This window comes from Priestia sp. AB, assembly GCF_028369225.1.
In the GTDB taxonomy this organism is placed as follows: Bacteria; Bacillota; Bacilli; order Bacillales; family Bacillaceae_H; genus Priestia; species Priestia megaterium.
Genome location: NZ_JAQMYN010000004.1, coordinates 506,978 through 550,476 on the forward strand (window position 1 = coordinate 506,978; position 43,499 = coordinate 550,476).

Genomic DNA, 43,499 nt, shown 5'->3' on the forward strand with positions numbered 1-43,499 from the left:
ATCTCTTTCAGTAATAAACGCTTTGGTCACGTTATCAAAGTAAGGAATAATGCTCGATGCAGTAAATGTTTCTGTACGCTTAAAATACACGTTTATAGAAAGGTGATTAAATGGTAAACCTTCGATACATATGGCGTCCCTTTTTAAAGTATGGACAGATGATAAAATTAGAAGAAAACACCACAATCTATTATCAAGGAGAAGTTGGTAAAGGATTTTATTATTTAGATAAAGGCAGTGTAAAGATTACTCTCTTAACTGAGAAGGGAGCAGAACGTACGGTTAACTATGTTCCTGAAGGGATGTTATTAGGGGAAAACGGTATTAATAAAGAGCCTTATTTAACAACGGCCGTAACCACAGCTCCATCCGTTTTATATTATTTTACTAATGAAACAACGTTAAAAATATACGAGGAGGAACCGAAAGCAGTCATTCTCTTTACAAATTCTCTTCTCTATAAGTTTAGACTGCTAGCAGAAATTATTACGTTTCTTAATCTCCCCGTTGAACAACAGATGGCTCATTATTTAGTAAAGCTCGTAAAAGAAAATGAGGAATTTCCCTTTAATCAAACATCTTTTGCCCGCTACGTTGGGACTTCCCGCATTACCGTGAATAAAATCATTCAAAAATGGAGTAAAGAAAAATTGATTGAGCTGTCTAATCAAAATATTTATATTAAAAACATCAGTAAACTTAAAGAAATAAGAGATCAAAACAGCAAAAACATAGGCGATTTAGATATGCTAATGCTGCCATTAATGTGATTATACTAGCTTGGATTCAGTTTTTAATTCGTTTACGTGTTACAGGAATTTCCACACTTAAAATGAAGCAGTTTTCTGATTTGCGACAGAAAGGAGATTCTACTATTACTGCAAGAAAGGAATTGTTAGAAGAACATTATAAAGATGTCTTAAGCAAGATAGAGGAACTAGAGTTAAATTCGCAGAGAATTGAAGAAAAAATTGCGCACTATAAAAAATTAGAGACAGTGGAAAACCAACAATAAAAAAGACCTTGAAATACATCTTTCAAGGTCTTTCTTATTGTACCTAATATAACATTAAACAAAAAACGCTGAATTTATATATGTAGCAGATTTGAAGTATTCCCACCTAACACTCTGTCTGCAACTTCTCCACTAGCTGCATTTGAAAAATTTGTGTGTCTTGAATACCGGCTTTTTGGAGTTCCTGTTTAAAGGATTCTCTTTTTTTTAGTTTTAATAATTAACAAATCTATACTAACTTTCATTAATAATAGAGACATTAATAGAAAACTCCTCAAAACTTAATTGTCCCAAGGCAAACTTCATACTTTCAACAAATATACGTTCATTTTTAGTTAGCTCACGCTTTGCTTCCTTTTCAATCCATTCATGCTCAACGTCTAAAACATCTAACACATGCTTTTGTTTTGAAAAAGCCTCATAGTATCTTAATCCAAACTTTCTTTGGGAAACGGCATCAATATGAATGCCATCTGGATTTGCTGTTAAGCCTTTTGATGTTACAAAATAACAATTTTTTTCAGTATGGGCAACTTTAGATAATATCTGGTTTATTTGTTTATATTCTACAGCGCTTTTTCCAAATCCGACATCTCCAAGGTAATGTCCTAACTCACCGATAATAATCGGGATATCTGGTGCATTCAATTCTTCTCTCAAGTGTTTAAATAATGAAAGCAATTTATCTTCATACGTCTTATAACGTTCTCCGTAACTGTCGCTTTCTCCTTGATGCCACAGAATTCCCACTAACTCACTTGTTTCCATTGCGAATTTTGCTTCAGAAATCGTGTGTCTTGTTAATAGTCCGTCAATTGTCCACTCATCAATTGAGCTTCCTCCCTCGGCACATGGTATTACCCCAATGGACTCGCCTGGATGATCCTCTGTCCAAGCTTGAGCAAAAGAGGCTGCCGGCCCAACACCAGATATGTGACGATCAAAATTAAGTGGTTCTGCCATCGTTTGCCACCTACCGTTTCTCAACATATGTATATGCTCATTATAAATCGGCGGTACATCCTCAATAAACCCTCTGCCTGCCATATTTGATTGTCCAATTAATAATACAGATTTCATAGAAATACCTTCTTTCTTTGCCATGTTAATCACTTTTTTCTAATTTGCTCGTGGTTATACTTATAGAATTAGTTACACTTTGATATACAGCTTAATTAATGGCCTCAAGGGCTTGTTTCAAATAATCCATTTCAGAGGTTATATCATCTATCTGTTGGTTTAACTGACTTACTTTATCAAGAGTATTCTGTGCGTCTAATAAATTAATTTCTAACATCAAACGGCTTGCTTCACTCTCAAGTTCTAGTCTCTTTGCAAATAATATCTCGTGCTTTTTTATAATTTCGGATTTTAAATTTTTAATATTGTTTTCTTCCATACTTCTACCTCACTAACTTGTAATAACAGTATTTTATTGAAATGTAAATTCCCCTATATAATTTAATAATTACCTACAGGGAGGTTTATATAGCATGGTTAAAATCCTCTTTTTCACTTACAGGAAAACCACATTTATTTCGCATTTACATAAGCTAAATAATAAGAACCAATTAAAATAAATTCCATTATTCACTTTCCTCGGATGGCGTTCATAAGTTCTTGGTGTTGACATTCAGATACATACTGAGCGTTTAGAAGCTTCTCTAACTGTTAAAAACAAATACAACATTCCAAAATAAGGGAAAATTTAAATCGTTTTGTTTTTTTTGCAGGAAAAGAAAGCGCAGTATATAAAGATAACAGTATGCATCAAAAAGTGTTGAGAACATTTTATCATTATTTTCTATCAGCACGAGATTCATAATTTGAGAAAAGAGCTTATATCAGTCCGTGTCTTAAGTATGCCTATTATATAGAATGGGTTACTTAGTAAATAAGGGAAGGTGATTTATATGTTAGGGGAAGAAGATTTAAAAGTAAATTGTATATCAGCTGCTATAGGTTTACTCATCCAACATAATATCATCACTCACCAGGAACTGGACAAACTAACTAAAACGAATTATCACGTTTTTTATCATTTTCTAATGGATAAGCTAATTGAAGAAGAGTTTAGTAAAGATAGAGTGGTACAAACATAAGTGCTTCAACAAAACAAAAACCGCAAGATTAAAAGAAAAGATCTCCTATTTTAAATGTGATTCTTATAAGGCTCCTTACATATTAGACATATATAATATGTAAGGGCTTTCTTGTTAAACAAACGCCCCCTATAGTTTAAATGTATTTCTTCACAATCTATCATTTTAAAAGTCATTTTATCAAAGGAAGTCTGCCAGTATTGTTTCAAAAAAAGTCCTCTTCTCGTTTCAGGAACAGAACCTATATTCAGTGGATTTTTATAAGCTACTTCCAAGTCTGATCCAGTTTATCTGAGTAGAAATGTAAGGCTTTTTTATAACTTAGTATTTCATTATCATTTGTCGTATTTAGTAAGCATTTCAGTATCAGTTCCATCGCTTTGCTATGTTCTTTTAAATTGTATAAGGTCATGGAATAAAACACTTTAATTACATGATTATCTGGGAACAATTCCATTCCTTTTAAAAATGTCTCTTTTGACTTTTCATATTCCCCCAAGGCTCTATATGTGCTGCCCAATCCCAATATTGCCCCTTCCATATCCTTAGAAGGTAATCCTATCTTTATGGCATTTTCGTAAAAGGGTACTGCCTTTTCTTCTTCTCCTAATATGTCGAAGCTCCACGCACATTGATAATTATATAAAGCATCGTCTGGAAATTCCTTAACTAATTCACTTAGCAATTCGTTAGATTCTGTGTGATTTCCATTCTTTCGTAACGCTAGTGCTTTATCTAATTTGTTATTCAACTTAAATCTCCAACCCTTCTTTTTCCCACTACTTATCTCTTAACATCCTTCCATATCCAGAAATTCAGCGTATTCGTACACTTTATCCAGATCTATTTCTTGCTTTAACTATCTGTTTAATTTTTAAAGGCTAATCCATTGGCCTGCAAAGCTGTTCTAAGTTTAGGTAAAGAAGCCGGCCCCATACCATGAAATTGTAATATCTCTTTTTCACTAAATGTTGATACCTGCTGCAAAGTAGTTACCCCGTTGTTTTCCAATGCTCGTCTTGCTGGTGCTGATAGCATGGAGAGAAATCCATTGTCAGGTTTGCGTTCTTGCTCACAGGTTGGGCAGGCCGGACAGTTACTGCTTTTATAATATTTGTGTCCTTTATGACAGATTCTTAGATTTCCCTTTTGGGTTTTCATTTTTAATCTCTCCTTTTCTCAAGAATTTTTTAGCTTTTATCCCCTGCCACTTCTCCAACGGATGGTTTATGAAGGTACAACACATGCTACGTATAGTAAGCTCATTACCATTAAATACGTATGAGTCTCGTTTCAGATAGTGTATCTCCATTACAAATCATGCTAACACCTTACATGTTTGCGTTTGAAACCAAGCCGTCCTCTATCTATATCCTTTCGAATGTTTTTGGAAGCAAGAAGAATACTGCTTTTTTTCTTATCCTTCTTAACTTCGACTGGACCTACTGCCTTTGCCGTTTCAAGCGCCTTTTCATGAAGTGGCAAATATGAAATACCGACTGTATAGATAAAATTATTCATAGCCGATTTGGTTCGATCTGGAGAATCGTGAATCGTGTTTTCCACTTGATTAAGCATATCGGCAATCTTGCTTTTGCTAAATTCATCGTCAGGACGATTACCCAAAAGCCAGCAGTAACAACTCCAACCTGCCGACATTTTAAGTTCTTCACCACTTGCCACCCATTTATCAGCAACAGCTTGCGCAAAATCGGTTTCTGACAAAGTTACTGCAACTACATAATCGGATAGCATGTAAAAATACGCTTTATCAATCCAACGCTCAAAATCCTCCGCAGTCATCTCTGTTGGGTCTGCAATGATACCAGCAAAATACATAGCATCGTAATTGCCAGAAGCGTAAAGCTGCTCAGCTAAAGCCTGGTTTTTCTTGATTTTCTTTGCAATAGGCTTCATTTTTCCTGTTGCCACTCCAAAAAGCGGATCGTGTGCACCATTGTTTATGTAAGTCTTTTTAATTCGTTCCGTACCAAGCGCTTCAAGTTCTTTCATAACCATTTCAAAATCCATCGTTCTGTACCCTCCTTCTTCTCCATTCGTAAACTGGATCATCTTTTCTTTTTAGTTCAGCTTCCAATTTATCCTGTAATTCCTAAGCTGCTTGGGGATCAGTTCACCTTTCATAATCTGCTCTTTATTTTCGCCAAAAAGTTGAACAGTCTTTCTTATCCAAAATATTAAACTCGATTATTTTTTTAAGTAATTCATAGTTTACTGGCTCAGTCCATAGAATTCGAAATAGGCCTTTGGTAGCACTGTATCCAGCCTGGGCAATGTCATGATTAAAGTACGCAATCCCTGTTTCTTCAGGTGAAACGCTCAAATGATGTTTCGCTGGGGAACAGCCGACGATAAATGTGCCATGATCAGTAAACATTGGCGTATTCCATTTGATTTGTGGTTCCAAATTCGGGAAAGTATTAGCAATCCAAGCCAAAACTTCCTCTGTTCGGTCACGGTGGTCAGGGCTATCTATACGCGCTAAATATTCTGCAAAAACTTCCATAGCATTTTCTCCTCAAATAATTTTTTTAATTTACTCTACTTTTATACAAATGGAACATCAGTCAGTTCACTTAACCTTATTTCATTTTTAACTCAAATACATTAACAATTTATATTAGCCATGTTTTAAATAAAATGTACTAATCATTTAATCCTTTTCCATTAAGAATGTTCGGAATGCATTTTTCAACTCTTGATGCTCGAGTCTTAGATTGTTTGGCCGCAGAAAAATAAAGAATATATGCTCTTTGCCGTCCTGGAGTCAATGTAGTAAAAGCATCTTTTAGAGCAGGTATTTCATCAAATTTATGCTGTAGCTCTTCAGGAATAATGAGTTCTTCAGGCTTTTTGACTTTGACTTTTAATCCGGCTTTTTCCACCTCAATAGCTTCATAAATATAAGCTTTTAAGACAGCTTCCTTTTCAACTATTTCTTGCACATTGGTAAAGCGAATTTGCCGCGCTCCTTGTACATTCTCCGTTTGTTGGATTAGAATACTATGAGAATCTTGTAACAGAGCACCTTTAGGAAACAGTAGCGCACAGTATTCTTTGAATCCATGTATTAAAACAATGTTTTTTTTCTCAAACGTGTAACAAGGGTTCATCCATTTATAATCTTCGGTCAACTCACAGTCAAGAACAATCTTTCTCAACGTCTCATATTCTTCTTTCCACTTTTTAGCTTTACTTAAAAACTCATCGACCTTAGGATGCATTTTACTATTTGTCATCAAGGAACACTCCTATTCAATTTTTTAATCTGTCTCTCTCGCAATCATACAGTCAACCTTCAATTCATTTAATGGTGTTACTATTCTTCAAATGTAGGAAATGCCCTTCTTCAACTGACTTGATAGTTATTAAAATCATAAATATTTTAACTTTATAAGAAAGAGGCTTTCGTTTATTTATCAAGCGTTACCCTTTCACCAGTCTCTGCAGATGTTCGAACCGCATCTAATAATTGATGAAGTTTAACAGCATCGTGGAAGTTTGGAATTTGACTTTTATGTTCAAATATATCTTTTGCCAACACCTTATAAGCCTTTTCAACGTAATCTTTTGGATGATTATCTTTTACCGAAGATACGTTTATCTCTTCAACATACACACTTTCAGTACTTAATAAATAAGTAGGATACTTAACCTTCTCTACTTTGAGATTACCAAATTGTACGTGACCGGATGAAGAATTCTGGGTTAAGCGAAAAACACCTTTTTCTCCTCTAATCTCTAATTGAAAAGCAGGATAAACTCCGCCTTGAATATGAACAGCAGCTGAAATGTTACCGTTGAGTGTTCCCTGTATTAAGATTTGGTCCGCTGTATCCTTTGACACCGTAACTTCTGCTCCTTGTATGAGAGCTTCTGTATAATGCGTATTCATTATCGAGGATAACTCTTTAAAGTCACCTAAGATGTAGCACAGAACATCAAGCGAGTGTCCACCATTGATTGTAAGAAGGTTGGCTCCATTTTCTTTTTTTAAGATATAGCTGTTTGCTTCATCTGTTATTCCACCCTTTCCTTGTGTCGCTACCTGCATGGTACAGGAGATAATTCTTCCAATTTCCCCTTGGTTAATAGCCTGCTTTACATAATTCACCTCGGGAGATTGTCTTGCTTGTAACCCAATCGCATGGTGAATGTCCACCTTATCCGCTAACTTTGCCAGTTTAATTGCTTGCTTAGTATCTACACCTAAAGGCCACTCGCAATAAATATGTTTCTTTTCCTCTATTGCTGCAATTGAAGCTTCGTAATGAAACGGAACTTTTACACTAACTACTACTAAATCAACATCTTTAGATTGCGCTAGTCCCTTATAATCTGTAAAGCTATGGGAAGCATTAAGTACTCTCGCACTTTCCTTGGCGGTTTCTGCTTTTGATGTTCCAATTGCGGTTATTCGATAAAAAGGGCTTTCTTTCAGTACTGGAATATGTGTTTTGCTCGCCCATTGATTATTTAAAGATCCCCCTATAATTCCTACTTTTATTAATTTCTCCTTCATTAGACATTCCTCCAACATTTTGTAGAAAACATTACCTTTTAATCAAGTATAATTAAAATGAATCACCATTTTAAATATTAAAATATGATAGCTATATCACTTTTTTTGATGGAGGGTGAATATGAATGGATATTGAAAATATGAAAGCTTTTGTTTCAGTGGCCGAATTAAAAAATATATCTGCGGCTGCAATAAAATTGAACCATCTTCAATCTAATATGACTGCCAAAATAAAGAAAATAGAAAGCTATTATAATCAAGAACTATTTATTAGAAACTCAAAGGGCGTTAAATTAACCAAGCAAGGAGAAAAATTGTACCACCAATTTAAAAAAATATTGCTTCTTTGGGAAGAAACTGAAAATAAGATGAAGAAACAAGATGAAAAACTCCGCATTGGCACCATGATATCAGTTGGGGGCACTCAATTCTCAAGCGCTTTAAACAAACTTTACAACACCTATCCAGATCTAGCAGTAACATTAAAAACGGGTTCAACCGAATATATTGAAAATCAAATTCTACTTGGACAAATCGATGTAGCTTATACAATTGGATCATTAAACAACCAAAAGATAAAATATAAAAAAGTAGGCGTAGAAGAAATGGTTGTCATTGGTCGCGATATTGATCAACACACGACATTCGATGACTATGTAAGACAAAAGAATATACTGGTACTTTCAGATAAGTGTTTGTACATGACAATATTAGATACTATTTACGCCAGCTTACATATTGAACAAGGTGACATGATCGAAGTTAGCGATCCAGAAACATTAGTAAAATTTGCGTTAATGGGCATGGGAATTTCCTTAATATCTAAGCGTATCGCAAACCGTTATAATATCCATAATTTTTTAGAAGTTCCACCACCTTATCGGTACACTGACTTTTATCTCATTTCCCGGCTAAATTATGAATTTACCCCTATCGAAAAACAGTTTATTGAATTGAATAACTTCCTTGGGGACACTTTTAGAAGAGTAGAAGTTTAATATTGAGGTTATAGTTTTTTCTGTAACCTTCTTTGTGATTTCTTGGCTATCATTGTTTTTTATATAGGTACAGTGAAAGATTTTTTCGTTTTACGTAAAGCGTATTCTTAGCAGCCATTTATAATAAAGAGCAAATCAATGTTTGATTCGCTCTTTATTAATCTTCCCTCATATCCAACATGTAGAATTCTACAGCGTTATCTTCATTATCCTTAAAATACAACCGCTTCGCTTTTTGCATATTAATATTAACCTCTTCTATAACCTTATGGTCGATACTAGCATCGTTTAATACTCTAATGGCAGAATCAAAGTTTTCTGTTTTTATATGTAAAGCAAAATGGACATGAATACCACCTTGTTCATAACTATTCACACCTACTATTCATACCTAATACTTCCTAAATATTTAACACCATTAATTTCGTTATCACTCTTTTTATTGTGCTGAAAATCATAAATTAAAATCATACTGTTGAAACCATCAGGCAAATATTCTCGATATTTTTCAACAAAGTTAGGAATTACTACATCATCATATGAACAGCCTTCCAATAGGTGTGAAAGCTTACGCATGTCCTGATTTGCATAATGAGCTTCGCTAAAATCTTCGTCAAAGTAATCAACTTTAAAGTCCTTTTCAAATTGTGAGGGTATAGCATCTCCATCTTCCGTATAAGCAACCAACAGATATTTTTCTAGCTCTTCGCTAGTGGAAAACTTACCAATCCATAAAGATACATAACCTATCTGTTCCATACAATCCCTCTTTCAAAAAAACATTTCTTACATTACAATCATTCTTTATACTTTAACTTTATACGAATTGAACATCAATTAGCTCACTTAATCTCATTTTGTTCTTTAAATCAAACACGTCATCAATAAAAACAAATAGCTCACCTAAGGAATCAACAAACTGAATAAATCCTGTCTCTGTTATAGATTGGTCTCTCTTATAGTACGTAAGTTAGACTTGTTTATTTGTGTGTAAGGCTTCAACCCTTGCCACTCTAGGTGTATAGCTTTAATAATTTTTGGCGGGGCAAATTGTTCGCATCATTTGTCTCAACAAAATATTCTAATTGCCATTTTTGTGTTTCCAAAGCTTGTTTGCTAGTTGGTTTATCCCATATCGGGTACACTCTAATTGCCATCTTGCCTTTTGTGGTAGCCGTTTTAAGAATTTTTTGTTTTAAAAGAACTTCTTTTGGAAAAATGAATTGTCCAAATCTATTTGTACTAGTAAAGGTATTAATAACTAATAGATCGGTAGCTTTTCCATACGAAAAGGCTTGGTTTTTATGAGCCGCATCTTTTTCCAAAAAGGATACAAACTGCCCTACCTTATTAGGTGTAGTTTTCGCCACCCTAAATCGTACGGATTTTGAATTTAACTGAAAGATACCAGCGCCATAATCTGAATTTTGAGTTTCTTCTCGAATAGCTTTTATAGCGAAGTGATTGGGTTTATAAAAGTTCTCATTTACATAGGTTAACGCCTCATAAAATTTCATTGTTTTTACCTCTTATGTTTATAGGCTTCTTCAATTAATAGTAAGTGGTTTGTATTTCTTTCCTCGAAATTGCGTCTAAATATCTTAAATATTCCAAAATGTTATAGCAAAGCTATCCTCGTCTTATAACACCTCTTGATCCCTTAAGCGTTACTTCCTCCCCTTAATATAGTTAATGTGCACATATTAACCTCATTTTTTTACTCTTGTTCGCGATCTCTTTGTATTACTGAAATACTTGGAGGTTCAGTTGAAACCACATCAATTATATGATTTAAAGCATGTATTCCATAGTGTTTAAACGGGCCAGGATGTATATCATCAGCTATGGTACCAACTTCAATAAAATCTAGATATCTAGACTTTGAATAAACTGCAAAAGCGCTTCCTTTATACATTTCATACTCATCTATTACAGTAAAACTTTCGTTTCTAACAGAGTATGCAATGTACCAATCAAATGTAAGTCGAATTATAGGAAGTGAGTAATCCACATCAATAGAGGCATACGAAGAAGGATACAAGTGAAGAAAAGAGAAGAAAATATCAGAGAGATTTCATTGCCTTGTTAGCAATTGGATTAATCGTTTATTTTATGTAACATACTATAATGTATAGAATTATTACTCACATGGAGGAGGAGCAGCATGATTCGAACAATAGCTATTACACAAGACCTACACATCAAAGAAGATATACCCCTTGATCACTTGTCTGATCCTTCAATTAAGTGGTTTTGGGTAGACCTTGCCTCTCCATCTGAGGAAGAAGCAAAAGTGTTAGAGACGTTTTTCCACTTTCACCCTTTAGCTATTGAAGATTGTCTTCACTTATTACAACGCCCTAAACTTGATTATTATGAGGGTTACAGCTTTTTAGTTCTTCATTATTTAAATAACAACACGTTAGATGTTGAAGAAGTAGACTTATTTATTGGAGAAAACTATTTAGTGACCTTTCACTTTAAACCGGTAATCAGTATTGAAACAGTACGACAACGCCTTTTACAGCATCCTAGTGGATTTAATAAAGGAGTGTCCTATATTGCTTATGCGGTTCTAGACCAATTAGTGGATGATTACTTCCCCATTGTGTATGAAATTGAGGATAAATTAAATGAAATTGAAAGCAGAGATGCCAAAAAATCAATTGCTTTACTGATGAATGATGTTTTTGATATCCGAAGTGATTTATTAAAGCTCAGAAAAACCATTCTTCCTATGCGTGACTTGCTATATCGCATTATTAATTCTGAACGTTTACATATACCTGCAGAGCAAAAAGCCTATTTCAACGACATCTATGACCACTTGATAAAATTAACAAGTATGGTAGAAGCCAATCGAGATATGACATCAGATATGAGAGATAATTACCTTTCAATTAACGCTAATCGGATGAACTCCATTATGATGACATTAACGATTATTTCCTCTATTTTCATCCCCCTTACATTTGTCGTAGGGTTATATGGGATGAACTTTGATCATATGCCAGAACTTCACTGGCACTACGGGTATTATATTGTTTTAGGAATTATGGCTTTAATGACAATTGGCATGATTCTCTGGTTTAAACAAAAAGGCTGGTTTAATGTAAATAAATAACCTCAACAATATGCTGACGTATCTTCCAAAAATGCTTAGTTAAAAGCAGCCCTAAAGAATGGGGCTGCTTTTTAAGATTTCCAATAATTATGAATAGGTTGACCAAAGCATATATTTAAAATAGATTTTTAACCAATAAGAATCTTTTCTTCTGCATACCGAATTTTAGCTTGCTTATTTGAGCGAATTGCAAGTACGAACCCAATAGTAAGAGGACCTACTCTACCAATAAACATCATAACCGTAATGAGAATTCGGCCGATAGGACTTAAGTCGCCTGTAAAGTTAGCACTTAATCCAACTGTTCCAGAAGCAGAAAACGTTTCAAACAAAAGAGTAGACATATCTACACCTTTTTCTGTAATTGTAAGTAGAAAGAAAATAATAGAAACAAAAATAATTCCAGAAGTAGCAATAGAAAAAGCTCTATAAACAAGTGATTTAGGAATTCGTCGTCGAAAAACATTAATCTCTTCTTTATTTGTCAATACTGACCATAAAGCAAACAATATTAAGACAAACGTCGTTATTTTGATTCCACCACCTGTCGAACCTGGCGCTGCTCCAATAAACATAAGCCCCATCATATACACTTTTGAAGGTAATGTGAGCGCCCCAATATCCACGGTATTAAAACCAGCAGTACGAGGAACTACTCCCTGAAAGTATGCTGCCCACCATTTATCGCCCATGCTCAATTCACCTAAAGTATGAGGATTATGATATTCTAAAGCAAAAATAATCAGTGTGCTTACGACATTTAAGAGGATAGTTGAAACTAATACAATTTTAGTGTGAAGAGAAAACTTCCTTATGTTTCGTTTTCGAAAAATATCTGCAATGACAAAAAATCCAGTCCCTCCTATTATGAAAAGTGACGTAATCATAATATTTACGGTTGGATCTCCTACCCATTTACTTAAATTATCTGGTTCCAAACCAAATCCTGCATTGTTAAAAGCAGAGACAGAATGGAATATGCCATAATAGATTGCTCTTCCCCAGCTCATTTCTTGCGACCAACGAATAGCTAGGATAAGGGCTCCAATCCCTTCCACAGCCAATGTAATTAGCACAACACGTTGGACTAATGCAATAACGCCTTGTAGCGAAAAAGCATTTAGAGATTCCTTAAGTATTAGCCTTTGTTGTAATCCGATTTTTTTACCTAGCACAATAAACATGAGTATACCAATAGTCATGAATCCCCAGCCACCAACTTGGATGAGCACAAGCAAAATGAGCTGTCCAAATAAAGTAAATGTAGTCCCCGTATCTACAACAGCTAGTCCGGTTACACATACAGCAGAAGTGGCTTCAAAGAGAGCATCAATAAAGCTTAAATGATGTCTATCACTCGTGGCAGCAGGAATCATTAATAAGCAGGTGCCGAGTAATATTAATCCTAAAAACCCGACGAACAAAATACTTGCAGGTTCCAGATGCTTCACTTTATGTTTTTTACGTGGCTTAGAAATTATCATATTACATTTCCCTTCAAAATATTTTGAGTAAAGATTTATTATATATCATACCCATTTATTTCAAAAGATGGTCATTGCTTTTATTGCCTTCAGTGCTTACGGTAAAATCCATTGTGTAAACTAATTTTTGTATATGATATATGTTTGATTACACTCAATATTTAATTAAGAGAACATAAAAAAAGAGCACATCCAAAAGGTTTGCTCTTTTTTATTGTTTAAATCTTACGCTGTTTGTACTCATTTCTTTTCTACTGCTTTTTGTTTCGTTATATAAGCAGCAGCTAAAAAAAGAAAGAACCACTTGTTCTTTGCCAAAGGCAAACAGAACGTTCCTTTTTTAACATTGCATTTTATCAGTTTATGTACTATTTCATTTAGTATCTATATTGCTGTTAGTTTTCAAGGATTTGCACCTTAAGAAATATTTATATATAAAAAAAGAAACCCTTGTCTATATAGACAAGGGTTTTCAAAATTTATTGGAATTGGGGAATACGTTATTAGTCTGGCCAGATTTGTAGATTCATATACATATATCTTCAAAAATAAATCTTGTATCCGACTATAATTTTATAAAATAACTTTAATATTTATCATAATCTGTTATGTAAATATTAAAGTATTTTATATATTATTAATATTTTGTCATTTATACTTAATGACGACAAATATGAACTTTTTCGAACTTTATTATTTTCTATTAATTCACGAATCACAATATATAGATGTCTGAAAAAATAAAGAAGGTAGAAGATTTTATGCGTGAAAAGTGGGTTCCTGAAGGAGCTGATTCAGGGCATCGTGTGCAATGTATCAGCTCCTATAAAATTAAAACATGCTCCCATAATCCTAGCTTTCCCTTTGCTGGAATAAATTCATCCAGCATCTGCATATCCTCAACTACCCAAGCATAACCTCCCACTATAAAGTTCCCCATAAAATAGTCATTCCCTGATACGATTCGACCATCCTCCAGAATCGCCCATGTCTCATTGTTTTCAGTTACCTTCAAACAATCTACAAGTTTGCATACAGCAATGATCTGGCCAGTTGGAAGATTCTCTGGTGTGTATCCGTGCTTACTAAGCAACGACTTTATGGCTATATGGTTAGAGGCGTCTTTATCTATTTTTTTACTTGTGTGAATGGCAAGTGGCCCCCGATAATTCGTTCTCCATGACCTTGTTTCATATGTTGCCTCTCTAAGGACAAAAAGGCTTGCCCACGGCTGGATCATTGATAAAACCTTCATTCTGACAGCCTCCAATCTATAGAAGTTTATTCTGATTATAGAGTGTCCCTTTAAAGGAATATTATGAGCAAAAGGCAGAATATCAGTTCACAGAGATCTAATTTATGAGGCATGAGTCATGACCAGTGATCATTAATATCATATATTAATCAGCGAACTATTTTTGTTGGGTTTTACAAACTCACTAGATGTGATTGGGCACGAACTTACACATGTAGTGACCCAGTTCACAAGCGGGCTAGAATATGAAAAGCAGCCTGGACCTTTAAACGAGCAGATTTAATGTGGTTTTTTATACCAATTGTGGAAGTTTACGTAACGGAAGGAATTCAACTGGTGAATCGATTCAACTAGGCGTAAGTAAAATTAATATTTATAGTGATATGAAGTATGCATATTTTACAAAAGCACGCGAAACTCTAAGTACTACCGAATACTGGGATTCACTTTATTTTCCGAAAAGCCAAACAAAAAGCGTTTGTCAGGTTGAAGGGTGCAATGGTAAACACAAGAGTTTAGGTTATTGTTCGAAGCATTATAAACGATTTAGAAGTCATGGAGATCCTTTTTTAGTTGCGCCAACGCACGGAGAGATTAAAAGGTTGTATTATAATATACACAATAGAAAATCTCCATATTTGCCCATAAAAAAAGTAAAGGTTTAACCTTTACTTTTAACAAGATACTTTATCATTTACTTGTAATAGATGATATAGCAGCATAGATTTGGAAAACATAAAAGTAAATATGGCTCTGGTGTGAAAAATTCAAAGTGCTTGAAAGTAAATTGAATTTTTTACACCAGAACCAGATAGATGATTAACTTCTTCATACTATTTGAGATTAGACTTGCCCATTTCTTGTTTGCTTCTAAATAGAAGTACTAAGTTCTCCTTTTCTATTTTTTTTTATCCATTAAGGTTTTTGCAGCTCTTAACGCTAAAAGATAGCTGTCAAAGCCAAAACCGCAAATTTGTCCCTGGGCAATTTCCGCAAATACAGAATGATGTCTAAATTCATCTCGGGCATGAATATTAGACATATGAATCTCAATAAACGGGACTTCAAGAATGTCCAAAGCGTCTCTTAATCCATAACTATAGTGGGTCCATGCACCAGCATTAATGATCACTGCATTCACTTTATCAAAATACCCTTGATGAATTCGATCAATCATTTCACCTTCTGAATTTGTTTGAAAAACCTCTAATTCAAGTCTCAGCTCTTTAGCTAGTTGAAACATACTCTCATTAATTTCATCAAGAGTAATAGATCCATAGATTTTAGGATTTCTTTTTCCAAACATATTATGGTTTATCCCATGCAACATCAGTACTTTCCCCATCATAATCACTCCAATGCTATTTAAAATAGTTAGTCTTCCATCCATGGATATACAGTTAATGCTTCTTCAACGGAACCTTCTTTTGCCTGGATCAGTTCCAGATTTAAACCATCCGGAAGCACCACCCAATTATGTCCTTTAGGTAATTCGATAACATTCCATTTATAAACTTCTTCCATAGCAGCCTCTAAATCTTCCACCATGATTCCTAAATGCGCCAGTCTTCCTTCGACACCTGAGAAGTTAGGGTCTGCGATCAGTTGAACTCCACCAATAGTCCATATTTGTCTAGGGTTATCTTTTCCCCCATCTATTTTACGAATCGGCATATTTAATGCCTCTTTAAAAAAACGAATGTACCATTCAATATCCTTTACACGAATAGCTGAATGTTCAAGATATGCTTTTTTCTGATAGGCCAAATTTCAGTCATCCTTCCTTATCAAGAATTTATGTATTTTTCCATCCAAGTTTCAATCCCTTTTACGTTCGCAACCAAAGCTTTATTAACTGGTGTTGCGACATTACTTTTCTCTCCCCATCGGACAATTGCTCCATTGATATAATCGATTTCGGTTTTTTGACCTTTTTCAAGACTTTGCAGCATAGACGTTTTAAATTCATATGGTAATCCTGCTGCTGCTTTCAACCAAATATCTTCGGGGTCCTCTGTTGATAAAATAATGCCGTTTGCTTTAGCAACATTTATACCCTCTAAAATAGCTTCAAAAGCACAATCTCTAATTTCAGGAATTTGGTATAAATCTCCATATGGTAATTTCGTAATACCACATAAAGCCCCCGTTGCCACATTAATTAAAAGTTTGTCCCAAATCATTCCTGTGGTATTACTACTAACCTCTGTTAATAACCCACATTTTGTCAATATATCTGCGACTCTCTGAATCCTTTTTGTTTTTTCGCCATTCATCTCACCAATAAAAGTAATCTTTCCCTTTGTTCCGGCAATCACATGTCCTGGTCCAAGTAATACGCCGCCAACATAAGTTTTTCCACCGATAACACGATCGTTGCCGATAACCTCGGCAATAGTTTCCTCATTTCCAAGACCATTTTGCAATGACATGACCAGTGTATCTTCCCCAATAATGGATGAAGCATTTTCAATCGCATTTCTTGTATGAAAAGACTTCACCAATACTATTACAAGATCCACTGCTCCAATTCCCTCACAGTTTGTTTGGGCATTTACCCTAACAGCCCTATCATTCGTTCCATCCCTAAGAATCAGCCCCTTTGTATTGATTGCATTCACATGATCAGCCCGTTGATTTATTAAATAAACATCTTGCCCTCCCTCCGCCAGAGTGCCACCAATGGAACTTCCTAAAGCACCTGCGCCAAGTACACAGATTTTCATTTATCTCACTCCTTTGCATTGTTTAATTTTCAAAAAACTTTAATATATGCTGTGCCACCACGCACAATTCTTTATTTTGATTGTAAATTTCAACCTTGGCATATGACTTCAATGATTCTTGATTAACTTCAGTAATCGTATATACAGCTGTAACTGTATCGCCAAAATATACTGGTCTTGTAAAACGTAAACGATCGTAGCCATAGGACACACTTGGCATTTCTGATCTCGCTTGGGTTTGAATTAATGTTGATGCCGTACTTCCAAGTGCAAAAGTTAATACCCCATGTACAATCCGTGTTTTATATGGCGTTGTTTTCATAAATTCTTCATTCATATGCATTTGACTAAAATCCCCGGTAATCCCAGCAAACAAATAAACATCTGATTCACTAATTGTCTTGGTATAAGAAACCGTATCTCCTACTTCAAAAGGAACTTTCTTACTCATAATCTTCCTCCTAGCAATGATTTAATATAGTATGAACAAATCTCTTATAATTCCATTTTATCCCAATCACTTTTAATTCCCATATCATCTGCAAAAAATAATCTGCTATGCATTTCTTTTAAGTCAGCAGAAATTTGAGGTCTAAATGACATTTTCTCAATGATTTGAGTTTCTATATCAATTCCAGGTGCGACTTCACATAATTCCAGTCCGTCTGTTGTTAAGCGGAAAACGGCTCTTTCGGTGATATAGAGAACTTCTTGCCCTCTTTTTAATGCATCCCTTCCATTAAAAGTAAGCTCTTCAAGTTGAGGAAGAAGTTTCTTAAATCGGCCTTCTTGTTCAATTTGCAGCTTACCTTTTTCAATCTTCGTTTTAAGGCCGCCGGCTGTCAGTGTTCCACAAAAAACAATCTTTTTTGTATTTTGACAAATATCTATAAACCCGCCTGTTCCCATGATTTTCCCATTAAATTTATGCACATTGACATTTCCTGCTTGGTCCAGTTCTGCAAAGCTTAAGAAGCAGACGTCAAGACCACCGCCATCATAAAAGTCAAACTGTGAAGGCATATCTAACAATGCATGGGTATTGATGCTTGCTCCAAAGAAAATGCCTTGTGCGGTGACACCGCCGATTGGTCCAGTTTCCACCGTTAAGGTAAATTGTTCATCAACACCTTCTTCACGAGCTACACTTCCAATTCCATCGGCAATTCCAACACCAACGTTTCCCACATTTCCTGGTTTAACTTCAAACAATGCACGCCGAGCGATCATTTTTCGATGATTAAGCGGAAGCCGGGTAACTTCACTTGTTTCCGCGATATAATCTCCCGACATAAAACGATTAACTCCACCCGTGTACAGCTGTGATTGTTCTTCATCAACAACGACAATATCGACGTTGTAGCCTGGAATTTTTATCGATTTTGGATGAAGAGTATTTGACTTTACTACCCTTTTTACTTGTGCAATAACAAGCCCTCCATTGTTATGGACAGCCTGGGCCATCGCTAAAGTATCCAGATACGCAATTTCATCTTCCATACTGATATATCCTTCACGATCTGCAGTTGTTCCGCGGATAATGGCAACATCAGGTCGAATCGCTGGATAGAACAGCCACTCTTCACCATTAATTTCCATTAATTTAATAAGATCTTCTTTGGTACAATCATTTAGTTTTCCACCCTTTTGCCGTGGGTCAATAAATGAACCTAAGCCAACATGAGTTAATATTCCAGGATGTCCAGCTGCAGCAGCTCTAAATAATTGACAAAGTACGCCTTGCGGGAAATTATATGCTTCGATTTCATTATTTTCAGCCATTTCACAGAGTCTAGGGGATTGTCCCCAATGTCCTCCAACTATTTTTCGTACTAGTCCCTTTTTGGCAAGTGGTGACATTCCTCTGTCCGCCCGGTCGCCTAATCCTGTTGTATGGATAAACGTTAAATCCTTTGGCAAGTGTGTTTCTTCATATCTTTTTGACAATGCTTCTATAAGCTTAGTAGGCTCTAATAGACCCCCACCAGCTCCACAGATAGCAACTATTGCTTCATTTGGGATATACTTTACAGCCTCTTCAGCACTAAGTACTGTCACTAAATTCCCCTTTTTCTTTGGCTTTTCCAAGATAGTCACTTCCTTTCTATTTTTTGAAACATTTGTTCCTTTACATAATCAACGGGCATTTATTCACATGCCCAATCCATTGATTGCTTTACAGCCAACAGATTCAGCCATTTCAGGCAATTTCATTTTTCGGGGATTATATATAACGTCTGAAACGATTAACTCTGGACGAAGCCATGATGAGTCTAGGATTATACTCTGTCCTTCAAGAGGATTCGCCCCAACCCCGGTTGCATTTGTTAAAATATCACTGCTTCCAATAGACGATCTAAGAAGTTCTGTATCTTCGATATGATGAACCGTTGCCTTACAATTACCATCGATTTCATTGTTAATAATGTCCGCATTTTTTAAAGCCCGTAGATATGATTCATCCTCCCGGTTGAAAATGTGAATTTCAGATGCACCGTCAATAGCACATTGAATCGCTACAGCGGAGCCAGCACCTCCCGCGCCCATAAGTGCCATTTTCTTTCCTTGAATGCCTACACCACTTTCCTTTAATCCACGTACATACCCTATACCATCTGTGTTATAGCCAATTAATTTTCCATTTTCATTCACGACGGTGTTTACCGCACCAACAAATCTTGCAGCTGGTGTTACCTCATCTAAGTAAGGTAAAATTTTCATTTTGTTAGGCTTAGACACGTTAAAACCACGCATGTTTAGTGCACGGAATCCTGCCAATACATCTTCTATTTGTTGATTCGCCACTTCAAAAGCCATATAAACGTAGTTAAGACCTAGTTTACGAAATGATGTATTATGATCACCGGTGATAAAGAGTGTCCAATGGGGGTTGCAATTAATCCTATTAATTGAGTTCTTCCATCAATTCGTCCTTGATCTGCCATAAAATAACTTCCTTATATTATCCTTATTTTTAATACCTAATTTAGATTAATCTAACTTCTTCATAACCAATACCTATGAAAACGATTACAATTTGATCATTTGAAAAACTTAATTAAATATGAACTTACTGCCTTTTGAAATCATTTTATTATACGTTGCAATCAATAATCCAATTGGTAATTATTATTTACTTATAGGTTTTGCCTATAATTTATCAAAACAAAGTGTATTTATTACTAATGAAACAGGGAGAGCTAATTATAACAGTTTACCTTTGTTATAATTAGCTCTCTTTTAATTACTATTTCAATCAAATTTGCTGATTATTATTTTCTATGATAAAGTCTCGAAACTGTTGAACAATTGGAGGCAAATATCTGTTTTTTCTAACTGCCATGTAAATATACTGCTGATAAATAGGCTCTTTAGTAGGAAGGATTTTTATATCAAAATAGTTCAATGTGGAAACAAGCGGAAGAATCCCAATACCTTGATTTGCTTCGACTAAACCTATCAATGCATTATCTTCTGCTACCTCACAAGAAATTTCAGGGACAATCCCTGCTCCTGCAAACAATTTATCTAAAATCGGTCGCAGGCCACTATTTTTATTAAAGCAGACAAGCTTGTAACCTGCGATATCTTTTAATTCAACAAATTCGCGTTCTGTCAGTGGATGATTCTTATTAGTGATTAACACGATCTCTTGTTTGGCAAGCGGTAGCAATTCAATATCTGGTTCATTTTCAATGTTAGTACAAAACGCAATATCATAATTTTCTTCCTTGAGACCTTTAATGACCATTTGTGTTGTCCCCTGATAACAGGAAAAAGCAATTTCCGCATTAGAGTTTTCATTTACAAACTGTTGAATCAATGACGGTACAAAATTGGTTCCCAATGAATAAATAAAAGCAAGGTCGATTACACCAGAGGTTGTACTTATCAATTTTTGAAGGTTTCTCTCCCCCTTTTCAATTTCAGTTAGCCCTTTCTCAACATACGGTAAAAACGATTGTCCAAATTTGTTTAACTTTACATTACGCCCTTTTCTTTCAAAAAGCTTAACACCTAACTCTTTTTCAAGTTCTGAAATAGCTTGGCTAAGACTGGGCTGTGTAATAAATAGCTGCGAAGCTGTCCTTGTAAAATGTTCCGTTTTAGCTAATAATCGAAAATATTGTAATTGTTTAAGATTCAAACGTGCCAATCCCTTTCAAAAGGATTAATCTCACAAAAATATGTTATTAATCACTTTTTATTTTTTCTCTTCTCTTTTTATTATTTTACTATGATGTTTCAAATACAATAAATTTTCACTAGATTGATCTAAAGTGGTTCTTTATTAACATAAAAATCAAATCTCAATATGTAATTAAGTAGATTTGATGCTATCTGTAAGAACAAAAAAAACACAAACCACTATATATGGTTTGTGTTTTTGGAGCTAAGAAATAGCATTAAAAGAAAGATTGTGTAATAACATAGTAACAATTTAACGCTTTAAAGAATTATTGTATTCATAAAAATTGTACAGAAAATATATAAGCATTTAATGTTAACACATTTTAAATAATGTAATCTTTATTAAAGACACAAAATGAAAGTTTTTTATTTTCAATTTTATTTATCTTATTAAAAATACATTAACGTTACATACTTGTAATTTTTCTATTATTCCTTTTTTCTTTTTCATGCCTAAAAGAAAAAAAGGAAAGTTAGGATATATTTTTTGCTTAGTTTGACAACTATCTTATTTTTAATATTATTTTCCCTTTCGCCCTTCCTGACTCCGCATATTCCATCGCTTTTTGAGCATCTTTAAAAGAAAAGACCTTATCAATTATAGGTTTGATTTTACCAGTCTCAATAAAATTTGCGATTATACGTAGTTGTTCTCCACTTGGCTTCATAAACAAAAACGTATATTGAACATTATGCTTTTTTTCAAGCCCAGTAAGTTTATGACTTGCTGCTGAAAACAACAACGTCTTAAAAAAACCGGAACCATATTCTTTACCAAAACGAGCATTCGGTAAACCCGAAACGGAAACAAGTTTTCCTCCGTCTTTTATAATACCAAATGATTTTTCGAGTATCTCGCCCCCAAGTGTATCGAATACTGCATCATAGTTTTTCAGTATTTCCTCAAATTTTTCTGTCTTGTAATTTATAATTTCATCTGCACCAAGAGATTTTACTAAATTCGCACCAGCTTCACTGGCAGTCGTTGCAACAGTGGCACCCATTAATTTAGCCAGTTGAATAGCAAAGGTACCGACACCACCAGCACCAGCTTGAATTAAAATCCTTTGTCCCTTTTTTAATTGCAAAATGTCTGTTAGCGCTTGATAGGAGGTTAACCCGACCAGTGGAATCGATGCTGCTTCTTCAAAGTTCAAATTTTTAGGTTTTAATGCGATATCATCTTCATGAATAGCGATATATTCAGCAAAAGTACCGATTTTACTCTTACGTGGACGTGCATATATTTCGTCACCAGCTTTAAAACGAGTCACTTTTGCGCCAACCTTTGCAACGACACCAGAAAAATCATTCCCTAAGATAAGAGGCATCTTATATTTAACTAATAATTTCACTTTCCCATCGCGTATCTTAAAATCAATAGGATTAATACTAGCTGCATGAATTTCCGCGAGTATCTCATACTCACCAATTTCAGGCGTGGGCATTTCCGCCAAATGCATTGGAACTTTCCCATACCTATCAATAACCATTGCTCTCATAGCCTATACCTCTAAATAACGTGTGTTTAAATTTCATCATTTCTATAAAAGTTCTGCATGAACTTATCAATATCTAACATAAGCGTTTTTAATAAACCTAATTCTGTACGTACATTGATATAATAAAAGTTTTTTGTCCCTTCCTTACGCATTAAAATGACACCAGCATCTCGTAAAACCTTCAGATGATGGGAAACAGCAGGTCGAGAAAGATGGGTTTGTTCAGTGATCTCACCTACGCGTAATCCTGTTTGACAATCCGTCCCCATTAGAACTAACAAGATCGATTGACGTGTTTCATCACCAATTGCTAATAGTACTTTTTGACAATTAATAAAATCTTCTTTTATCATATTTAGTTGGTCCTGTTTATTCATTCGTAAAATACCTCTAATAATCAGTTTAACGGTTTAAGTTGATGAACCATATAACTGAATACAACAATATACTATTGTTATGTTAGGTGCAATATTGAGAAAGCAAATCGAGACGAATACATCTTAGAGGAGAAGCAACATTAACTTTTTATGATCAGCAACTAAAAAAAGGGGACTATGTTTGATGATTGCTCTAAGAAATAAAGCATTTTAGTATTCCACTTGATCCGTTAATTAAGATAAATGCTAGTTAACATAGTCACCATCTTAGAAACCAGACAAAAAATAACCCTTGTGACAAGGGTTATTTTTTATCTCAACAATTTTTGTTTAGTTTAAATATTTGATTATCATTACTTAATCTTTAACTAATTTTAAATCAGGAGCATGCTTATTAGTTTATCTACCATAGTATGCTAGCCATGACCTGCTTAAGAAGCAGATGAGGATTTGATGCCCCCTCTTTTGTACGCCATGCTACAAAACCGTCTGGTCTTATCAATACAGCTCCTTGAGAGGTAACATCGTACAATGCTTCCCAGCTATCCTCATACTCAACACAATCTCCTTGTGAACCGATTCCATAAACGTTAATAGGGACACCTAAGTGAGAAGATACATTTCGGGCAGCAGTGCGCCACGGGCTATTATCTTTTCCCGTAAATAAGACGAAATTTTCTCCTATTAAATCCAAGGTAGATATACGCTTACCTTGATACCTCAACCACATATGTGGAGCACATGTACCTGGTTTTCCGTTTAGCTCTAATTGGTCCATTCTATGTGTTGTATCGGAGTTTTCCTCAATAATGGCTGTTGAGTTATATTTATACCCTACAGTAACTGCAAGATGATCCATATTATTGAGGGTGCTTACACCTTTCTTAATAACACTGAATAACAAATTACTTGCATATTCCGTTGTTACTTCTGCAGCATAGTGTCTTTCATCATGATAAGTTTGGAGCAATCGTGAATGGGCTTGTTTGTGTATCACTGCAGCTAACTTCCAAGCTAAATTATGAGCATCTTGAATACCTGTATTCGAACCAAATCCTCCCGCAGGTGGCATAAGATGCGCTGCGTCTCCAATTAGAAAGACTCGATTATCTTGAAAACGAGTAGCTGTCTGTTCTGCAGCTGCCCAAGGTAAAATACTGAAGATGACAATATCAAGATTTGAAACTCCTATAGCTTTTTTTAAAATCTCACAGCATCGCTCTTCAGAAAAATCTTCTGGACTTTCGCCATTTGTGGGATTATAGGCCACGTGGTAAATCCATTCATCACGATTGTTAACGGTGATGAGCGCACCAAATACCTCTGGATTTAGGATTTGAATCCAGCCAAACTGGCTAGGCTTTAGAAAGCGACTTAGATCAGCCTGAAAATAGATATTAATATAATGTCCGCCGATGACTCCTCTTCCTGTAGTTGGAATTTTTGTATGTTGACGAATTGTGCTTTTAGCGCCGTCTGCCGCAACTAAATAATCACTTCGAATCTTTTCTTTTGTTCCTGTCTCTCGGTTTATTATAGTGGCTGTTACTCCTAAATCATCTTGTTGATACTCTATAAGTTCAGTATTATAGCGTATATGCCCTTTTCCCTCTTTAGCAGCTTGAAGAAGGATAGGCTCTAGTTCAATTTGATAACAAGATGCTGGCTTTGAAGGGCTCACCTTTTCAAAATTTTCTATTCTCTCTTTCTCAAGAGCCTTTTGGGAGTTCTCCGCAGTTTCTAATTTCTCAGGATCTATGCTTTTGATTGTCTCTACCGCAATCCTTCCGCGAATATTATCTAATGGTTCACTAGCAGTCCGAATAGCTGCCTCCAATCCAAGTTGTCGAAATATTTCCATCGTACGAAATGTAATCCCTCCGGCTTTTGGATGGATAGCTGTACCAGTGTGTTTTTCAATGAGTAAATAATCAACGTTATGACGTGCCAAAAAGAGAGCAGAGGTGAGTCCACTAAGACCTCCCCCTACTATTAAAACAGGAACATGTTTGTGTATCATGGAAATTTTCCTTTCAATTTTAAATGTACCCATGGGCCTTACTGAATTCAGTAATCAAACTATAATATAAAAAAAAATGAAATTGTAGACTGTTTTTAGGTTATGTTTTATAATGATAATAGAGTACGCCCCCAAACAAGGGGCGTTTTTTTCTATAACTTTTAAAAGAATACTCATTAATGTTAATGGAAACAACAGACACTTCCTGACTTTATACATATTCCATTCCATATTATCTTACTGTCTGTGTCCTTATATTTTATACATGTTAAGTTCTCATAATGGATTTTATCGGTATGAAATAGAAAAGAAACCTTTTAATTTTAATAAAAAGAAACCGTTTTCTTTTTTTGCTTTCTCAAAATGATTTGATAGGTTATAATAAATACCTACAAAAATATTAAATGATATGTAAGTAACAAGCAATTACACCCTTAATATTTAACTAGAAGAAAAAAACCACCATTCAAATTAGGTGGGTTTTTCTTCTTTAAATATATGTGATGCACATCCTTAGTTAACATAAAACACATTCCGGAACCCAACCAAGAAAAGCTTGCAGGAGAAGAACTCTTGAGATAATAAGAATAACAGCTTTTCATTAATTACTCATTATCAGCAGGCTGTGTGGAAATTTGCCAAGTAACACCAAATTTATCTGTTACTTGTCCATATGATGGGCTCCAAAAAGTTTCTTGAAGTGGCATTCCTACTTGACCACCTTCTTTCAGTTTTTCGAACACTTCTTTTGATTTTTCTACACTGTCTATAGTGATAGCTACCGTTACTTGTGATCCAATTTGGTATGGTTGACCCGGGAATGTATCAGAAAGCATCAGATCATTATCACCAACTTTTAAGTGCGCATTCATTACACGGTCTATTGCTTCTATAGGAGTAGGGAATTCTGGATTTCCGGGCATTTCTCCGAACGTTTGAACTCCAATAACTTTTGCATCCAATGCTTTTTCGTAAAATTTAACAGCTTCTTGTCCATTACCGTTCATAACTAAATAAGGATAAATTCCTAAAACCATTAAAAACACCTCTTTTAAAATTTTAGTTAGACTTTACTAAATCAAAGTTAGATGAAAAAAGAACTCACGTTTGATTTAGTCATAACTCTCACTACGTATCTATACAACAAATTCATTGGGTTATCCTGCAGCATTAGTTTATTAAGAAAAAAAGATACACGTACATCTGAAAACGTAGACTTCTATGTACACCATATACAAACCTAGTTACCATAAAACCATTTATGTTAATTAAAAAGTAAAAGCTACTGAACAGGGGTCAGTAGCTTTTTAACGAAGCATGTTGTTAACTCAACAAGTAATGAGGATTTCTAAACAGAATCTTCACAGCGTCATAAATAGTCTCCCCTAAAAACTATTTGTTATTACTCATTAAAAAAATGCTTATATAAGGTTAGTACAAGCAGGAAATATTATTTTACATTCAAATACTAGTACTATAATTTCAAAACGAAAATGGAGGCTAGTAGGATGCTGGTAAAAAAGATATTAAATGGAATTATGATGAAAGAAATCACCATTAAAGAATTAGCTGATTAGTATGATGTAAGTACTCGTACCATTCAATCAAAGATTAAGAAACTAGGCTATGAATGGGACAGTAAGGAAAGTATTTATCGCTACGTTGGAGAAGAATCAGAACCTTTGGATGTTGATTTTAGTACTCTTATTTCTAAAAACAGTAAAATGCCAGCAAAACAAAAGCTAGCCAATAATGAAATAGCAGCTAGTGTTAGCTATTTAAATGAAAGTGAAAGTAGTAATGGCAGCTTTGAAAAAGCTAGTACAGTAGATGCAATTGATTTGTTATTGAAAAATCCAAAAGACCGTTCAAAACGAGTGTATCGAGGTTTTTATTTTAATGATGATGTGTTACGTATTATTGATCGAGTCCCAAAAAGTTATAAATCAGAATTAGTGAATGAAGCTCTGAGAAAAGTGTTTAAGGAAAAGGGATTAGTAGACTAAAAAAAATGTATGCGGCATTCATGTTATTAAATAAGCTTATAAGGATTACCATGCTTGAGATCCAAACGAACAGATCCGTTTGGATTTAAATAATATTAATACTGCATTGAATTTACCGATATTATAAAACATTTCCTGGAACAGTTTAACACTAACCAAATAAACTGTTTCTATTAAACCATTTTGATGTTATTTGGCAGAAGTAAATAAAGCTAATACTTCTTGCTTACTCGTGTTTGTTTTACACTATATAATGAAAACAATTAATTGACTATTTTTATGATGAAAAGGTTGGAGCAGGAAATTCATCAATTTTGATACGAAGTAAACTATAAGGTTTCTCTCGTAAGTCTTTTCCATAATGAAATCTAGGCTGTCGATGTAATTGGTTCACAATGACATACAAATATTGATCCGGACCGATTGAAAAAGTATCCGGCCACAAAATTCTCGGATCATGTGCGATAGTTTCCATTATGCCATTTGGAAATATCTTACGAATACTGTTGTTTTCGTAATCTCCAGCATAAACAGTTCCCTTTGCATCGGTGATCATTCCATCAGAAGCACCTTTTTCTCCCCAATACTCCACATGATAAATTAAATCTTTATCTGGTATAGTTCGGTTCCTTAGAACTTCTGTTGGAATCGAGAAAAGATGACGACTGGTTAGTGGACAAAAAAATAAAACTTTGCCATCGGGAGAAATCGCTATTCCATCAGAAGCCAATCTAAATGGGGAAGTTGAGCCATCTATGTTTCTATTCATCAAAATTTCACCTTCTACCTTCGGTAAAAAATAGGGATCGGGTGAAGTTGATTTTGCTCCATTTAACCGTCTAAACGCGTTTCCATTTGATAAATCTACGACAATAATAGCTCCTGGTCCTTTTGAAGAAGAATCCGTTATATAGGCATAACCTGCTTTTCCAACACGAAAATCAAAACGGACATCATTCAGATAAGTTGTAGGTAGAACAACATCTTCTGTAAAGGTATATACTTTTCTTATTGTATTGGTTTCTAAATCAACAGCGACTAATTTCGCTCCCCCCTTAATAGGTTCAGAAAAATTAGGTGCTGCTGTATCTAATATCCAAAGCGTTCCCCTTCCATCAGCGACTACACTTTGGACACTGATGAAAGTCATTGTGATATTTTCGGAGTTAACCAAATTGGTTTGTAAATTGGGATAAGACTGCAATTTATCTTGAACAATTTCCGCCACTGTAAATTTAACATCGTCTCCCCATTTCGGAAAGCAAATGAAAATACGACCGGTTTCTGAAACAGTAACACCTGTAGGCATAGCCCCATAAAATGCATAAACTAGTTCTAAATTACCGAAATATTTTTCACTAGGTAACATAGGTTTCATAATATCCTCCTCAAACATTCAAACGGGATATCTCATATATATGATTTATATTTTTTCTAATGCATGTTTCTTAATAAGGTTTTCTATACGAAAAGATGATTGAATTGATTGTTTTCGAAATTTAATAAGTCTCTCAGAAGAAAGGAAACATTTTAATTTAAAGGTCTCCAGATGAAGTAGAATTCAATTAGCAGGTAGCGAAGTTCAATATTCCCAAATCAACGGTAAGCTGTTATAAATAAGAAATTAGGAAAATTTTCTTTTTAACTTTATGAAGAAATGTATTTAAGCTAAACCGCCTCTTTAGCAATTTAAGTCCCCTACTCTTTTATCATAGCTTTGCTTTTTAAAGAAATTTCGTATAAAGTGATGATTACCTAGAATACTGTATCAGTCAGTGGTTTAATAACATTTCGGAGGGAAAATACCAATGGACACAAAAAAGTTAAGAAATATCCATGCACTCGTAACAGGTGCTTCAAGCGGCCTAGGATTTTCCATGGCGGAGGCTTTGCTTCAAGCTGGAGCCACGGTGGCGTTAGCTTCTAGAGGTGGAACTAAATTGGATCAAGCAGTAGAGAAATTAAAGCGCGAGGGTTATCCTGCTGTTGGAATTCCTTTAGATGTTCGATCAGAACAATCCGTCAATAACGCGGTCAAATGGGTGAAAAGAGAATGGGGGAAACTCGATGTTCTCGTCAATAATGCGGGAATTGGGATGAGGACAGTAAACCCGCGTTTTTTAGTCGAGCCTCAGCCATTTTTCAAAGTAACACCAGAAGGGTTTCGAGATTTAATTGATATCAATCTCACAGGATATTTTTTAGTAGCTCGAGGGTTTGCTCCTTTAATGATGGAACAAGGTCATGGGCGAATGATTAATATTTCTATGAATCATGAGACTATGAAAAGAAAGGGTTTTGTACCTTATGGACCATCGAGGGCAGCCACTGAATCACTCTCATATATAATGGCCGAAGATTTAAAAGAATATGGAATTATGGTGAATATGCTTTTACCGGGTGGTGCCACTACTACCGGGATGATTCCGGACGAAGTTCGAAAAGAGATTGAATCAAAATTCCAGCTATTAGATCCAAGGGTTATGGCCGAGCCGATTGTTTTTTTAGCCTCAGCTGCTGCAGAGGGAATCACAGGTGAAAGAGTAGTTGCCACCGATTTTCAAGACTGGCTTCTCAAAAGAAAATAAGTTTTTAATCACAGGGACGGATCCTTTCCTCTTTGAAAAAGTAGAGCTGTCCCTGTGATTATTCTTTTATATTTTATAGAATGTCCAGCTCCAGCACGGGTATAAGCCAATCCGTCAAGAAAACTAAAGAGCAAACCTTCTCGCCAGCTTGTCTAGAGTCACGGTGACCGTTTGTATTTCAAATAAGTGAGAAAGCGATTGTACATATTAAGCATTTGCTACCCGTTAATTTAAGTGAAAATGTTCATAACCAGGAAACAATTTTATATCAAAATAGAACCTTGCTTATTCACTGTTTACTGATCTAAAATTGGAATTTCCTTAGTATAACCTCCTACATCAAAGATAAACTATCTTTGTGGAGGTGCTAAACATTGGGTCGAAAATTTGAAATAAACCTTATAAAAGTCCTTTATCTCTTTGGTATTAGTTCTTTTATATATTTAATAAAAAAACCACTTGCAAAGGAATGGCTCCTTGTTTTCTTTATAAAAAGTTACTATGCATCATTGGTCGATAATCTGGTTGTAAAAAGAGGCTATGTTCAATATCCCACCCGATTTCCAAAACAAGTTAAAACAAGTGTGTTGTTTGATTACATACTTTTCCCAATTACGTGTGTCTTTTATAATCAACTAACTAAGGATTCCCGCATCATTCAGTGCCTTTTAAAAGTTCTGTATTTCAGTATACCTATGAGTATTGCTGAGCTGTGGCTAGAAAAAAATACACGCCTTATTAAATATAAAAATGGATGGAATTGGACAACTACTTTTTATTCTCTCTCTTTTTCCTTATTATTGGTTAGATTTACAATGTCTGTTATAAGACGTATTTTTAATAATGAGTACGATTTATCTTAGATAGTGCTTGTTAATCAACAACAAGAGGCAAAAAAATATAGGAACATTTGAAGAATGATTAAATCTGCCTATTTGTTTCAATTATTCGCAATTTCTTCTCTACATTAACTTAAATATCCTACTGATTTTCTGTTAATAAACATCAAAAAAGGTCAGTTATATGGAGAATTTTTTTTAATGCGTTAAAGGTATCAATAGTTTCTTTAGTCACTTCGATAATTTTGTATGTAGTTACAATTCGATTGTTTCTTTTATCAGTTGATACAGCAAGTACTTTTGGTATTATAATTAAGGTTACTGTGCCTATTCTAGCTTTAGCTACAATCTTAGAGTTTATTTATTCTTTCTTTATCATCATCAATAGAAGAAACACATCAAAAAAGAGAGCTTTACTCTACAAGAGCAAATAGGTATTTGCTGTATTAAATGTGGAGGAGATCGCTGGCTAAGAAAGAAGAGTTATTTATTAATTTTGCATATGAACAACCTTAATACAATGGATACTTTATTTCTGCAATTATCTCATTTGATTCACACACTTTAGGCAGAGATTCTTTAAATGGGAGTATAAAATAACTCATGCATTGCTAACATCTCTAAAGAATTTACCTGTTAACTTGTCCATTAGGAAAATAAAAAAATCCATGAAATTATTTGAATTTCAAGGACTTTTTTATTATGTTTGTTATATGATATCCACTCACTTTAGTAATTCGTTAAAACAGTATAAAAGCCTGTCTGCCATATCGATTGCCCTTACTTTCAACCGACTTGTTTCTCAGGTGAATAACTGCTTTTGTTTTGTTTTTCGTCACCTGGTAATTTCATAAATATCATCAAAATAGCACTAACAAAATACAAACCAGCAAATATCCACATGACTCCGTGTACACCCATGCTACCAATGAATGTTCCTACAATTGCAGGTGCAATAAAGTAAGACATTCCAGCCCCAAAACTTACAATAGCCATAGCTGAGCCTTTCTTTTCGGGTGCTAATGAACTTACTAGAGCAGAGAGTGGTACATAACCACATAGAACGATTCCAAAAATTATGCCTACCACAGTTAATGCCCAGAAATTATGCCCGAACATTTGAGGAGTATAAAGCATAACCAGAGTCATTACACCGCAACCGACACTGCCAATCCACATAATTGTCTTTCGCCAACCTAACCATTTGTCACTGATATAAGGAATGACTAAGTTAAAAGAGATATTGGCCACCCACATAGTTCCCCATACTTGTAACCATTCTTCTGTACTGTATCCATATTCAGAGGACAAGTATAGAGGGAAAAAGATTGGAAGAGCACCTACGCCAGTGGAGTTTATTATACGAACAACTCCGCCTATTGCGATTTTTGGCTTTTCAATACAAATAGTTAGTCCACTGAGTAAACTTTTCAATTTTTCCTTGCCATTACCCTCACGTTCATGTACTTGGCCTTTTACAACAACAACTCCAATTAATCCACCGATTAACACCCATACGACCGCACTCCACATTAATCCGATATATCCGATTTTCGGAATCATATAAGCTGGAAAATAACTTCCAACAACATAAAGACCGCCACTCCATGCTGCCCAAAATAGCCCTATTGCCGTAGCTAAAATACGTTCAGGACTGCGATACGTAACCCAAACTAAAAACGAATAGCAAAATAAAGGATAACCAAATCCTCGAATAGCATAAGTCGGTAACATAACTGCATAATTATGCGGTTTTAGACCATATTCAATAAAAAGAATTTGACCTACTAACCAGATAACCAAGCCTGCTATCATAACCTTTCTTGGTCCCCATGCTTCTGTAAGGACACCCGAAAAGTAGGAGGCGATTGCTAATATAGCTCCGTATGCTGCAAAGAGAGTAGAAGATTGTTGAACGGTTAAGCCATGTTCAATAAGATACGGTGAAAGCCAACCATGTTCGAGACCATCTCCTACCATAAAAATTAGAGTTGCGATATAGCCCCAAATCATAGCTGATGGAAGACCTTTGGTGTTTTGCTCTCTTTTTGAAATCGCATTCATTTTAATCACCTCAAAATTATATATTTAACAATGCTGATAGTCACATTTACTCATTAGATGGTTCTCTTCAATGGTTAACGATAAATACCCGACTGGGTATTTATCGTTAATTATATAGAAAATATACTGTTACGCCCACCACATTTCAGTTAATTGTTCTTTAAATTGTGCGCCTTTTAATAAAGAGATGGCCTTACTTAATCCTTCATCTAACGAGGCTAGCATATCTTCATGTTCAATGGATATCACATAATCATATCCTACCGCACGAAGCGCACTCACCATATCTTTCCATACTTTTCCGTTTTGCCCATATCCTACGGATCTAAATGTCCACGAACGATTCAAAGTATCACTGTAATGTTTTGTATCTAATACCCCATTAACACTAATGTTTGCCTGATCCAAATACGTATCTTTTGCATGAAAATGAAAAATAGCCTCTTCTCGACCAAGTTTTTTAATGGCTTCTACTGGATTAATCCCTTGCCAAATCAAATGGCTTGGATCAAAATTAGCTCCAATACTTGGCCCAGCATGCTCTCTTAATTTCAAGAGAGTTTCAGGGTTATACACAACAAACCCCGGGTGCATTTCAAGCGCAATTTGATGGATACCGTGTGACTCTGCAAATTTCACTTCCTCTTTCCAGTAAGGAATGACTACTTCATTCCACTGCCAATCTAGGATTTCTGTATATTCCTGTGGCCAAGAGCAGGTTACCCAGTTCGGATTTTTGGCACCTGGGTGGTCACCTGGGCACCCAGAAAATCCATTAATCACCGGCACTTCTAAACGTTCAGCTAATAAAACTGTTTTTCTCCACACGTCATGAGCCTTTTTGGCAACTATCTTATTTGGATGCAGTAAATTTCCATGACAACTTAGACCACTTATTGTAAGTCCTCTACTTGTAAGGGCAGCTTGAAATCTTTTTAATTTCTCTGGGCTCTCTAGTAATTCATCGGGATTACAATGACTGTTTCCTGGATAATTGCCCGTGCCCAATTCAACGGCCTCTACACCCATTTCACATAGTTTGTCCAGCATCTCTTCAAAAGGCAAGTTTTGATAAAGAACTGTAAACACCCCTAATTTCATGCACGTACCTCCTGCTTTACCTTCACTTTCATCCATTTTTGTTGTTCATGACTTGCCAAAATGGCGTCGGTAATGCACATGGACATATGTCCATCTTCAAATGTCGCGAAAGTGGCTTTATCACTTAAAGGATTTTTACCTTCTCGAATAAAGGTATAGAAATTCAACAATCCATTTTTTAATGCATCTGGCCAGCCTTCATTATGGCCCCCCGGATGATGAATGGACGATTTTGCTTCAGGATTAAATAAAGTAGGATCTGCAAGAAGAGTTTGATTTGGTTGATCTCGATAGCCAATCCACAGCTTTTCTGGTTCTTCTTGATTCCAAAAAGCAGAATTTTGACTGCAAGCGATTTCGAAGCTTAGTCTATTTTTTCGCCCTGCACTTACTTGAGACACAGTAAATAAGCCTTTTACCCCGTCTTCAAAACGTACAAGAACAGATGCATAGTCTTCTGTGTTAATCGGAACATCTTCATATGCTTCTTCTTGTCCTTTTTGTCCCCCAAAAGTAGATCCTTGAGAAGTAGATTTTTTTCTTACTGGTATAACAGTTGCTAAATCAGCAAAAACTTCGACGATTTTTTTACCTGTTACATATTGAACTGTATCACACCAATGAGAACCGATATCCGCTACCGCTCGTGATTTCCCTCCGACTTCAGGAGCTAAACGCCAATTAAAGTCTGTTTCGAACAATAACCAGTCTTGTAAATAACTTCCGTGCACTAAGTTGACTTTCCCTAACTCACCGTTTCTGATCATTGTTTCTAATTGTTTTACAATCGGAAATTGGCGGTAGTTAAAGTTTACGCCATGTACGACCTGGTGCTCTTTAGCTAATTTCAATAGCTCGGCTGATTCTTCACTAGACATAGCTAATGGTTTCTCCGATAACACATGTTTGCCTGCTTGAATAATTTCTTTATTAATTTGAAAGTGAAGGTGATTAGGTGTACAGTTATGAACAACTTGAATCTCACTGTCTTTTAACATGTCACGATAATCCCCATAAGCTTTCGGAATTCCAAGTTCAACCGCTTTTTGTTCTGCTACTTCCTGCCCGTGTTCTGCTAATCCAACTACTTCTACAAAACCGAGTCTTCTGATAGCCTCAATATGAGTAGGTCCAATAAACCCTGTCCCAATAACTCCAACTTTTATTTTTTCCATTTCTTTCTCCACCTTAATAAACTTTATTTTCCATGATTTCTTTTACTTACGTAGTAGCTAAAAAGAGAATTAAAACCTTTATATATAGCCGTTTGCTGATCTGCCTCTATTGATCCGAATCACAAATCAACAACTCTATTTCTAATAAAGGCTAGTCTACTAGGACTAGCCACTACTAAACTATTATTTAAGCTTTCACTAAATTTTCTGTAAGATTAACCCATACACCTTTTTCAGCTGATTCAAGGATAGCATCTGAAATAACGGCGATTTGATAACCGTCTTCAAAATCTGGTGATACGTTTGTATCTTCAGCGATTGATTTGAGGAAATCATATGTTTCAATAATTTTTGTTTCCCCGTACCCAATTCCTAATGCTGGGATTGGCCATAGACCTTCTCCATATGGATGTGCAGGTCCTGTATAAACCGTTCTGAATCCGCGGCTATCACTTGGATCATCGGAGAAACATACTTGAAGCTCATCACGGCGTTCATAGTTAAAGTATAATGAACCTTTCTCTCCGTGAATTTCAAATGTTAAGAAGTTGTTGCGACCCCAGGCATTACGGGTCGCTTCAATGCTTCCTACTGCGCCGTTATCAAATTTAATTAAAGTTGAAAACTCATCGTCTACATCAACTTTACCTTTTGGTACATCAGCTTCTGCTTTTACAGTTCCTAGTTTATCTACAGCACCACTTTGAATCGGTCTTTCACCAATCCATGTCTTTGCAACAGCCATTACCTCTGAAATGTCACCCACAAGATATCTCGCATAGTCAATCACATGTGTTCCGATATCACCTAATGCACCTGAACCAGCTCGTTCTTTTTGGAAACGCCATGATAAAGGCGAGTTAGGATCCGCAGACCAGTCTTGCAGGTACGTGCCTCGGAAGTTTAAAATATTTCCGATTTTTCCTTCCTCAATGTATTTTTTTGCTAGAGCAACGGCTGGTGTTCTGCGATAGTTAAATGCGACCATATGCTTCACACCTGCTTCTTTTACTGCGTCAAGCATTGTTTTTGCTTCTGCTGCAGTTCGTGCTAACGGTTTTTCTGAAATGATATGTTTACCTGCTTTGGCAGCTGCAATGGCAATTTCTGCATGAGAGTCATTTGGTGTTACAATATCAATAATATCAATTTCAGGATCTTCTACTACCTTTCTCCAATCAGATGAATAGTTTTCAAATCCTAAACGTTCCGCTGCATCTTTTGCTAACTCTTCGGTCACATCAACGACTGTGTGTCGTTGAGGAACTGCTGGTGCCGGCCAAAAAAACATTGGCATACCTGCGTAAGCGAGTGCATGCGCCTTCCCCATAAATCCTCCGCCAATCATACCTACGTTTAACTTTTTCATTTTTATTCTCCTCCTATGAAAGTAGTCTATTTATTCTGATCTATTATCTTTTAAATAACATTTTCTATATCGTTATGGTAAATTAGACTTCAAGTTTCTAATATATTATCTCTGCTACTTTCTTCTTGACCTTAAGACTTATTTGCCGTTTCAAAACTTAATAAGAAGTTAAAACTGATTTCTGCTCCTTTTTTCGGATCATTATAGCTATCTAATTCTACTGTAAGCCATTCATCATATCCAATTTCATCCAGAACTTGGATCATTTGATCAAACTTTTGATGTCCTTCTCCTAAAGGAAGAAATTCTCCATTATAATAATCTTTGAAATGAATATATTTAATGCGATCTGCATATTTTTTAATTACTTCTACCGGATTCCCTCCACCTGCTTCGATATGCGCTGTATCCGGACATAAATTAATCGTTGTTAGTGCCATTAATTTGTCCAGCTGGTCTGGGGCCTCTACGTTTGTTCCTAAATGCGGGTGATAACTTGGAATAAGATTATATTTCTCCGCAATTACTATTACTCGATTAAGAGCATTGCCTAAATCAGTGTAATCGCTTTCTAAAATACCATTCGCACGGATAGCTCCTCCGCCAATTACTAGATGCTTCGCTCCTAGTTCAGAAGCAAGAGCTGCAACCTCTTCAATTTTTAATAATTCTTCTTCCAAAATATCCGGAAAAATAAAATTCCCTCCAGTGTAAACTCCAATAAAGTCTAAAGAGTAATGGTTCAGCAATGCTCTAAATTCTTCTTTTCTATCTTTAAATTCCATTAGATTTCCGTCAAACATTTCAAATCCTTTATATCCAACTTCTGCAATATCCTTTAAAGCTTCTTCTGTTGATCCATTTGCAAGGTAATAAAGGTCTTTTATCGAAGTGACTCCGGCAGGATGCCCTACTACCCCGCCCCACGTATTTGTCTGATATCCTAGTTTCATGGTTTCTCCCCTATCTTTAAAGATTCCTTATGAGTACATGGTGTATTAATACTGAGATTTCATCACCTCCCTAAATTAATTTAGATAAGAAATAATTGAGCCAAAATACATGTAATCGATTACAAAGCATTCTAGAAAAAGACTATATTTTTTAATTTATTATAAGAAGAAGGTGTTTTTACTATCTGTACTTGTACTCAATTGTACTTATCATAAACCTAAACTAAAAATCCCTTTTTAATCGGATATTAAATAATTCTTTTTCCAACCATTTGTAATCGATTACATCTTAATTTTTAAAAAACAAGAAGATTTAAATCGTCAGATACATTTTCAAAAAAGCTCTTATTCCCTTATGAAATATGTGTTGAGCATGAATCACGTATGATAAGCTGATCTTCCATTAGATATTGATGTCTTTCAATTTCTTCCTTATTCATCAACTTTATAAGTAATTTCATTGCCATCGTGCCCATCTCAAAAGCTGGCTGCGAGATGGTTGTAAGAGCCGGTTTGAAAATAGATGAAAATTTTATATCATCAAATCCTACTACGGAAATATCATGTGGAACACTTAATCCTTTTGAAGAAATAGCATTTATAGCTCCAAATGCCATCTCATCATTGGCTGCGAACACGGCTGGTGGAGGATGATTAAGATCCAAAAATTGATTCATTATATTAAAACCGCTTTCATAAGAAAAATCACCCTCCTGCACTAGAACGGACTCAATTGTAAGGTTGTATCGTGCCATTGTCTGATAAAATCCTTTTAATCGATCCTGGCCTATCACTCCATCTAGAGGACCTGATATAAACCCTATTCTTTTATGTCCCAGCTTAACCAAATATTCTGTTGCTTTTTGAGCCCCGCTGATATTATTAATAGAAACGGTGGGGATGGCTGAACCTTCTATATATTCACATGCCAAAACTACAGGATATTTGAGAGCCATTTCCTCAATGTTCTTCGATTTCATTCTCGCCGTTAGTAAAACCATTCCATCAGCTTTTTTTTGGAGAAGTATGTTTGAATACCCATTTTCTCTTTCCAAATCATTGCCCGTATCCCCAAGCAGAACTTGATATCCGTTTATGACGGCTACAGACTCAATTCCTCTTAATACCTTCGAAAAAAAAGGATTTGTTATATCAGGTACAATGACTAGAATGGTTTTGGTTTCTAATGTTCTTAACTGGCGAGCTAATGCATTTGGCTGATAGTTTAATTCTTTAATTACTTGTAATACTTTCTCAGTCGTTTCTTCCGTTACAGTGTTAGGTTTACTTAGCACTCTTGACACTGTAGCAGTTGAAACATTTGCTTTTTTTGCTACATCTATTATTCGCACCATTTTACGACTCTCTTTTCTTGTTCTTCTCTATAACAGAATTGTAATCGCATACAAAAGTATTGTCTAATTGGATTCAGACAACATTTTCTGAGATTCAAACTCTTTAAATTTCCTTTTAAGCGTCGTTTTTATCCATATAAACAAAAAAACAACAAATTAAAAAACTCAGCACTTATTGCTGAGCTCCATGTTTTATAATAATTTGTACCTTTGCAGATTGTCTACTTTATGCTTGGAAATCCTTGCTGTTTCCTTATAATCTTTAAAATAGGCTTTATACATTTGACCCGTTGCTTCGATTCTTGTTAAAAGTTCCACATTTATAATATAAGATCTATGAGATATCATAAATCTAGAATCAACGGCACCTTCCAAGCTAGTTAAAGCTTCATTTGTCTCGAATTTACCATTTTTAGTATGAATGACAGATTTCCGATCAAGTCTTTCAATAAAGATAATTTCTTCTAATGGAATAAAAATTATATTTTTCTGCTGTTTAATCATTAAATCCTTTTTAAATGAATGTTCTTTATCAACTAGTGAAATAGACACTTGGGAGGCTCTCTCTAAAGCACCATATAAACGATTTCTATCAATTGGCTTTAAAATATAGTCCACTGCCTTTACGTTAAATGCCTCAAGTGCATAATTATCATGACCAGTAATAAAAATAACTTGTAAAGCCGGGAAAAGTTCTTTACATGCTTTAACTGCTTCCATCCCATTCAATAAGGGCATTCCGATATCTACTAAAGCAAGATCCGGTTTTTCTTTCGTAACATAGTGTATCAATTCTTCACCGTTGGCGGCCTCTCCAACAATTTTATATTTGGATAACCCCCCAATAAAGTACCTTAACAATTTTCTTGAGGTAACATCATCGTCTGCGATCAATACTTTCATCTTGTTGTTCCCCCTTTTCCCTAGCGTTTCTTGATTTCGCAACACTTTGAATAATATCTGGAGCATCTTCATTATAAACGAGCTGCCAAGCATCAATTACATTTTCTTTCATTACTTTTAGAGACGGAACGGCTACATAGGGTGGCGCTTGTTTTCCAAGTAGGGCATACCCTGCTAGAATCGCTTCGGCGACTCCTTGCTGGTATGGTAGCTGGGCACCTAGTCCTTTAATAGGTCCATCCTGTGCAATTTCCAAGGCGACATTCATACCCAAATCCATTGTCGTAATGACTAAATTGCTTTTTTTTGCAGTACGAGTTGCCCTCAAAGCTCCTTCAGCCGGTATATCCCATACAACAAAAATACCATTTAAATCCTGATGTTCAGCAATCATATCGGATGCCACTTTTTCTCCATCATTCGAATCAGTAATTCCCCTGCGATCGACAATTTGAATATCAGGGTACCTTTCCTTTATAGTTTTTTCAAATGCTTCCGTTCTTTGTTTGGTTGCAAAAAAATCAGCATCATGATAAATAATCCCGACCTTACCTTTTCTATCTAATTTCTCAGCCATGATATTGGCCGATTCAATGCCATTTCCATAATTGTCAGCAGAAACAATACTTACATAATCTTTCCCATGCTGCAAACCATTCGGTGTATTGTCCATAAACACCAGCTTTACACCAGCTTGGGCTGCTTTTTGATATACACTTGCAGTCAATTCTGGATCAACTGGAATGCTCACCAGGATATCGGGATTTTTGGCTAAAATGCTTTCAATGTCAGCTACTTGCTTTTTCCATTTAAATTCTGCATTTGTCACGGCTACTACCTCAATGCCCATTTTCTCAAAAGTAGTTTGCATTCCTTCCAATTGAGACCTTGACCAATCACTTCCAGTATAATGCATAGCAATAGCAGCCTTATATTTCTTTTTCTTAATTTTTTTTAGCTCTTTCAAAGATAAACGAAGTGTTTTTGCTGAGACAGCTTCCTCGCCATGTGGCCCTGTACTTAAAATTTTATGATCTGGAATATTTTGATTAATTGTATTGTTTAGCGTTTCACTTAGGATTGTCAAAAACTCTTGTACATGAATGGGCTTTGTTAAATAGTTATCAAAGCCTTTATCCAATGTATATTGAATATCCTTTGGCATTGCATTTGCACTTACAGCGATGACAGCAATATCTTTCGTTTCTTTGCCCGCTTTTAAAATTTCAAATACTTCATATCCATTAATATCTGGGAGGTTAATATCAAGAAGAACCAAATCTATTTTTTCGTTTGCTACAATTTCTATTCCTTCTTTTCCTGTACGAGCTGATAAGAGCGTATAGGAAGGCTGCGATTTAATGATGTTACTTACTAAGTGCAAGTTGGATTCGTTATCCTCAATATATAGCAAACGATAGTTACCTTCCTTCCTATTATTTGTTGGAGGAAATTCAGTTTGTTCACCCCATTGTATGACAGTCTTTGAATCATTTGGAAGAGGAAGGCTAAAACAAAACTCACTTCCTGTTCCTTTATTGCTTGTTACATTAATATCCCCACCCATTAGATGCACCAGCTGTTTAACTAAAGATAACCCAATCCCTGTACCTTCTTCTTTTGTATTTTCAATTCTATAAAATGGAACAAACACTTTAGTATATTCCTCTACAGAAAAACCTACACCTGTATCTACGATATGAATGTACTGCTTATTCTCTTGTAAACGACAGAAAACGATGACTTTTCCATTTTCTTGATTGTATTTAATAGCATTATCAAGTAGATTCAGCAATATTTGTTTAAGACGTATAGGATCAGCAAGAACCATCATATCTTCCCATTGATCCAGTTGGCTATAAATACCAATATTCTTCTTCTTAGCCAATGGTTGTACAATATTGATACATTCCTTGATGACAGTTAAAAGATGAACTTCCTCTACAGAAATCTTTAAATTTCCCGTTTCTATTCTTGACACGTCTAAAATATCATTAATTAAACTTAATAAATGGCTTCCTCCACTTAAAATCTCCTGTACAAAATCACGCTGTTGTTCATTTAAAGATTCATCCATCTCCAATAATTGAGCAAAACCCAGAATTCCATTCAGCGGCGTACGCAGTTCATGACTCATCTTAGACAAAAAACTTGATTTGGCCATGTTCACTTTTTCAGCTTCTTCTTTTGCCTGAATAATAACTCTTTCCATTTTTTTTTGTTCTGTGATATCCTCAAACTCCCACAAGTAGCCTACAAAGTCATTTTTCTCATTTAAAGGAAAACAATTGTAGCGTAGTGTCATACCTGTATTTATTTTAATTTCTTTCGTAGTTTTCGTTCGTTTTTCTGTATTTTCGAGCTTAATTTTATTAATTTCTTTATCAAAAAGGTAATGTAAATCCGAAGCGCACATCCCAATATGGCAATCAATTTCACCCTTCAACTGGAAAAGCTCATAAAATCTCCTATTTAAGAGCCTTATTTTTTTATTGCAATCTGTTACTGCAATCCCACTATCTAACCAATCAATCAAACTACGCTGGAATGCATAGGAATTCATTAATTTTTGTTCTTGTTTTTTTTGAAGAATTTCCTCTTCCATAATCTTTTTGTTAGTAATGTCCACACAAGTTCCGACTACTTCAGCTACTTTATCCTTATGAAATAAAGGTCTTAAATAAATTACATAATAAATACCTCTAAATTTACCTTCATATTCAATGTACTGTCCTGCCCATGCTTTTTTGTAATAACTGTTTAGTAAATTGGCAGTGTCAATATCATCCCCATACAAATCATGAAGCGTCTTTCCGACGATATCCTCTCGATTAACCCCCAACGTATACAGTAATTCTCCCTCGGCAAAAGTATGAATAAACTCGTTACTTCTTTGTACAAACTTAAAAATCATCCCGGTATCAGTGCCTGGCTGTGAAATATATCTGAAATCCTTCATTTGTTTCGCCCCTAGTTAGTTAAAAAAATATAATATGGATTCTATGCGATAAATCCCTTACTTTACGTTCTTTACAGTGCTTGAAGATTAATTTGAAACCAATTATTCATTCTAATGATTATTGTAATCGCTTTACAAATTATACTTTTATTATTATAAGCTTCACTATATTGATTAGTCTAACAATACTTACCCATGAGGCTGTCACACCTTTATTAAAGAAGGAATGGATCAAAACAGGGGGGCGTCTTTTTGACATTCTTAAAAGGAAATATATGTATATTACTAATCCTTCTATAGAGTGTCACATAGAAGCATGGAATTATAAATGTCATTTTCCTTCATCTGTTCCTGCTGCTGTTGACGGGTTATCAAAGCCCCAGTGAATTCGTTTCATATGTAAATAATTTATATACAGATACTCTACTGCGTGTCCGCATAGTATCACAACTAAAGCAGCATTATTAAGAATTTCAGGATTAATTACATGAGATGTTTGGTTTGAGATATCGATTCCTACTTCATTCATTGTTTTTACGGCATTAGGATTTAAAGCATGAACTTCAAGTCCAGCACTTTTTACCTCCCACTATTTCCCTCGATACTTTTTAGCCTAACCTTCTTCCATGCCATATTTAAATCAAAAAGTTTGATGTAATTAAAAGAGTTCTTGTTCGACTAACCTATCTGTTAGCTAACAAGAAAAAGGACCACCAAAGCGTTTAGCCCTAACTATTACCAATTAATTTTCCGGATTATATGTACATTATAACTACTTAATACAATTCACCTATAAAAACATTACAGAATGTTTCCTCCAATATTCGGAACACTAACATTGTATTTACGT

The 43,499-nt window shown here is 35.2% G+C and carries 42 protein-coding genes and 3 pseudogenes (1 of these 45 cut by a window edge); 10 read left to right on the forward strand and 35 right to left on the reverse strand.

What is annotated here, in order from left to right; all coding sequences use genetic code 11:
* The 3 genes from POF52_RS15950 to POF52_RS15960 form a co-directional block, all read left to right on the forward strand.
* Nucleotides 1-14: the 3' portion of a Crp/Fnr family transcriptional regulator gene (locus POF52_RS15950; RefSeq protein ID WP_271993402.1), read on the forward strand. The gene continues 616 nt to the left of window position 1, outside the view; only the last 14 of its 630 coding nucleotides appear in the window; the start codon falls outside the window, past its left edge; it ends in the stop codon at nucleotides 12-14.
* A 96-nt stretch (nucleotides 15-110) separates the two neighbouring features.
* Nucleotides 111-770, forward strand: a complete 660-nt coding sequence (locus POF52_RS15955; protein WP_216875193.1) for a Crp/Fnr family transcriptional regulator — start codon at nucleotides 111-113, stop codon at nucleotides 768-770.
* Nucleotides 767-1,015: a MerR family DNA-binding protein gene (locus POF52_RS15960; protein ID WP_271993403.1), complete on the forward strand. Its 249-nt coding sequence runs from the start codon at nucleotides 767-769 to the stop codon at nucleotides 1,013-1,015. The genes POF52_RS15955 and POF52_RS15960 overlap by 4 nt, the downstream gene beginning before the upstream one ends.
* Nucleotides 1,016-1,249: 234 nt before the next feature.
* On the opposite strand, the gene POF52_RS15965 is transcribed toward POF52_RS15960, so the two are convergent.
* Entirely contained in the window at nucleotides 1,250-2,095 is an 846-nt protein-coding gene (locus tag POF52_RS15965; RefSeq protein ID WP_271993404.1) for a sialate O-acetylesterase, read from the reverse strand.
* Nucleotides 2,096-2,186: 91 nt separating this feature from the next.
* Nucleotides 2,187-2,414: a hypothetical protein gene (locus POF52_RS15970; RefSeq protein WP_271993405.1), complete on the reverse strand. Its 228-nt coding sequence runs from the start codon at nucleotides 2,412-2,414 to the stop codon at nucleotides 2,187-2,189.
* A gap of 514 nt (nucleotides 2,415-2,928) precedes the next feature.
* On the opposite strand from POF52_RS15970, the gene POF52_RS15975 reads away from it, so the two are divergent.
* Nucleotides 2,929-3,117, forward strand: a complete 189-nt coding sequence (locus POF52_RS15975) for a hypothetical protein (protein WP_014458940.1) — start codon at nucleotides 2,929-2,931, stop codon at nucleotides 3,115-3,117.
* A gap of 265 nt (nucleotides 3,118-3,382) precedes the next feature.
* Here POF52_RS15975 and POF52_RS15980 read toward each other — a convergent pair whose 3' ends face one another.
* The 6 genes from POF52_RS15980 to POF52_RS16005 form a co-directional block, all read right to left on the reverse strand.
* On the reverse strand, nucleotides 3,383-3,868 hold the full coding sequence (locus tag POF52_RS15980) for a tetratricopeptide repeat protein (protein ID WP_271993406.1): 486 nt from the start codon (nucleotides 3,866-3,868) through the stop codon (nucleotides 3,383-3,385).
* A 116-nt stretch (nucleotides 3,869-3,984) separates the two neighbouring features.
* The gene (locus POF52_RS15985) at nucleotides 3,985-4,278 is read right to left on the reverse strand and encodes an RNA polymerase alpha subunit C-terminal domain-containing protein (RefSeq protein ID WP_271993407.1); all 294 of its coding nucleotides are present in this window, start codon (nucleotides 4,276-4,278) and stop codon (nucleotides 3,985-3,987) included.
* Between the two features lie 162 nt (nucleotides 4,279-4,440).
* Entirely contained in the window at nucleotides 4,441-5,148 is a 708-nt protein-coding gene (locus POF52_RS15990; protein WP_271993408.1) for a DNA alkylation repair protein, read from the reverse strand.
* A gap of 124 nt (nucleotides 5,149-5,272) precedes the next feature.
* Nucleotides 5,273-5,644: an iron chaperone gene (locus POF52_RS15995; protein ID WP_271993409.1), complete on the reverse strand. Its 372-nt coding sequence runs from the start codon at nucleotides 5,642-5,644 to the stop codon at nucleotides 5,273-5,275.
* Between the two features lie 139 nt (nucleotides 5,645-5,783).
* Nucleotides 5,784-6,377 carry a YdeI/OmpD-associated family protein gene (locus POF52_RS16000; protein WP_176584471.1) on the reverse strand — a complete coding sequence of 198 codons (594 nt, stop codon included), beginning with the start codon at nucleotides 6,375-6,377 and terminating at the stop codon, nucleotides 5,784-5,786.
* Nucleotides 6,378-6,550: 173 nt separating this feature from the next.
* Nucleotides 6,551-7,660 carry a Gfo/Idh/MocA family protein gene (locus POF52_RS16005; RefSeq protein WP_271993410.1) on the reverse strand — a complete coding sequence of 370 codons (1,110 nt, stop codon included), beginning with the start codon at nucleotides 7,658-7,660 and terminating at the stop codon, nucleotides 6,551-6,553.
* A gap of 125 nt (nucleotides 7,661-7,785) precedes the next feature.
* Between POF52_RS16005 and POF52_RS16010 the strand changes: the two genes are divergently transcribed.
* On the forward strand, nucleotides 7,786-8,658 hold the full coding sequence (locus POF52_RS16010) for a LysR family transcriptional regulator (protein ID WP_013084290.1): 873 nt from the start codon (nucleotides 7,786-7,788) through the stop codon (nucleotides 8,656-8,658).
* Nucleotides 8,659-8,815: 157 nt separating this feature from the next.
* On the opposite strand, the gene POF52_RS16015 is transcribed toward POF52_RS16010, so the two are convergent.
* The 4 genes from POF52_RS16015 to POF52_RS16030 all read right to left on the reverse strand — a co-directional run bounded on the left by POF52_RS16015 (nucleotide 8,816) and on the right by POF52_RS16030 (nucleotide 10,573).
* Complete coding sequence (locus POF52_RS16015; protein ID WP_176584473.1) at nucleotides 8,816-9,034, reverse strand: hypothetical protein; 219 nt, start codon at nucleotides 9,032-9,034, stop codon at nucleotides 8,816-8,818.
* A 5-nt stretch (nucleotides 9,035-9,039) separates the two neighbouring features.
* A complete protein-coding gene (locus tag POF52_RS16020) occupies nucleotides 9,040-9,417 on the reverse strand; it encodes an immunity 22 family protein (protein WP_075421885.1) in 378 nt (125 codons plus the stop codon).
* Between the two features lie 254 nt (nucleotides 9,418-9,671).
* Nucleotides 9,672-10,175 carry a MepB family protein gene (locus POF52_RS16025; RefSeq protein WP_271993411.1) on the reverse strand — a complete coding sequence of 168 codons (504 nt, stop codon included), beginning with the start codon at nucleotides 10,173-10,175 and terminating at the stop codon, nucleotides 9,672-9,674.
* 200 nt (nucleotides 10,176-10,375) lie between these two features.
* A complete protein-coding gene (locus POF52_RS16030; protein ID WP_271993412.1) occupies nucleotides 10,376-10,573 on the reverse strand; it encodes a hypothetical protein in 198 nt (65 codons plus the stop codon).
* 249 nt (nucleotides 10,574-10,822) lie between these two features.
* On the opposite strand from POF52_RS16030, the gene corA reads away from it, so the two are divergent.
* A complete protein-coding gene (corA, locus tag POF52_RS16035) occupies nucleotides 10,823-11,782 on the forward strand; it encodes a magnesium/cobalt transporter CorA (RefSeq protein WP_271993413.1) in 960 nt (319 codons plus the stop codon).
* A 128-nt stretch (nucleotides 11,783-11,910) separates the two neighbouring features.
* Here corA and POF52_RS16040 read toward each other — a convergent pair whose 3' ends face one another.
* Both POF52_RS16040 and POF52_RS16045 read right to left on the reverse strand, forming a co-directional pair.
* Nucleotides 11,911-13,266, reverse strand: coding sequence for a TrkH family potassium uptake protein (locus POF52_RS16040; protein ID WP_271993414.1), 1,356 nt, complete (start codon nucleotides 13,264-13,266; stop codon nucleotides 11,911-11,913).
* Nucleotides 13,267-14,089: 823 nt separating this feature from the next.
* The gene (locus POF52_RS16045; RefSeq protein WP_074895520.1) at nucleotides 14,090-14,521 is read right to left on the reverse strand and encodes an ASCH domain-containing protein; all 432 of its coding nucleotides are present in this window, start codon (nucleotides 14,519-14,521) and stop codon (nucleotides 14,090-14,092) included.
* A 172-nt stretch (nucleotides 14,522-14,693) separates the two neighbouring features.
* Here POF52_RS16045 and POF52_RS16050 point away from each other — a divergent pair.
* Nucleotides 14,694-14,801, forward strand: a pseudogene (locus POF52_RS16050) (M4 family metallopeptidase); the annotation flags it as partial.
* Between the two features lie 618 nt (nucleotides 14,802-15,419).
* On the opposite strand, the gene aroQ reads toward POF52_RS16050, so the two are convergent.
* The 11 genes and pseudogenes from aroQ to POF52_RS16105 all read right to left on the reverse strand — a co-directional run bounded on the left by aroQ (nucleotide 15,420) and on the right by POF52_RS16105 (nucleotide 26,374).
* Nucleotides 15,420-15,866: a type II 3-dehydroquinate dehydratase gene (gene aroQ / locus POF52_RS16055; RefSeq protein WP_042452500.1), complete on the reverse strand. Its 447-nt coding sequence runs from the start codon at nucleotides 15,864-15,866 to the stop codon at nucleotides 15,420-15,422.
* A gap of 29 nt (nucleotides 15,867-15,895) precedes the next feature.
* A complete protein-coding gene (locus POF52_RS16060) occupies nucleotides 15,896-16,288 on the reverse strand; it encodes a VOC family protein (protein ID WP_271993415.1) in 393 nt (130 codons plus the stop codon).
* 20 nt (nucleotides 16,289-16,308) lie between these two features.
* Nucleotides 16,309-17,247, reverse strand: coding sequence for a ketopantoate reductase family protein (locus tag POF52_RS16065; protein WP_176584477.1), 939 nt, complete (start codon nucleotides 17,245-17,247; stop codon nucleotides 16,309-16,311).
* A 22-nt stretch (nucleotides 17,248-17,269) separates the two neighbouring features.
* Complete coding sequence (locus POF52_RS16070; protein ID WP_013084300.1) at nucleotides 17,270-17,698, reverse strand: MaoC family dehydratase; 429 nt, start codon at nucleotides 17,696-17,698, stop codon at nucleotides 17,270-17,272.
* Nucleotides 17,699-17,742: 44 nt separating this feature from the next.
* Entirely contained in the window at nucleotides 17,743-19,305 is a 1,563-nt protein-coding gene (locus POF52_RS16075; protein WP_271993416.1) for an acyl CoA:acetate/3-ketoacid CoA transferase, read from the reverse strand.
* A 96-nt stretch (nucleotides 19,306-19,401) separates the two neighbouring features.
* A pseudogene (locus POF52_RS16080) lies at nucleotides 19,402-20,192 on the reverse strand (quinate/shikimate dehydrogenase); the annotation flags it as partial.
* 311 nt (nucleotides 20,193-20,503) lie between these two features.
* Nucleotides 20,504-21,394 (reverse strand): LysR family transcriptional regulator, encoded by an 891-nt coding sequence (locus tag POF52_RS16085; protein WP_013084303.1) that lies wholly within the window; start codon nucleotides 21,392-21,394, stop codon nucleotides 20,504-20,506.
* Between the two features lie 547 nt (nucleotides 21,395-21,941).
* Complete coding sequence (locus POF52_RS16090; RefSeq protein WP_271993417.1) at nucleotides 21,942-22,940, reverse strand: NADP-dependent oxidoreductase; 999 nt, start codon at nucleotides 22,938-22,940, stop codon at nucleotides 21,942-21,944.
* A gap of 26 nt (nucleotides 22,941-22,966) precedes the next feature.
* Nucleotides 22,967-23,326 (reverse strand): ArsR/SmtB family transcription factor, encoded by a 360-nt coding sequence (locus POF52_RS16095; protein ID WP_042452505.1) that lies wholly within the window; start codon nucleotides 23,324-23,326, stop codon nucleotides 22,967-22,969.
* Nucleotides 23,327-23,720: 394 nt separating this feature from the next.
* Entirely contained in the window at nucleotides 23,721-25,337 is a 1,617-nt protein-coding gene (locus tag POF52_RS16100) for an FAD-dependent monooxygenase (RefSeq protein ID WP_271993418.1), read from the reverse strand.
* 605 nt (nucleotides 25,338-25,942) lie between these two features.
* Complete coding sequence (locus POF52_RS16105) at nucleotides 25,943-26,374, reverse strand: VOC family protein (RefSeq protein ID WP_013084307.1); 432 nt, start codon at nucleotides 26,372-26,374, stop codon at nucleotides 25,943-25,945.
* Between the two features lie 645 nt (nucleotides 26,375-27,019).
* Between POF52_RS16105 and POF52_RS16110 the strand changes: the two genes are divergently transcribed.
* Entirely contained in the window at nucleotides 27,020-27,343 is a 324-nt protein-coding gene (locus POF52_RS16110) for a hypothetical protein (RefSeq protein ID WP_255323397.1), read from the forward strand.
* Between the two features lie 277 nt (nucleotides 27,344-27,620).
* Here POF52_RS16110 and POF52_RS16115 read toward each other — a convergent pair whose 3' ends face one another.
* Nucleotides 27,621-28,721 carry an L-dopachrome tautomerase-related protein gene (locus POF52_RS16115; RefSeq protein ID WP_034649941.1) on the reverse strand — a complete coding sequence of 367 codons (1,101 nt, stop codon included), beginning with the start codon at nucleotides 28,719-28,721 and terminating at the stop codon, nucleotides 27,621-27,623.
* A gap of 430 nt (nucleotides 28,722-29,151) precedes the next feature.
* Here POF52_RS16115 and POF52_RS16120 point away from each other — a divergent pair, with 430 nt between their 5' ends.
* A complete protein-coding gene (locus POF52_RS16120) occupies nucleotides 29,152-29,931 on the forward strand; it encodes an SDR family NAD(P)-dependent oxidoreductase (protein ID WP_271993419.1) in 780 nt (259 codons plus the stop codon).
* A 374-nt stretch (nucleotides 29,932-30,305) separates the two neighbouring features.
* Entirely contained in the window at nucleotides 30,306-30,794 is a 489-nt protein-coding gene (locus tag POF52_RS16125; protein WP_271993420.1) for a CBO0543 family protein, read from the forward strand.
* A gap of 762 nt (nucleotides 30,795-31,556) precedes the next feature.
* Here POF52_RS16125 and POF52_RS16130 read toward each other — a convergent pair.
* The 9 genes and pseudogenes from POF52_RS16130 to POF52_RS16170 form a co-directional block, all read right to left on the reverse strand.
* On the reverse strand, nucleotides 31,557-32,834 hold the full coding sequence (locus POF52_RS16130; RefSeq protein WP_271993421.1) for an MFS transporter: 1,278 nt from the start codon (nucleotides 32,832-32,834) through the stop codon (nucleotides 31,557-31,559).
* A 129-nt stretch (nucleotides 32,835-32,963) separates the two neighbouring features.
* Nucleotides 32,964-33,935, reverse strand: a complete 972-nt coding sequence (locus tag POF52_RS16135) for a sugar phosphate isomerase/epimerase family protein (protein WP_271993422.1) — start codon at nucleotides 33,933-33,935, stop codon at nucleotides 32,964-32,966.
* Nucleotides 33,932-35,110, reverse strand: a complete 1,179-nt coding sequence (locus POF52_RS16140) for a Gfo/Idh/MocA family protein (RefSeq protein WP_016766272.1) — start codon at nucleotides 35,108-35,110, stop codon at nucleotides 33,932-33,934. The genes POF52_RS16135 and POF52_RS16140 overlap by 4 nt, the downstream gene beginning before the upstream one ends.
* 187 nt (nucleotides 35,111-35,297) lie before the next feature.
* Complete coding sequence (locus POF52_RS16145) at nucleotides 35,298-36,479, reverse strand: Gfo/Idh/MocA family protein (RefSeq protein ID WP_271993423.1); 1,182 nt, start codon at nucleotides 36,477-36,479, stop codon at nucleotides 35,298-35,300.
* 131 nt (nucleotides 36,480-36,610) lie between these two features.
* The gene (locus POF52_RS16150) at nucleotides 36,611-37,432 is read right to left on the reverse strand and encodes a sugar phosphate isomerase/epimerase family protein (protein WP_271993424.1); all 822 of its coding nucleotides are present in this window, start codon (nucleotides 37,430-37,432) and stop codon (nucleotides 36,611-36,613) included.
* Nucleotides 37,433-37,785: 353 nt separating this feature from the next.
* Entirely contained in the window at nucleotides 37,786-38,787 is a 1,002-nt protein-coding gene (locus tag POF52_RS16155; protein ID WP_176584487.1) for a LacI family DNA-binding transcriptional regulator, read from the reverse strand.
* Between the two features lie 192 nt (nucleotides 38,788-38,979).
* Complete coding sequence (locus POF52_RS16160; RefSeq protein ID WP_176584488.1) at nucleotides 38,980-39,690, reverse strand: LytR/AlgR family response regulator transcription factor; 711 nt, start codon at nucleotides 39,688-39,690, stop codon at nucleotides 38,980-38,982.
* Nucleotides 39,665-42,649, reverse strand: a complete 2,985-nt coding sequence (locus POF52_RS16165; RefSeq protein ID WP_176584489.1) for a substrate-binding domain-containing protein — start codon at nucleotides 42,647-42,649, stop codon at nucleotides 39,665-39,667. Before POF52_RS16165 ends, POF52_RS16160 begins: the two co-directional genes overlap by 26 nt.
* Nucleotides 42,650-42,983: 334 nt before the next feature.
* A pseudogene (locus tag POF52_RS16170) lies at nucleotides 42,984-43,238 on the reverse strand (arsenate reductase/protein-tyrosine-phosphatase family protein); the annotation flags it as partial.
* Nucleotides 43,239-43,499 lie beyond the last annotated feature (261 nt).

Coding starts and splice junctions, on each gene's coding strand:
- POF52_RS15955 (WP_216875193.1), top strand. CDS start 111: ATGGTAAACCTTCGATACATATGGCGTCCCTTTTTAAAGTATGGACAG.
- POF52_RS15965 (WP_271993404.1), bottom strand. CDS start 2,095: ATGAAATCTGTATTATTAATTGGACAATCAAATATGGCAGGCAGAGGG.
- POF52_RS15970 (WP_271993405.1), bottom strand. CDS start 2,414: ATGGAAGAAAACAATATTAAAAATTTAAAATCCGAAATTATAAAAAAG.
- POF52_RS15975 (WP_014458940.1), top strand. CDS start 2,929: ATGTTAGGGGAAGAAGATTTAAAAGTAAATTGTATATCAGCTGCTATA.
- POF52_RS15985 (WP_271993407.1), bottom strand. CDS start 4,278: ATGAAAACCCAAAAGGGAAATCTAAGAATCTGTCATAAAGGACACAAA.
- POF52_RS15990 (WP_271993408.1), bottom strand. CDS start 5,148: ATGGATTTTGAAATGGTTATGAAAGAACTTGAAGCGCTTGGTACGGAA.
- POF52_RS15995 (WP_271993409.1), bottom strand. CDS start 5,644: ATGGAAGTTTTTGCAGAATATTTAGCGCGTATAGATAGCCCTGACCAC.
- POF52_RS16000 (WP_176584471.1), bottom strand. CDS start 6,377: ATGACAAATAGTAAAATGCATCCTAAGGTCGATGAGTTTTTAAGTAAA.
- POF52_RS16005 (WP_271993410.1), bottom strand. CDS start 7,660: ATGAAGGAGAAATTAATAAAAGTAGGAATTATAGGGGGATCTTTAAAT.
- POF52_RS16010 (WP_013084290.1), top strand. CDS start 7,786: ATGGATATTGAAAATATGAAAGCTTTTGTTTCAGTGGCCGAATTAAAA.
- POF52_RS16020 (WP_075421885.1), bottom strand. CDS start 9,417: ATGGAACAGATAGGTTATGTATCTTTATGGATTGGTAAGTTTTCCACT.
- POF52_RS16025 (WP_271993411.1), bottom strand. CDS start 10,175: ATGAAATTTTATGAGGCGTTAACCTATGTAAATGAGAACTTTTATAAA.
- POF52_RS16030 (WP_271993412.1), bottom strand. CDS start 10,573: ATGTATAAAGGAAGCGCTTTTGCAGTTTATTCAAAGTCTAGATATCTA.
- corA (WP_271993413.1), top strand. CDS start 10,823: ATGATTCGAACAATAGCTATTACACAAGACCTACACATCAAAGAAGAT.
- POF52_RS16040 (WP_271993414.1), bottom strand. CDS start 13,266: ATGATAATTTCTAAGCCACGTAAAAAACATAAAGTGAAGCATCTGGAA.
- POF52_RS16045 (WP_074895520.1), bottom strand. CDS start 14,521: ATGAAGGTTTTATCAATGATCCAGCCGTGGGCAAGCCTTTTTGTCCTT.
- aroQ (WP_042452500.1), bottom strand. CDS start 15,866: ATGGGGAAAGTACTGATGTTGCATGGGATAAACCATAATATGTTTGGA.
- POF52_RS16065 (WP_176584477.1), bottom strand. CDS start 17,247: ATGAAAATCTGTGTACTTGGCGCAGGTGCTTTAGGAAGTTCCATTGGT.
- POF52_RS16070 (WP_013084300.1), bottom strand. CDS start 17,698: ATGAGTAAGAAAGTTCCTTTTGAAGTAGGAGATACGGTTTCTTATACC.
- POF52_RS16090 (WP_271993417.1), bottom strand. CDS start 22,940: ATGAGAGCAATGGTTATTGATAGGTATGGGAAAGTTCCAATGCATTTG.
- POF52_RS16100 (WP_271993418.1), bottom strand. CDS start 25,337: ATGATACACAAACATGTTCCTGTTTTAATAGTAGGGGGAGGTCTTAGT.
- POF52_RS16105 (WP_013084307.1), bottom strand. CDS start 26,374: ATGGTTTTAGGAATTTATCCTTATTTAGTTATGAACGGTAATGGACAA.
- POF52_RS16115 (WP_034649941.1), bottom strand. CDS start 28,721: ATGAAACCTATGTTACCTAGTGAAAAATATTTCGGTAATTTAGAACTA.
- POF52_RS16120 (WP_271993419.1), top strand. CDS start 29,152: ATGGACACAAAAAAGTTAAGAAATATCCATGCACTCGTAACAGGTGCT.
- POF52_RS16130 (WP_271993421.1), bottom strand. CDS start 32,834: ATGAATGCGATTTCAAAAAGAGAGCAAAACACCAAAGGTCTTCCATCA.
- POF52_RS16135 (WP_271993422.1), bottom strand. CDS start 33,935: ATGAAATTAGGGGTGTTTACAGTTCTTTATCAAAACTTGCCTTTTGAA.
- POF52_RS16140 (WP_016766272.1), bottom strand. CDS start 35,110: ATGGAAAAAATAAAAGTTGGAGTTATTGGGACAGGGTTTATTGGACCT.
- POF52_RS16145 (WP_271993423.1), bottom strand. CDS start 36,479: ATGAAAAAGTTAAACGTAGGTATGATTGGCGGAGGATTTATGGGGAAG.
- POF52_RS16150 (WP_271993424.1), bottom strand. CDS start 37,432: ATGAAACTAGGATATCAGACAAATACGTGGGGCGGGGTAGTAGGGCAT.
- POF52_RS16155 (WP_176584487.1), bottom strand. CDS start 38,787: ATGGTGCGAATAATAGATGTAGCAAAAAAAGCAAATGTTTCAACTGCT.
- POF52_RS16160 (WP_176584488.1), bottom strand. CDS start 39,690: ATGAAAGTATTGATCGCAGACGATGATGTTACCTCAAGAAAATTGTTA.
- POF52_RS16165 (WP_176584489.1), bottom strand. CDS start 42,649: ATGAAGGATTTCAGATATATTTCACAGCCAGGCACTGATACCGGGATG.